Below are 57671 nucleotides of genomic sequence, written 5' to 3'. Positions count from 1 at the left end.
ATTGATTACAACACTCCTTAGTATTCGTATTTTTTAGTATTCAGTTTAATATTTATTTCTTGTTCTGAAGAAAATATAGATCTTTATGGCACTGTATCTTTAATATTACCAGAAAACAAGGGAATAGAAATTGAAATTTTATCATTGATTTAATGAGTATAGAGTTGATAAAGGATTAAGTAGCTTAAGCTAAATAGATGTAGTAAAGGCACAAGCTTACACACATATCAATTATATGATAACACCAGCAGCAGCATCACACGATAATTTTTTAAAAGAAGCCAATATTTAAAAGAAGATTCAGAAGCAAAAAGAGTGTCAGGAAATGTAGCTTATGGCTTTTTAAGTGGAAAAAAAGGTGGTAAATGCGTGGGTAAAAAGTAAAGGTAACAAAAAAATATGGAAGGAGATTATACACACTTCCAAATATCAGCCGAACAATGTGAAGATGGTAGGTGGTATTTTACGAACATTTTTATTCAAAAATAATTAGTACGATTTAGTAAAGTTTTTAATATGTAATATCCCGTTAATCGACACAAAAACAACCGTTCGACTACATAAAAGACCCAGCTAAAGATATTTAAACATGTTAAGAACAAATACCCTGTATATTTGTGGTATTATGAAAATACAACTACTTATTACAATCGTATTATTTATGCTAATTAGCATTGCAGCACACTCACAGAAAAGAAAAATAATGTATTTAAAGATTAAAAAGAACGACAGCATTAAAAAATAACCTTTGATAAGGTATTTAATTTATATCACTCCCAATCCCCCTTTGTATAAAAAAACCACTTGATTAAGTCAAGTGGTTTTTTCATTTTAGAACAGTCTAGCACTAAATAAAACCTGCGAGTAAAATTCACTCGCAGGTTTAGTTTTGTTATACTGTTTTACTACTTATATGAAACTCTTCATAAGTTTCTAGTAAGCTCATAAGAGCCGAAACTAAGTCTTGTGTTTCAATTAGTACACTAAAGTATAAAGTAGTGTTTTTCGGGCTTGTTTCGTCTGTTCTAATACGCGCTACTTGTTTTTCGATAGATGTTGAAACATCTTTTAACAACTCTTTCTTTTCGTTAATGATAGTTGTTAAGTTATCAAAGCTTCTATTTTCGAAAGTAGCACTAATATCATCTAATAACTTCGAAAGTGTATTATCAATATGTTTTAAATCTTTTAACTGACCTTTCTTTAAGGTTTTGTGATTGTTATTAACATGCTTAAAACTAGCTCTAGAAATATAACTAATAGATTGTGCTACATCTTGTAAGTATCCTAATACTAAGATATAGAACCTACTTGCTTGTACCGAAGTATCGTCTAACGATTTAATAAAGTAGAAAACACCATCTTTTAATCCGTCAATTTCATCATTTAACTTCCCTACGTGTTTATCGGTTTTACGTAGTTTGTTTAAATCGTGGTTAGCTAAATCATTTACAACACTTGTGTATAATTTGTTTACACGAGTTGCAACTTCAGCAATATGATCTGCACTTTCTTCAATTACTCCGTTAATAGTAATTAATTCAGCTCTTTCGAAATGCATTTGCTTTTTAACTTCTTTCGATTTTTTTCTGTGGATTAATGTATTTCTTCCTATTAAAAGTGCTACTACTAATAATAAAACAGGAATCATAACCATGTTAAAGCTAATTAAGTAAGCAACCACTGCTGCTGCTAAAAATGCAGTTAAAGCAGTTAAAAACCATCCTCCAATAACATTAATTACACCAGCAACTCTATAAACAGCGCTTTCACGTCCCCAAGCTCTATCGGCTAAAGAAGTACCCATTGCAACCATAAATGTTACGTAGGTTGTAGATAATGGTAATTTCATAGATGTTGCAATAGATATTAAAATACCCGCAACAATTAAGTTAACAGCTGCTCTTACTAAATCGAAAGCTGGCATTTCATAAGTTTTATCTTTAGGTAATTCAATTACAGGTCTCTGAAATTTAGCATCAACGAAAGCTAATGTTTTAGCTGGGAATATTTTAGAAATACCAATATTAATACCCATAGCAGCTCTTACTACTATTCTTGATAAAGGATTTGGTTTAAATTTTTCATGACCTTCTCCTTGTCTAGATAAATCAATACCTGTTTTAATTACATTTTGTGCTTTACTAGAAGTCCATAATGTAACTACCATAATGGCACCAGCAATTAATAATAACCACACATTAGATGGTACTTTTTTAGCTAAAATACCCATTGAAAAGGCATCCGCAGAAACCCCTGATACTTCCCATGCTTGGTACGAATTCCATGCCGCAATTGGTACTCCAACAAAATTTACTAAATCGTTACCAGAAAAGGCCATTGCTAAAGAAAATGTACCAATACCTATAATCAACTTTAAAATATTAATTTTAAACACACTAATTAAAGCTTGAGAAATCACACTCCAAGCGATAAAACTTCCTGTGATAATTAATAAGGTATTTCCTTCAATTAAATGCTTTATGTCTTTATAAAAAGGAGTTCCTTTCATTCCCTTTATAATAATGAAATAAGTAATTGCAGTAATAGCAAAACCACCAAACAAAGCACTAATATAGTTTGCTCTTTTTTCGAAATTGAAAGAGTATATTAACCTAGAGATAAATTGAACAATTGCCCCTACAGAAAAGGCTACTACTACAGAGAGTAGTATTCCGTTTATAATTTGAACTGCTTTTTTATGATTGATATAATTCCAGATATCTGAAATTGATTGTGTATCACTAGAAGAAATCTTAATTAAAGAGATACATACAGCTGCTCCTAACAATTCAAATACAATTGATACTGTTGTAGAGGTAGGCATACCTAATGAATTAAAGATGTCTAATAATAAAATATCAGTAATCATTACCGCCATGAAAATAAACATGATATCTTGAAACATAAACATGTTTGGGTTAAAAATACCCTTACGTGCAACTTCCATCATTCCACTAGAGGTAATGGCTCCAAAGAAAACCCCTACACTGGCAATTATCATTATGTTTCTAACTTTTATAGCTTTAGATCCAATTGCTGAATTTAAAAAATTAACAGCATCGTTACTAACTCCTACAACCAAGTCGACAACAGCTAAAATAGCTAAAGCAACAAGCATTAAAATATATGGATCTCCCATTTTAGATTTATTTTTTTTTGCAAATTTACAAACACTATTCTAGTGCTTATGTTAGGTTTACGTTATGTTATTGTTTGTTAAAAATGAATATCTACTTGTAAGCGATACATTAACTCATTAGTCCCACCAGTTAAGCTTAAGTAACTTACATCGGTTTGTACTTTTAATTTATGACCAACAATATATTTTGACAAACCTAAAGTATATTGATTTTCCGTTCCTTTACCCGTAATGTCTTCATCTAAGTTTATAATAGTATAACGTCCAGAAACTTCCCAGTTTTTACCTAATAAGTAACCCGTTTGTAAATTTAAACCATTACCAACTTGTACAACATCACCTGTTAAAGTTCCATCAGAATTTTTTGCGATTGGATCTTTAGCATCTCTATAGGCATATTCACCCATGAAAGAAAAACCTTTGTATTTAAACATTGCATCTACAAAAAAGGTAGAAATATTTGTTTGATAAAAGCCAGTATCATTTTTCATATACGATCCTTGGTTACTTCTGTTTTTAACAGCGTTGTTGTTAAAATCATAACTACTACCAATGGCTAATTTTGGTGCCTGTTCCTTTTTTAAGTCACTTCCCTTATAATCACCTTTACTTGTAAAGTTACCAAAAGGTAAAAATTCTATTCGGGCTGTGTATTCATGTCCACCAAGATTCCCAGTAGTTACATTTCTACCTTCTCCTTGTGCTATTGATAAAGCTTCACGAACAATAAATTTATCAGATATATTAAAATGATGTCTTAATTGTAACCCCATATCTCTGTCGATATTAAACCTGCTATTCAATAAAGATCTGTCTACCATTTGAAGATTTCCTGAAGAAATTACACGTTCTCTGTTTCCAGGTAGTTTAGTTTGTCCTACCCATAACTCGAAGTTTTCATGGAAATTCCATTTTAAAACAGCATCTAAAATATATCTAGGAGCATTGCTCGTAAATTCTGATGCACCACTAATATCTCTATTAGAAAGCCCTAGTTCTAATTTATATTTTAACTTCGGAGAATAAGCGAATCCACTAAATTTTAAACGCGCTCTTCTTACTAAAAATGATGTTTCGGGATTAGATAATCCGTCGCTATTAGAATCCCATTTATGGGTTCCAAGAAATTGCATTCTTGCACCAATATTCATGGTCCAAGTACTGTCTTTTCCTACCAAATTAAATAATCCTTTTCCGAATTTAGGAGCGTTTGTTTCTTGTGCATGTGTGTATGATAACACAAACATACTTACGATTGTAAGTGCTGTTTTAAAATTCATTAGTGTTGTTGTTAGTTTTTGTCGCTGCAAATAACTAACCCTAATGTAAACTTATTGTTAATTTGATATTAAATAAAAAAAACTGCCTCGGCCAAAGGCAGTTAGCCTAATAAAATAGTCGACAAAAACTAACATTTACTAAACGAATTTACTTCTCATGATAAGATGCATCAAATGTATTCATTCACTTTTATCTTAATATTAAGAGCGTTTTAATAAACTGTTATTTAAACTTAAATGTAATGAGATATTGGTGAGGGTCCTTCTAAAAGAGTTCTTATAATCTGCATTGTACCATTTTCTTTTGTAACCACATGCCACTTAATTAATGTAACCTCATTATTTTCTATTTCAAGACCAGTTATGCATCGTGGATGTACGCAGCTACCATCATTAAAATGTGGTACTTCGTTTTGAGAAGGAAAACGAGGTCGATGGGTATGACCGGTGATTATCATTTGATTGTTGTTGTTTTTAATCCATTTTTCAAGACGACTTTCTACTTTTATAAGTTCTTTAAAGTTTTGAGCGGGACTTGTTGGATCATCGATACCAATTAATTGTAACGGGCGCCATAAAATTTGTACTAAAAACCTACTTAACTTCCAAAAAGTGTAATTAAACCAATCTGCTTGATGACCATGTAAAAGAAAAATCGATTTTCCGTTTTCTTGTTCTAATCTAATTGCTTCAGAAAAAGAGATGTTTATCATCAATTCTTTTTCTTTGCCGTCAATAACATCATAATAATAGTTTAAATTTTTGCTTACTTTTTTCGGATTTCGATAATCCATATCATGATTTCCCCATATTAAATGTAATCGATTTTTGTCATGAAATTCTTTTAAAAGTAGATATACATCTTTGTTTGCATTAAAAATATTAACAAACTTATTTTCCCATAATTCATCGCCATCACCTAATTCGATATAGGTAAAATCTTTTTGTAAATATTGCGACAAAGCATGATGAAATATTTTTCGATTGTGGGAAAAATCATCAGCAAAACTATTATCACCTCTATGGCAATCTGAAAACAATATATATTTAGATTCTTTATTTAAAGGTAATTTTTTAGCTTGATTAAAAGCGCGCGTAATTCTTTTATTTGATGACATAAATAGTATTATGAGATAAATATGCGTAAAAATACTGAGTTTATAAAACGGAATATTTATTATCTATTTCCTATGGATGAAAAATCATCTATACTTTTCACGATCCATTCAGTATTAGAAGTATTTGTTCCTGCACTCACTGTCCAATCTATATTTCCTTTTGTAATTGCTAATTTTCTTACTAATGTATGGTCTTTAGTTGCTTCGGTAATTCCAGCAACATCCCACCCAGTTCCGGGATCACCATTCCAATCGCCTAACCAATCTAGTATTGTAAAATTAGTTTCTGTTCCGTATACTAAAGCAAAACCATCATCACCATTACTTAAAGTCCCGAAAGAATGATTTGCTCTTGCTAAAATTGTTGAATTTGCAGAGGTGTGCGAAACAACATATACTTCGCCTGCTGGTATTTTTGCATTTTCAGGAAATTTATTCCAACGTTCGTGTTCGCCAATAGTAGTAGGTTCATTTGATACACTAGCTAAAGCGTAGTTTGTTAAGTCTATTTCTTGCGTAGTAGGATTGTAAATTTCTAAGTATTTATTGTTACTAGAACCTTCAGCATATTCAGAGAAAAACAAATTATTACCGCTTCCACCAGTAGGAGTACAAGTATAAGTTTCAGTAAAGTTTACATCGGTTTCATCTCTAATATATAAATATACTCCGTTTGCCTCTGTCAGAACACCTGTAACGGTTCCTTTTTTATCACTTACTTGATTGTTTGCAAATGTAGCATTTGATGTAACGGAAAGCATTTTTAGTTCATTAAGGCAATCAGAGGTTAACGTATTTACACCAGCATATGTTTTCGTGATGTTTTTAAATTGAACGTCTTCAATTTGTACTAATTTACTTTCAAAGTTTCCCGATAATGCTTGTGAAATAGAAATTATTTCTGGTGTAGGTAAGGTGGCAGTTGTTGCACTTAATATATTTGAAGTAGCTAAGTTTAATTGTAGTAATCCGTTGTTTTCATTTAGTTTTAATCCGCCTACAGCAATTTCTATTTCATCACCTAAGTTTAAATTATGTGTGTCGCTAAAGTTTAATGATATGCCGGCCGAATTGTCTTGAACAAAAGCATTTTGATTAGAAATGTTTCCTTTAGAGAGATCGGAAGTAACAATTACTTTTATTTTTGAATTTTGAGTAATCGTAGTTTCAGTTCCTGTAAACAATCCTTTAATATCAGCTAAAAGTGTTTCTGTTGGGTTTTGATAACAGCCATATTCTTCTGATAAATCAATATCATTTGTACCTCTAATAAATAGTTGATAATCATTTTCGAATTTATTTAAAATAGCAGTAATACTTCCTTTTTTATCAGGAATAGGTAACGCTTTAAAATCAGCAAAGCCACTTGTTGTTAAGGTTATTGTTTCGAAAGAATCACAGCTAGTAAAAATTCTATCTACAGAATCGGTATTAGAAGAATTTGCATAGGTTAATCCTTGTGTTTCTGATTGTAGGTTGTTAATTTTTATTAAGGTATTAATATGTGCGTCTGTTAATTCAGTTGTTTCTAATTCGGTGGGAATTATAGTTGCAATTTCAGAAGCTCTATCAATAAAATAAACATAATCATTCGGACTAATTTGCGTAACACCGTTTCTAAAAGTGTTTTCAACGCCGATTTGATACGCTCCGTTCTTTCTATTTAAAAACAAACCTTTTAGTTTGATAAAAATTTTTCTACCGACAATATATCTTGCATTTAAGTTAAAATCATCTATTAAAACTTCAAATCCTATGGATGGATTTTCTGGCGAGTCCTGAATAATAATACTTTTATAAAAATTACCTTCTTTATCATTAGAAACCACATATCCGAAGGTTGTAATGTCTTCTTCAAAATCAACTAAGCTGCCTTGGTATAAATCAGCAATTTCTGTTAACGGTTTTATAGTTGCATATTCTTTATCGTCTCCTAAAGTAGGAATCGTAAAATCGCCATCCTCTACACAAGCAGAAAAAGAGAAGAAGATAAAAAGTATTGTTCCGAATTTAAATATATTTTTTGTTTTCATTTTCAATATTTTTTTAGAATCTATAATTCACATTTAAGAAATAGGTAGCGCCTCTGCCGTACCAATATTTACTACCAAAATTTGGAGTTCCGTTTGCGTTATCTTCACTTTCTAATCCGTAATTAGCAGTTCTTCCTTGTTCGTAGCCTCCTGTTTTATATTTTTTATTAAGTAAATTACTTGCACTTGCAAAGAAGCCTATGTATTTGTTTTTACCAATCCGCCAGGTTTTACCGCCAATAGCATTTAAGGTAAAATAACCATCAAATTTTTCTTGTGTTAATAATTGTCTTGCTATATCGGGATTGAAATTTGGAAAAAGTTGTCCATCATCAGAAATAAAAGAGGTAGTTCTTTTTATAGGGGAAGGATCAACATAAGCATTGTCTAAATAATTACCAGTTACACTTACAAACCAATAATCAGGATCTCGATATTCAAAACCAAAAGAATAGGCTGTTTGTGGTCCTGAAGCTATTTTATAATTTTTAAGATTTGCTGTGCCGTAATCTTTTATTCCTCTTTCATCAAAACCTGCATTTTTAGATTCGGTACTAATTTCTGAAGCCAAAGATATATTCGGATTATTATCATAAGTATATTGCCCGATATTAGCCGCAGCTTTTAATTTAAATGTTGATAATACTTGTGCTTCGATACCTAATTCTGCACCGAAGTGTTTTTTAGCGATTCCAGTTACAATTTCTTGAATAAAAAGATTATCAGCACCAGTAAAATAAAAAGCAATATCTGTAGCATCTTGTATTTTTGTGAAATACCCTGATAATTTCGCCATTACAAAAGGTGTTCTTAAAATATAGCTAGCATCAAAAGACATCAGTTTTTCATTCAACAAAGTACTCACGTCAGTAACTGTTAAGTTATTAGACCTTGAGTTGGCAAAAGAATTACGAATAAAAGGTGCTTTACTAATGTAGCCTGCGTTAAAATCGATTAAATGCCGACCGGTAACTTTATAAGTAAGTCCTCCCTTAACACCATAACCTAAAAATGATAATTTTTTAGATTTCCCAAAAGAATTAGGTATTTCAGAATTAGAGTCATCACCAGGGAAAATTCCGTTTTTATAGAGACCTTCTCTTTGGTGTGTGGTGTTATTTACAGAAGCACTAATATGGTAATCTATTTTATTATACTTAAATAATAATTGTGCAAATCCACCGTAAACACTCGATGTTAATTTGTAATTATATTTAAATCGATCTCCTTTTTTTGCAATCCTATTAGGATTTAATAAATCGTTTTGAAAATCATCCTCAAGCGGATTACCAAACTTATTAATATCTAAGTAACCAGTAGCACCCAATAAATCTATTACACTAGCAAAATTTTCTGAAGCCAATGTTTTATACTCTAAATTACCACTTAAAGTAATGTTTTCGGTTAACTGAGAATTTAAAATAGTGTTCATGCTTATTTGTTTATCGTCATTACGATCTTCGTATAAAACAAACAAACCATTGTCATCTCTATTTTCATTGGCTATATATAAATCAAGCCAATTTAATTGTCCGTCGTTTTGAAAATTTGTTAAGGCTTTATACGCATTTTCATAATCGGGACCATAAGAATCATTTAGAAAAAAGTTAGGCAATTTTCTATAATAAGTAGGACTAGGATCGCTACCGCCATTAAAATCTATTCTACTATTACCTATTTCACCAAACTGATAAGCAATACCCGTATTTAATGTGGTTTTATCATTTATATTCCAATAATGATTTAACATAATTATGGGTTCGTCAACTCTTTTTATACGAGAATTTCTGATTTTTCCATTTTGATATCCCCAATAAGGGTTGTATTTAATCCCTTTAATATCATAAACCTCTTGCGTATTAGCGGCAGATTTCCCTCTGTTGTTTTCGGTTTTAATAGCGGTAATATTTAAACTGTGTTTTTCGTTAAGTTGTTTTTCTATAGAGAGAAACATCGAGAATGCATCATAAGAAGATCCCTCGGTAAAACCTTCATCGGCATACCTTTTACTTACAGAACCTGTGAGCGCCCATCCGTTTTTTATGAGTCCTGTAGCATACATTGCCATTAAACGGTGAGAGTAACTTCTGTTAGATGAAGCATAGGATACTCTTGCTCCTTTTTGATATTCAGAAGCGCGTGTATTCATATTTGTAGCTCCTAAAACTCCTCCAAAAGTAAAATTAGAGGGAGCTAAGCCATTACTAAACTCTTGATTTCTTAAAGCATCATTTAAACCACCCCAATTACTCCATTGTGGGCGACCGTTGTAAAGCTTGTTCATTTCAATTCCGTTAATTAATATTTTTCCGTTATCAGAATCCAAACCTTTAATTCTGTAAAAGGAGGAACTCCACTCAAAAGCAGCCGCACGTAAATAAGTGTCTTTCGATGATTGTAGTAATCCAGAAATATTATCGGCACTGTTAGATTCATCATTTAATTCATCATCAGTAAGCGTAATAATACTTAAATCTTGATATTCAGAAATAGTTTCGTAGATTAAAATAGTACCTAAATCTATGATGGACTCAGATACCGTAACAGGAAAATTTTGAGTTTCAAACCCTTTTAAAGAGATTGTTATTACATGTTTCCCTTCGGGTAAGTTTTTTAGTAGAAAAGAACCATTAATATTCGTTGATTTTTGAATGTTAACCCCTTTTACACTTACTAAAACATTTTTTAATGGTTCTTCAGAATCACTATTAATTACGATTCCTTTTACAGCGTTCTGAGCATTTATAGCAAATAAACTACAAAGCATCAATAACATTGTTATTGTGAGCTTTTTCATAGGTGCTTGTTTAATTACGTTAATTAATCGCGCTAATTTTTTACCTAAAGATATATAATTTTAAGATAACTTTAACATTTTTTGTATTTTGATGTTTTTTTGTAGTTATCTTTTTTACAGTTGTTTACGGTTTTGTTGTTGATGAAAAGTGGATTTTAGAATCAAAAAAAACCTGAAAAAATTAATGTAATTTTAATTCAGGTTTCGTTTTTTTAAAACAACAATAAGTTTTGCAAATACATGATTTTTATATCAAGTGTTTACTGTTTTTGTTAGTATTATATTTTAATTATTTTATTTTTCTTATATAACCAATAAGCAAATAACCAGATGAAAAATGTAAAAGTAAAAGCAAAAAGTAAACTACCTAACTTGTTGCCAAAAATTGGTTGAAAAACAGCATTATATAAGTAAGCATAAAGGTTCGTATTTTTAAATAATATAACGCTCGCAAATATTTTTATAAAAAGGATTGATAAGGTATAACTTATTAGAGGATTTATGCCGAAAACATTAAAAGTGAATGTCCAACTAGTAATTTTTTTATAATCGATAATAAACATCAATATAATCCATAGAAAAAGTAAAATACTTGAAGTGAATAAAACATAAGAACCTGTCCAAAGTGATTTGTTGATAGGATAATAATTATCCCAGATAAGTGCTAAGATTAACATTACTGATGCAATTAATAACAAGTATTTCATCTTTTGTAAAGGATTTCTTTCTTTAGATAAAGCAAGTGATGTTATGAAATAGCCAAGAAGAATTTGTGAAATACTAGATAATGTTCCTAACAACCCTTCAGGATCAAAAGCTAATCCATACCCTTTGTAAAGATGCGCTTCACCAAAGATTGCAATATCTAAGTATCCACCAATGTTGCCTTTTAAAGTTAAATAGTTATCTGCTTCGCCAAAAAAGAATAATATTCCCCAATGAACTAACAGTAAAGAAATACTAGCAAGTAAAATGGTATTTATTCGTTTTAGTAAAATGATAAGTAATCCTGCAAAAAAGAAAGCCAATGCTATTCTTTGTAGTACACCAAAATATCTTAATTCAGTAAAAGGTGTATTGTAAAAAGGAAACCAATTAAGAAATAGTCCGATTAAAAAGATTAAGAAAGCTCTTTTAGTTATTTTCTTCACAACTATTGCAGTGGGTAATTTAAACATCTTTTTAAAAGATATAAATAAAGACATACCTATAACAAAAAGAAAGGAAGGGAAAACAAGATCAGCAGGGGTACAGCCGTTCCATTTAGCATGTAATAAAGGCGGATATACATAGCTCCATGATCCAGGAGTGTTCACTATAATCATAAAAAATATAGTCAATCCTCTTAGGATATCTATCGATAATAATCTCTTATTCACTTATCTAGTTTTTTTAAAAGTACAGAACATGTTTCATTCTTAAAAAGAAAAAGTAAGAAACTTTTTTCGTAGAAATAGTAGTGTTTTTTTGATTTTATGAAATTTATTTTTAATAGTTGTTTATATCCAATCACTTTTATATTATTTTTAAGCAAAATTTACAACATGATTAAAAGAATAATCTGTATCGTTATTGTCTTTATAGCCTCGTTTTCTTATGCGCAACAAACAAGTAAAGCATATAAAATAAGAACGATTGGTTTTTATAACCTAGAGAACCTTTTTGACACTGTTGATGATGTTGAAAAGAATGATGAAGCCAGCCCTATGATGGAAATTAAAGGTGATAGAGAAAAAGTATATCGTGATAAATTAGATAAATTATCAGATGTTATTTCACAAATGGGTTCCGAAAAAACCAAAACGAGTCCAGCTATTATAGGTGTTGCTGAGGTTGAGAATAAAAAAGTACTAGAAGATTTAATTGATACGGATAAATTAAAAAGCAAAGATTACGGAATTGTTCATTTCGATTCTCCTGATAAACGAGGTATTGATGTCGCTTTATTATATCAAAAAAAATATTTTAAACCAATTCATTTCGAAGTGTTTAATCCGAATATTTATAAGGAGAATAAAAAGGTTTATACGCGGGATATATTATGGGTTTCTGGTTATTTAGACGATGAATTAATTCATGTGCTTGTAAACCATTGGCCATCACGAAGAGGAGGAGAAAAAAAGAGTAGACCATTGCGAGAAAAAGCAGCTTATAAAGTAACTCAGATTATTAAAAGTATCAAAGAAAACGATCCGAACCCGAAAATATTAATTCTTGGTGATTTTAATGACGACCCAATAAACTCTAGTTTTAAAACGGTTTTAAAAACAAAGTCGAAAAAGAAAAATGTTACAAAAGACGCTCTTTACAATCCATATGAAAATATGTTTCGCCGCGGATTTAATACTTTAATGTATCGAGATAATATCAATTTATTTGATCAAATTGTAATAACTTCATCGCTGTTAGATAAAGGAAAAAAAGAGTATTCTTCTTTTAAAATGTTTAAAGCTGCAATTTTTAATAAACAGTTTTTAACCGAAAAAAAAGGACGTTATAAAGGATATCCTTTTAGAAGTTTTTCGTACGGAAAATATACTGGCGGTTACAGTGATCATTATCCTGTTTACATGTATTTGATAAAAGAAAATTAACAAGCTTTGTTAAAATTACAACTGAATTAATTTTTACATAAATCATCTAAATAGTTGTTCATGCGCATTTGAAATAAAGTTCCTTTAAGTAAGTCATCTATTTGAGCAAGTTCAACTTGTGAAACAGCCATGCTTACTTTTTCGGAGGGAGTTTGCAGTAAAATAGATTTACAATTTTCTCCTTTTACACAAGTAGCACAGTTTTTTTGATTTTTTGAGTCGAGTACTTTTTCTAAAAAAACTTCAATTTCATTTACGGTTAAATGAAAGCCTGTATCGCAAAATATTAATTGGATTAAATGTGCACTTTTGTCTTTCCAGTAAAACGAAATGCCAATTTTATTGTCGTAAATTTTAATAATTTCTTCCATAAGTAATTTATTACGGAAACAAATATATAATTTATTTAGAATAATTCTAAATAAATTATTTTAAATCTTTTAGCATTAATTGAATTGTAGTATTACCGTTCCAAGTATTCTCATCGAGCGCATACACAATATCGAATTCATTTTGAACAGAAGATAGTTTTTTACCTAAATTAAAACCAATAGCATTGTATGTTCTTTTATCTGAACCGTAAATAATATTTAGTTTTAAATGTGTTTTATCAGCTCCAACCTGTTTTCCGTAACCATTATCTCTAACCGATGAGGTTGAAAAAGTAGGTTTCATATTTAACGGACCAAAAGGTGCCATTTGCTGTAATATTCTATAAAATTTTGGAGAAATTTCAGACAAATCTAATTCAGCATCGATACTAATTTCTGGAATCAATAAATTTTTATCGATAGTTGTTGCAACTACTTCTTCAAATTTATTTTTAAAACCTTCATATTGTTCAGGCAGTAAAGTTAAGCCTGCGGCATATTTATGACCACCAAATTGCTCAATAAACTCAGTACATTGTTCTAGGGCATTATACACATCAAACCCTTTTACTGATCGTGCAGAAGCAGCTAACTTATCACCACTTTTAGTAAAAACTAATGTAGGTCTGTAATAGGTTTCTATTAAACGAGAAGCTACAATTCCGATTACACCTTTGTGCCAGTTTTTATCAAAAACAACAGAAGTAAATTTTTCAGTTTCTTCGTTTTTTTCAATTTGAAGCAAGGCCTCTTGCGTAATTTTTTTATCTAGTTCTTTTCTGTCTGAATTGTATTTTTCTATGGATGCAGCAAAATCAACAGCAGCCTCAAAATCCATTTCTGTTAAGAGTTCAACGGCATGATTACCGTGTTTCATTCTTCCTGCAGCATTTATCCGCGGAGCGATAATAAAAACAACATCGGTTATAGTTAAGACCTTTTTGTCTAATTGATGAATAATTGCTTTAATTCCGTTTCTTGGCTGCGAATTAATTACCTGTAAACCCCAATAAGCTAACGTTCTGTTTTCGCCTGTCATCGGAACGATATCTGCGGCAATTGCAGTGGCAACCAAATCTAAATAACCGACCAAATCATCAATAGTCTGATTTCTTTTAGATGCTAGTGCTTGAATTAATTTAAAACCAACACCACAACCACATAATTCATCATACGGATACGAACAATCTATTTGCTTCGGATTTAAAATAGCAACAGCTTTTGGTATTTCTGCTCCTGGTTTATGGTGATCACAAATAATAAAATCGATGTTTTTTTGTGATGCGTAAGCAACCTTATCGATGGCTTTTATTCCGCAATCTAAAGCAATAATTAAAGAAAAACCATTGTCTTCTGCAAAGTCAATTCCCATATAAGAAACTCCGTAACCTTCGGCGTATCTATCGGGAATATAAGTGGCAATATTTGGGTGAATTGTTTTTAAATAAGACGACATTAAAGAAACGGCAGTAGTTCCGTCAACATCATAATCGCCAAAAACTAAAATATTCTCGTTGTTGGCAATTGCTTTTTCAATTCGTTCAACCGCTATTTCCATATCTTTCATTAAAAACGGATCGTGTAAATCGTTTAATGAAGGTCGGAAAAATTGTTTTGCTTTATCAAAAGTATCAATATTACGTTGCACCAAAATTTTAGCCAAAGTTTTTTCTATTGATAATTCTTCAGCTAATTGCTTTACTTTTTTAGAATCGGGTTCCTGTTTTAAAGTCCAACGCATATTTTTAATTTAAAACGAAAGGGTTAGGTAGGTTAATCCTCAGCTGTTTATTGTAAGTATGTGCTTCTGAAATAAATTCAGAATGACGTACAGATTATGAATTAAGTCGAATATTTATTTATTATGAAAATGATTGGTTGTTTTTACTTCAGCAAATTTTCTAAACATTTCCATAACACCACAATATTTATCAACTGATAATTTTACTGCTTTGTTAATTTTATCTTCGTTTAAATCGGTTCCATAAAAATGATAATCAACAAATACTTTATCGTAATATTTAGGATGTTCTTCGGTTAATTTACCTGTAATTTCTATTTTAAAATCATCAATAGCAACGCGCATTTTTTCTAATAACGGAATAACATCAACACCCGAGCATCCTGCTAAGGCAGATAACATCATCGCTTTAGGTCGTAATCCATCTCCTTTACCACCATTTTCTTCACCTACATCTATAAATGTTTTGTGACCACTAGGGTTGTCGGTTTCAAATTGCATGTTTTCTTTCCAAACTGTTGTAACTGTGTGCGATGCCATAATCTAATTTTTTTTTTGTTTCTTGCGTAAGCAAATTTAATAAAGCGTCAACTAAGCTTGTTGAATCTTTACACAAACTTACAGTAAAAATTTATTAATAAAAATATAACATATGCCATTAGTAACACCATTATCTGCAGAGCATGATAAAGAAACCAAAGAATTAGCTGAATTTTTTAACGAAACACTTGGGTTTTGTCCGAATTCGGTTTTAACAATGCAACGAAGACCTGCCATTTCAAAAGCTTTTATCAATTTAAATAAAGCAGTGATGGCAAATGAGGGAAAAGTAACATCAGCCTTAAAAAGAATGATAGCTTGGGTTTCGAGTAATGCTACTGGTTGTAGATATTGCCAAGCACATGCGATTAGAGCTGCGGAGCGTTACGGAGCAGAACAAGAGCAATTAGATAATATTTGGGAGTACAAAACACATGCTGCTTTTTCGGATGCTGAGCGTGCTGCGTTAGATTTTTCATTAGCTGCTTCTATGGTTCCGAATATGGTTGATGATAAGATAAAAACCGAATTATATAAGTATTGGGATGAAGGGGAAATTGTAGAAATGTTAGGGGTAATTTCTTTATTCGGATATTTAAATAGATGGAACGATTCTATGGGAACTTCTATTGAAGATGGTGCTGTAGAAAGCGGAGATCAATATTTAGGAAAACATGGTTGGGAAAAAGGAAAACATATTTAAAATAGGATAAAATAAAAAAGGCGGTAAAATTAATTTTACCGCCTTTTTTATTTGAAATTAGTTGTTATTTATTTTTAAGTAAATCTCTAATTTCTCCTAACAAATCTTCCTGACTTGGTCCTTTTGGAGCTTCAGGAGCTGGTTCTTCTTTTTTCTTCATTGCGTTTATAGCTTTTACAACCATAAACATTACAAAAGCAACAATAATAAAATCGATAATATTGGTTAAAAATTCACCATAAAGAATAGCAACTTCACCTGTTATTTTTCCAGCTTCATCAGCTATCCCTTGTTTTGCTATGTATTTTAAATCTTTAAAATCGGCATTGAATAGTAAACCAATTAAAGGCGATACAATTCCCCCCGTAAAAGAAGTTACTACTTGTTTAAAAGCTGCACCCATAACAAAACCAACAGCAATGTCGACTAAGTTACCCTTCATTGCAAACTCTTTAAATTCTTTAAGCATTCCCATGATTTTTGTTTTTAATAGTTAATTGAGTTGAAAATATATAAAAAAATTAGCGCTTTACCAATCTTTTTACGCGTTGTGATATTGCTGTAAGTATTTCATACGGGATGGTTTCGCACTTGTGAGCAATGTATTCGATGTGTTGTTGATGGTTAAAAATAATAACTTGATCACCTTCTTTACATTCAATTTTTGTTACATCAACCATAATCATATCCATACAAACATTTCCTATAATAGGAGCTGGTTGATTATTGATAAATACAAAGCCTTCTTTATTTCCTAGTTTTCGTGAAATACCATCTGCATGTCCAATAGGAATGGTAGCACTTCGTGTTGGTTTACTAGCAACAAATGCTCTGTTATATCCAACAGTTTCACCTGGTTGAATTATATGTATTTGTGAGATGATTGATTTTAAAGTGTGCGTGTTTTTTAGTTGAGCAGTTTCTTGTTGGTTGTTTCCAAAGCCGTATAAACCAATACCTAAACGAACCATATCGAACTGAGCTTGCGGATAATTTATAACACCCGAAGTATTTAGAATATGAATCATAGGCTTGTAGCCTAAATGCTCATAAAATTGTTTTACGATATAAGCAAAGTTATTTATTTGACCAATTGTAAATTCTTGTTCATTAGGATCTTCACTGGCAGCTAAATGAGAAAAAATAGATTCAACTTTTATGTTGTTAGATTTTTTAACAGCCGTAATAATATTAGGAACATCGGTATGCCAAAAACCTAACCTATTTAAACCTGTATTAAATTTAATGTGCACAGGGTAATTCATTAAAATAGTTTCGTCAGCTAATTGTAAAAAAGCATCAAATATTTTAAAGTTATATAAATTGGGTTCTAATCGATGTTTTACAATATCCTTTAAGTTTTGAATTTGCGGATGCAAAACTAAAATAGGTGTTTTAATACCTGCTTCACGCAAAATAATTCCTTCGTTTGAATAAGCAACCGCAAAATAATCTACCTTATTTTGAAGTAGTTTTGCTATTTCTGAGGCTTCACTACCATAACCAAAAGCTTTTACAACTGCTAAAACTTTAGTGCTAGGGTTTAATTTCTGCTTAAAATAAGCAAAATTATGTGCTACAGATTTCGCATCAATTTCTAAAACAGTAACGTTGTTATTCATTGGGTAAGTTTTCTTTTTTTTTGTTTTGCGCTTGCATCGCTTTGTAATAAGCAGCCCTGCTTAAAGGTTCGTATTCTTGTGTTTCACCTAGTAAAACTAAATCGTCGTTTAGTGCTTTTCTATAACTATAATGTGCTAAGTTTCCAGTATGAGTACAAACTGCGTGTACTTTAGTTACATATTCTGCAGTTGCCATTAATGCGGGCATTGGTCCAAAGGGATTTCCTTTAAAATCCATATCTAAACCAGCAACAATTACACGAACTCCTCTGTTAGCGAGGTCGTTACAAACAGCTACAATTTCGTCATCGAAAAATTGCGCTTCATCAATTCCAACAACATCAACATTATTCGCTAATAACCGAATATTTGAAGAGGCAGGAACAGGTGTTGATCTAATTCTGGTTGCATTATGAGATACCACTTCTTCATCGTCGTAACGAGTATCTACCGATGGTTTAAAAATCTCTACGCGTTGCTTTGCAAACTGCGCACGTTTAAGTCTGCGAATTAATTCTTCGGTTTTACCCGAAAACATTGAGCCGCAAATTACTTCGATCCAACCAAATTGTTCTGTATGATTTACTGTGTTTTCAAGAAACATTTTGTAATTTTAAGCGCTAATTATTGATATTTGTGTTACTTTCGAATAAGGAACAAATTTATTAAAATTTAACAGCAAAAAATAAAATCAAACAACAACTTATGCACAAAAAACTAGCATCAGATTTAACCAGTATAGCACACAGTATTTTACAGATGAAAAATAAAGAAGATGTGTTTGAGTTAAAGCAGAAAGCATATGAGGTTTATGAAAAACTTTCGGTTTTAGCGTATGTAGAAGAGTATGTTAATAATACTCCGAATCCTGCAAAAACAAAAGAAGCGTTATTACAAGATATTTTATTGGCTGAAGAAAATAAAAATAAAACAGTTGTTGTAGTTGATGATAAAATTGTTCATCAATTAAAAGAAGAGCTTGATAATGTTGTTGAAGAGCAGATAGTTGAAGTTGTAAAGGAAGAAGAAAAAGAAGCTGATGTTACTGTAATTGTAGATGAGCAGATTGATGAGGTAAGAGTAGGTGTAGATGAATTGGAAGAGATTACCGAACAACCTTTTGATGAAATAGAGAGTTTGTTATTTGAAGAAGATATCGTTGTAGAAGAGGTAGAAGAAAGAAAAAGCCCGACACTTGAAGATGAGTTAGCGGGAACTATTTCGGTAGATGTTATGGCAGATTTATTTGAAAAGGCAGATTCAAAGAAATCATTAAACGAACATCTGCAAAACGCGATTCAAGTAGATTTAAATGATAGAATTGTCTTTGTAAAACACTTGTTCGATGGGAGTCAGGGTGATTTTAATAGAGTTGTATCTCAGTTAAATACATTTAAAACAGAAAAAGAAGCAAAGAAATTTATCAATAAAATGATCAAGCCCGATTATGATTGGTCAGACAAAGAAGTGTACGAAACCCGACTTTTTGAAATTATTGAAAGAAGATTTGCTTAAATATATTATTAAAAACTGAATGGGGGAAAATAGATAATCTAAGAAAGTTTACGAAGAATTATAGGAAATGAGAAACATAAAAATTATAATAGGTATACTTTTTTTAGCAGTTCTTGGTAGTTGTAAATCAATATATAATACACAGGTTTTTAGCTCGGAGAACAGTCCTTCAAAACCAAATTATGAGTTAGAAAGTTCTTGGGCGGTTTTACCATCAAAATACCCTAAGAGTTTTAAAGAATACGCACCTGCAAAAAAAGACACTTTACAAGCAGATGTTTTTTATATCTACCCGACTTTAAATACCAGTAAAAAAGATAGCCGTTGGAACGTTGGTTTAAATGATAAAGAACAAAATGAGAAAGTACTAGATAAAGTAGTCTTGTATCAAACTTCTGCTTTCGCAACAGCTGGTAAAATATACGTGCCTTATTACCGACAAGCACATTACCGATCATTTAATCAAAAATATAAAGTAGGTGGCGATAAGGCATTAAATTTAGCGTATCAAGATGTAAAAAATGCTTTTGAAGTGTACCTAAAAAAGTATAATAAAAATCGCCCAATAATTATTGCAGGGCATAGCCAAGGTGCTAAGCATGCAATTCAGTTATTAAAAGATTTTTTTGATGAAAAACCACTACAAAAAAGGCTGATAGCAGCTTTTATTCCGGGAATGCGAGTTGTGGAAAATGAGTTTAAAACGATCAAACCAATGAATTCACCCAATCAGGTAGGGGGTTTTCTCTCTTGGAATACGTTTAAAAAGGGGCATTTTCCTGAAAACAAAAACTGGTACAAAGGCGGTGTTACTACAAATCCAATAACTTGGAACACGTCAATGACAACAGAGTTAGATCAGCATAAAGGGTTTTTGTATAGTAACGGGAAAATGTATTCTAAAGCACTAAAAATTGAAATTACAGATGGATTAGTATGGGCTACAAATCCGAAGTTTCCACTGCGATTTTTTATGTCATTTCTTAAAAATTACCATGCCGGTGATATCAATTTATTTTGGCTTGATATAAAAGAAAATAGCGAGCTGAGGGTAAGAAGCTGGCTAGAAAAAAACAGATAGTTATTTTTTATCGAAGTGTTTTAAAAGTAAGCATTGGTTTTATTGAAGTCTTAGAAAGATTTTTGGTGATGCTTCCGTTAAAAATATGAGCTAAACCACTTCTTCCGTGGGTTGCTATTGCAATGATGTCGGCATTTATGTCATTCGAAAAATTTAAAATACCTTCTTCGATAGAGGAATCATTATAAACATTTATAGAGTAGTTTTTTAGGTTATATTTTGTAATAAAATTTTCAATTTTTTGTTTGGTTTCTTTAGTGTTTTCGAATTTTTGTGGGGTGTTAATTTTTAAAAGATGAATTTTACTGTCAAAATTACTAGCAAAATCTAAAAAACGATTGAAAACCTGATTTTTGTTGGGTTTAAAACTAGATGCGAAAATTAAATTTTTAGGAGAAAAGTTACTACCATCTTTTTTGGTTACTAAGACAGGTATTTCGGAATTTCTTACTACTTTTTCGGTATTAGATCCTATAATTATTTCCTCTAATTCGGTATGCCCTTTTGATCCCATGATGATTAAATCAGCATTTATTTTTTTAGAATAATCCTGTATGCCATTATAAGGAGTTTGAAAACGAATTGCATGTTTAATATTGTCGTTTTCAGGGAAAAACTGTTGTTTGTAGCTAAGTAGCTTGTCACGTACTTTTCTAATGTATAACATGCTTTCTGGAATGCTAAAAGAACGAGAACCAGTCATGTCAACAACACCGGTTGGTATTTCGATCATGTGGAGTAAATGCACTTCGCTATTTGGTTTTTTTGCAATGGCTGCCGCTAGTTTTGAAGCGTATTCTGATGGTTTTGAAAAATCCGTAGGAACTAATATTTTTTTCATAATAAAAAGATTTAGAAGTAGATAGTTCCTTAAATTACGAAAAATATTTTGAAGAAGAAGATATTTGCGTGTTAATGAATAACTTACTATCTTTGCAGCAAATTTATTAATTAGATGGATGGAAGGGGACGAGAGTCCCCTCTTTTTATACCTCAGGATGAATCAAGAAAAAGTAAAAGAATTATTACAGGAAGCTTTACAAGAGAACGAGTCGTTATATTTAATCGATTTGCAATTTTTAGCGAACAGTAAAATAAAAGTGATTGTTGATGGTGATTCAGGAGTGCCTTTAAATGAATGCATGCGTATTAGTAGAAAAATAGAGCATAATTTAGATAGAGAAGAAGAAGATTTTTCTTTAGAGGTAACAACACCAGATATTGCACATCCGCTTACAGTAAAGCGTCAGTATAAAAAGAATATCAGCAGAATTCTAAAAGTTAAAACAGCAACTGAAGAATTTGAAGGAACGTTAACTGAAACAACAGATGATAATATTACGTTGTATTGGAAAGCGAGAGAGCCTAAGCCAATTGGTAAGGGAAAGCATACGGTAGAAAAAACAATGGTTTTATCGTATGAAGATATCAAAGAAGCAAAAGTGAAGATAATATTTTAATAAGAGAATGAAATGGAAAATATTGCGTTAATTGAGTCATTTTCAGAGTTTAAAGATAATAAAAGTATAGACAGAGTAACATTAATGTCTATCTTAGAAGAAGTATTTCGTGCAGCATTAAAACGTAGGTTTGGATCTGATGAAAACTTTGATATAATTATTAACCCAGATAAAGGGGATTTAGAGATTTGGAGAAACCGTGTAGTAGTTGCAGATGGTTTTTCAGAGGATGATAATGAAGAGATAGAGCTTGAAGAAGCAAGAAGAATTGAGCCAGATTTCGAAATTGGTGAAGATGTATCAGAAGAAGTAAAATTAATCGATTTAGGAAGACGTGCTATTTTAGCATTACGCCAAAACTTAATTTCTAAAATACACGAGCACGATAGTACAAACATCTTTAAGCAATTTAAAGAGTTAGAAGGTGAAATTTATAGTGCAGAAGTGCACCATATTCGACATAATGCAGTAATTTTGTTAGACGATGAAGGAAACGAAATCGTTTTGCCAAAAAGTGAGCAAATTCGTTCAGATTTCTTTAGAAAAGGAGATGCAGTTCGTGGAGTTATAAAAACGGTAGAATTAAGAGGTAATAAACCAGCTATTATTTTATCAAGAACTTCACCAGCTTTTTTAGTAAAGTTATTTGAACAAGAAATACCGGAAGTTTTTGACGGATTAATTACCATTGAAGGTGTTGCAAGAATACCTGGTGATAAAGCAAAAGTAGCGGTAGATTCTTATGATGATAGAATTGATCCTGTAGGAGCTTGTGTTGGTGTAAAAGGATCTCGTATTCACGGTATTGTTCGTGAATTAGGAAACGAAAATATCGATGTAATCAATTATACTAAAAACGAACCGTTATTTATAGCAAGAGCATTAAGCCCTGCAAAAGTAACATCTGTAGATATTAAACCTTACGAAGAAGAGAAAAATGGTAAAAAAGGACGTGTAAGCGTTTTATTAAAGCCAGAAGAAGTATCTAAAGCAATTGGTCGATCAGGAGTTAACATTCGTTTAGCAAGTGAATTAACAGGTTACGAAATAGATGTACAACGTGAAGGTTTAGAAGAAGAAGATGTTGAGTTAACAGAATTTTCTGATGAAATTGAAGCTTGGGTAATTGCAGAATTCAAGAAAATAGGTTTAGATACTGCAAAGAGTGTTCTTGAAAAAGACGTTTCTATGTTAGTGCAAAGAACCGATTTAGAAGAAGAAACAATTTTAGATGTTCAACGAGTTTTAAGAGAAGAATTCGAAGAATAAAAAATACAAAGGAAGTCAGTCTCCTGCAAAATTGATGAGAATCAATACGAAATCTGACAATCAAAGAAAAAGAACATAACTATGCGAAAGCGTAAAGTGTGTTTTTTGAATATCAAAGTATAAAATAATTTATGGCTGAAGGCAACAAATTAAGACTCAATAAAGTATTAAGAGAATTAAACATTTCTTTAGATAGAGCTGTAGAACACTTAGCTAAAAGTGGTCATGAAATAGAAGCTCGTCCTACTACTAAAATTTCTGATAAGGAATATCAAATATTGTTTGATGGTTTTCAAACAGATAAATCTAAGAAAGTAGCCTCTAAAGAAGTAAGCGAAGAAAAGCGTAAAGAGAAGGAAGCTATTCGTCTACAAGTAGAAGAAGAGCAAGAGAAGAAGAGGGTAGAAGACGAAGCTAAAAAGCAAGAAGTTTTAAAAGCCAAAGCTAAAAAATTAGAGCTTAAAACAGTAGGTAAAATTGATGTGAAAACAGGTAAGGCTGTTGAAGAAAAGCCTGAAGTTGTTAAAGAAGCACCAAAGAAGGAAATAGAAGCATCAACTCCTAAAGAGGAAGTTTCTATTCAAGAACCTACAAAAGAAGCACCAAAGCCAACAGAGAAGGTTGCGGAAAAGGAAGCTGAAGCGCCTAAGGTTATAAAGGCGAAGCCAGCCAAAGCTAAATTTAAAATAGTTAAGGAAGCACCGAAGAAAGTTGAAGAAAAGCCAACTGAAAAGGTGGTAGAAGCTAAACAAGAAGAGGTGAAGGAAGAAAAACCTGTAGAAGTAACTGCTGAAAATGCAGAGAAACTTAAAACACAATATAAAAAACTTGATGGTCCAAGAATTACAGGTCAAAAAATTGACTTAAAACAATTCGAAAGACCAAAAAAGAAAAAACCAGATGCTAAATCTGACGCTGATAAAAAGAAGCGTAAAAGAATTAGTAAACCAGGAACAGCTAAACCAGGATCTACTGCAAGACCACCAGCAAGAGGTGGTGCAAGAGGCGGAGCAAATAGAGGTGGTGGTGTAGGCCGTCCAAGCGGTGGTAGAGGAAGACCAGGGCAAAGACCGGCAGCTGTTAAAAAAGAAGAACCAACAGAAGCAGAAGTACAAAAACAAGTACGTGAAACTTTAGAAAGACTTCAAGGTAAATCTAAAAGAGGAAAAGGAGCTAAATACCGTAGAAATAAAAGAGAAGCACACAGAGAACATACTGAAGCTGAATTAGAAGCTCAAGCATTAGATAGTAAAATATTAAAAGTAACAGAGTTTGTTACTGTTAGTGAAGTTGCTACGATGATGGATGTTCCTGTAACAAACATTATTTCTTCATGTATGATGTTAGGAATGATGGTAACAATGAATCAGCGTTTAGATGCTGAAACATTAGTTATTGTTGCTGAAGAATTTAACCATAAAGTAGAGTTTGTTGGTGCTGAGGTAGAGGAATCTATTGAAGAAGTTATAGACAAGCCGGAAGATTTAATAACTCGTGCACCAATTATTACGGTAATGGGTCACGTAGATCATGGTAAAACATCTTTATTAGATTACATCCGTAAAGCAAATGTAATTGAAGGTGAATCAGGAGGAATTACACAACATATTGGTGCATATTCTGTGAACGTTGGAGATCAACAAATAGCATTTTTAGATACACCAGGTCACGAGGCCTTTACAGCAATGCGTGCACGTGGAGCTCAAGTAACAGATTTAGTAATTATTGTAGCTGCAGCAGATGATGATGTAATGCCACAAACAAAAGAGGCTATTTCTCATGCTCAGGCAGCAGGTGTTCCAATTATTTTTGCAATCAACAAGATTGACAAACCAAATGCAAATCCAGATAATGTGAAAACGCAATTATCTCAGATGAATTTGTTAATTGAAGAATGGGGTGGAAACATTCAATCACAAGATATTTCAGCTAAAACAGGGGAAGGAATTCCTGAGTTATTAGAAAAAGTATTACTTGAAGCTGAAATTTTAGAATTAAAAGCAAATCCAGATAGAACTGCAACAGGAGCAGTTGTTGAAGCATTACTAGATAAAGGTAGAGGATATGTATCTACAATTTTAGTACAAACAGGTTCATTAAAAATTGGAGATTATATTTTAGCAGGTAAGCATAGTGGTAAAGTAAGAGCCATGTTTGATGATAAAGGAAACAAAGTATTAGTTGCCGGACCATCTACACCTGTATCAATATTAGGATTAGACGGAGCACCACAAGCAGGTGATAAGTTTAATGTGTTTGAAGACGAACGTGAAGCAAAACAAATTGCAGCAAAACGTTCTCAATTACAAAGAGAGCAATCTGTAAGAACACAAAAAACATTAACATTAGCAGAAATTGGTCGTCGTATTGCGTTAGGAGATTTCAAAGAATTAAACATTATCTTAAAAGGAGATGTAGATGGTTCGGTAGAAGCCTTAACAGATTCATTCCAGAAACTATCTACTGAAGAAATTCAAGTAAATATTTTACATAAAGGAGTTGGAGCAATTACTGAATCTGATGTGTTATTAGCAACAGCTTCAGATGCCATTATCGTTGGGTTTAATGTACGTCCGCAAGGAAATGCACGTGTTGTAGCTGATAGAGAAGAAGTAGATATTAGAACATACTCTATTATTTATGATGCTATTAACGATCTTAAAGATGCCATGGAAGGAATGTTATCTCCTGATATGAAAGAAGAGATTCTTGGTAATGTTGAGATTAGAGAAGTTTATAAAATTTCGAAAGTTGGTAACATTGCAGGATGTATGGTAATGAGTGGTAAGATTACTAGAGATTCTAAAATCCGTATTATTAGAGATGGAATTGTTGTTCACGATGGATTATTAACTTCATTAAAACGTTTCAAAGACGATGTTAAAGAAGTTACCAAAGGATACGATTGTGGTCTTCAGATTAAAGGATACAATGATATTATTGAAGGAGATGTAATTGAAGCTTATACTGAAGTAGCAGTTAAGAAGAAATTAAAGTAATCCTTACTTTAAAATAAATTTAAAAGACGCTTTATTTAAAGCGTCTTTTTTTATGCAATTTAGTTTCATGGATATAATCTTTATTTTTTTAAGTTAAAAGAGTTTTTGATACTGTATTTTTAGATTAAATAACACAAGAGTTTTATAGGCAAAATCAATTGATTATACAATTAGGTTTGACCCAGTTAATAGCAAAAAAAAACAACCTCCGAAGAGGTTGTTTTTACATATCAATATAATAATTAAAGTTTAATTTCTTCTTTGGTTTTGTTCAGTAAAACAGGTTTACCGAAACCTAAATCATTTAAACGGTCTAATTGCGTTTCTGCATCTCCTACAAACAACCAAATCATTTTATTAGGATTTACATATCTTTTTGATAACGCTTGTACTTTTTCAATGGTCATTTCATTTACAATTTTCTCTCTGTCTTTAACATAGTCAGCACTTAAGTTGTAAGTACTAATGTTCTCCAACATGTTTAATTTAGCACCCATGGTTTCAAAACGTCTAGCATTACTCTTAATTAAAAAACCTTTTGTAGTAGCTAAATCTTTAGCAGAAAAATTGGTTGGATATTCTGTAATTATTTTTTTAACTAATTGCGCCGATTCCAACGTAACGTTAGTTCTAACTCTACTCGAAATTGTAAATGCTCCAACAGCTTTAGATCCTGTAAAACGAGAGCCAATTCCATAAGTATATCCTTTACCTTCTCTTAACTCTTGTGTTAATTGAGAGGCAAATCCGCCGCCACCAAGGATGTAGTTCATTACTGTAGCCGGATAATAATCTTTATCTGTAACAGCCAATGCAGGTGCACCAAAACTAATTACCGATTGTTTTGCTTTTGGTACATCGTAAAAATATACCGTTGGTTTGTTAGGTGCTTCTGGAGTTTTATAGACTGGAATAGTAACTTCTTTTGAAGCCCATTTTGTAGATAAACTATTTAAAGATTCTACTGCTTTTTCTTGATTAATATCACCAACAATATGCATTTTAGTAACAGCAGGAGATAGGTAATTATTATAAAATGATTTTAAATCATCTAAAGTAATTTTATCTACAGAGGCAATGGTACCTAAGGTATTCTTAGAACGAATATTATCTTTTCCGTAAATCAATTCGTTATATACGTTTTGCGTTACGGTAGTCGGACTTGCTTCTTGCTGACGTAAATTACCAGCAACCGATTTTTTAATCAATTCAAATTCTGTTGCATCCCAACGTGGTTCTAGTAACATTTCTTCAACTAATACTATTGTATTGGTATAGTTTTTTGCTAAAGTAGTACCACTTATAGTAATGTTTTCTTTTGATGCAGATATTCTAATAGATGCTCCTAATTCCTGAATAGCTTCTTCTAATTGTGCAACTGTTTTATTTTTTGTTCCTCGGTTCATTAAACGAGCAGTAAGGTTTGCAACGCCTAACTTATCCATTTTTTCTAATAACTGACCACCATCAATTACTAAGTTGAAACGAACTAAAGGAACTTCGCTATTTTCAATTCCGAATACTTTAATTCCGTTTGCTAATTCATTATTCCAAACATTTGGTACACTTAAAACAGGCGATTTTCCATAAACAGGCTCTGTAGTTCTTGCTATTTTAGAAGGTGTTTTTTCATATTGAGCAGCAATCTTTGGGTCGAATTTTTCTTCGGCTCCAGTAATAATTTTTTCTTCCTTTATAATTGCTTCTTCAGAATTTGTTAACGCAAGGTTTTTCATTCCTTTAGGCACAAAACTAGTTGCTATAAAGTTTTTACCTTTAATATACGTATTGTAAACGCGCATTACGTCTTCTTTGGTAACGTTTAAGGTTAAGTCTATTTCTTTATTGATAAAACCAGGGTTACCTGCATAGGTATTATAAGAAGCTAAATTTGTTCCTTTTCCTAAAACGCTAGATAAGCTATTGTAAAAATCAGTTTCTAATCCGGCTTTAATTCTGTTTAAGTCTTTGTCAGAAATACCTTCTTTTTCAAACTTGTTAAAAGCGGTAGTAACTCCTTTATTAATTTCATTTAAATCAACATTATTAAATCCACGAATACCTAATTGAGTTTGACCAGCTAGTTCAGAAGACCAGTTCCACATACCAGCATTTGCGGTAAGTTTTAAATCATCTACTAAAACTTTATTTAAAGGTGCTTTTTTTCCTTGAGATAAATATTCTGTTAAAATATCTAAGGCGTACGAATCTTTATGGTATAACTCAACTGTTGGCCAAGCCATTGTTAACATTGGTAATCGTGCAAAATTATCTTCAAAATATAAAAATTTCGATTCATCAACTTTACCTGGTTTTTTAACTAACGGAGTAATTTCTTCACCTCTTGGAATTTCTTCAAAATATTTACGAACCCATTCTTTTGCTTTTGCAGGATCAAAATCACCAGATAAAACTAAAGTAGCGTTGTTAGGAACATACCATTTTTTAAAGAATGCTTTTACATCGCTTAAAGTTGCGTTCTGTAAATGTTCTAAAGATCCAATTACTTGCCAGTTATACGGATGATCTTTCGGATATAAGTTACGATCGATAATTTGTTGATTAAATCCGTACGGACGATTGTCAACAGCTTGTCTTTTTTCGTTTTTAACTACTTGTTTTTCTTTTGCTAAAACAGGTTCTGTCACTGTATTTATAAACCAACCTAATTTATCGGCTTCTGCCCAAATCATTTTTTCTAAGGCATCATTTGGTACGGTTTGTAAATAGTTTGTTCTATCTCTTGATGTAGATCCGTTAGCGCCAGAACCACCAATACGTGCACTCATTTTATCTAATCCACCTTTACCAAGGTTTTCAGATTCTAAAAATAATAAGTGTTCAAATAAATGAGCAAAACCAGTTCTTCCTTCAATTTCTCTTGCCGAACCTACGTGAACCATCAATTCTACTGCAACCACAGGATCCGATTTATCAGTATGTAAAACAACTTGAAGTCCGTTTTCTAATTCAAATTTTTCAAAAGGAACATTTAAGGATGTTTCTTTCTCTTTTTTTTCTTCTTTTTGATTTTTATTGCAGGCGATAAATAAAGTTACCACTGTAAATAATAAAATTTTTTTAAACATGATTACTGTTGTTTGTGTGAATTGTTTTTTGATGCTGATAAATATACATAATATTGATTTTTAATAGTGTTAAATAGATGCTAGAATTTATTGTAAAGAAAAACCCCATCAAAATTTGATGAGGTTTTAAAATATAATTTAAGATAATTTTTATCCTAAGAAAGGATATTTATAATCTTCAGGACTTACTAAAGTCTCTTTAATTAAACGTACAGATGTCCAACGTAATAAGTTTTGTGCCGAACCTGCTTTATCATTTGTACCAGAAGCTCTTGCGCCACCAAATGGTTGCTGACCAACAACTGCTCCTGAAGGTTTATCGTTAATATAAAAGTTTCCTGCAGCATTTTCTAATGCTTTAGATGCTTCTTCAACAATGTATCTATCTCTAGAAAAAATAGCTCCTGTTAATGCGTATTCAGACGTTTCATCAACTAATTTTAATGAAGCTTCCCATTCAGCATCTTCATAAACATAAACCGTCATAACAGGGCCAAATAACTCTGTATGCATAGTTGCGTATTTAGGAGATGTAGTAACAATTACCGTTGGCTCAATAAAGTAACCTACAGATTTATCGTGGTTTCCACCAATAATAATTTCTGCATCTTTATCTGCTTTAGCGGCATCTATATAACTTGCAATTTTATCAAAAGAACCTTCGTGAATAACTGCATTTACAAAGTTAGACGTGTCTTCTGGAGAGCCCATTTTTAACTCACCTACTTGCGCCGTTAAATGTTTTTTAACTTCTGGCCAAAGTGAAGCAGGAATGTAAGAACGTGAAGCAGCAGAACATTTTTGACCTTGGTATTCAAAAGCACCTCTTGTCATTGCTGTTGCAACTTGTAATGGATTAGAAGAGTTGTGAACCCAAATGAAATCTTTTCCACCAGTTTCTCCAACAATTCTTGGGTATGTTTTATAGGTATGAATATTGTTACCAATTTGTTTCCATAATTCTTTAAAAACATGTGTAGAACCTGTAAAGTGTAATCCAGAGAAATCTGGAGAAGCTAAAACAGTATCAGAAATCATAACAGGATCTCCGTACACTACGTTAATTACACCATCAGGTAAACCAGCTTCTTTAAATAAATCTACAATTACTTGTGCAGAATATGCTTGGTGATCTGATGGTTTCCAAACAACAACGTTACCCATTAAGGCAGCTGATGCAGGTAAATTTGCAGCAATAGATGTAAAGTTAAATGGAGAAATTGCATAGATAAAACCTTCTAAAGGTCTGTATTCAACTCTGTTCCAAACGCCTGGTGAAGATGTTGGCTGATCTTTAAAAATATCAGTCATATATTCTACGTTAAAACGGAAGAAATCTATCATTTCACAAGCAGCATCAATTTCTGCTTGAAATACGTTTTTAGATTGTGCAATCATTGTTGCAGCATTCATTCTAGCTCTATAAGGCCCTGCTAATAATTCAGCAGCTTTTAAGAAAATTGAAGCTCTTTCCATCCAACTAACGTTAGACCATGCTTCTCTTGCAGCTAATGCTGTAGAAATTGCAGCATCTACGTGAGATTTGTCTGCGGTGTGGTATTGACCAACTACATGTTTATGATCGTGTGGTGGTGTAATATTTCTGGTATTTCCAGTTCTTACTTCCTCACCATTAATATGCATTGGTACATCAACGTTGCTGTTAAACATTGATTTGTATGTTGCTAATAATTCTTCTTTTTCTGGAGATCCAGGAGCATACCCTTTTACAGGTTCGTTTACTGCTTTTGGAACATTAAAAAATCCTCTTGCCATTTTAGTATGTTGTTTGTGTGTTTAAAAATATTTTTAATTTAAAAAGTGAAAAACAAAATCTAATGCTATTTATTTACATTGATTAAGTAGCTACTTTTAATAAACAATTTGTAATTGTTTGATAGTACAAAGTTACCATTTATTTTAGTAATTACTAAGGTGTTTTTAAGAGGTGTTTATCAAAATAAAACAGATTATGTGTGCGGTAACTTATTTGCCTTTAGGAGATGAGGGTTTTGTAGTTGTTTAGAGTAGATATGAAAGCTTAAAACCAAAAAAAGCAGGATAAAAACGAAGTGAAATTGAAATTTTATCTTGTAGAAATGATAGGTGTTATTGTCGTTATAAATAAAACGAGTAAAGTATTGTAAATTTAATTATGGCTATATGTAGGGATAGCGAAACAAAGTTTTTTGTTATTTTTGCAAGAAAAAACTATGCATAAAAAACGACTGTTGTTTTCGTTACTAATTTCCCTTTTTCTATTTACAAGTTGTTTTGAATTTGTAGAAGAAATATCTTTTAATAAAGACGGTTCAGGATCGGCTACCTTCACGATAAACTTAAGTAAGAGTAAAACTAAAATAGCATCAATAATGCTGTTGGATAGTGTTAACGGGTATAAAGTGCCATCGAAGAATACTATTAGAAAGGAGTTGAATAAAATTGTTGAGAAAATTAAAACCACCAAAGGAATTCATACTGTAAAAAACACGTTGAATTTTGAGGAATTTATCGTTACGGTATCTTGTAATTTTGATACTGTGGATGCTCTTAACACTGTTTTATCAACCTTTAGTTCTAAAAGAGATGCATTGGCAATAAAAAAGCACAAACATTTTAAATACGACAATATCAATAAAACATTTGTTCGTAGTCATCATTTTAATATTGGTAAAGCATTTCAGAATGCAAAAATGAAAGATCGTAAAGTATTTGAAACAGCTAGTTATACAAGTGTTTACCGATTTGAATCAGCAGTAAAATCATGTACGAACCAGCAAGCAAAAATTGCCAAAAGTAAAAAAGCAGTGATGTTGCGAGTTAATGCGCAGGATATTATAACAAACAAACAAACAATCAAAAATAAAATACAACTTACTAATTAAAATTAACCATGAAAAAGATTATTGCTACCCTATTATTTGTAAACAGTTTTGTTGTTTTACAAGCCCAAAAATTAGAAAACAAAATACCTAATAATGCAGATGTTGTTATTATGGCAAATGCAACTAATTTATTTGATTTAATAAGTGTTTCTGATGTAAATGAAAGCATCATAGGAAAAGAGGTACTGAAAAATATCAATAGAAAAAGAGAAGAAAAAATTACTTCGGTAAGTAAAGCAGGGTTTGATACTGCATCTAATGCTTACTACTTTTTTCAGAAAAATGATAGTATTTCATATCATACTTTCTTAGTAGAATTAAACGACAAAGCACTGTTTGAATCTATGTTATCGGAAAGAGACCTTAAGAAGATTAAAAAAGAAAATGACTACAGTTATATTCAAGGTTATAGCGAATTAAGAATTTGGAATGATGATGTTCTTTTAATTATCAACGGAGATAAATCGCGTAGTTATTTAAAAAAACATAACGACCGTTTTGAAAAATTAAAAGAAGAAGGAGAATCTATATATTCGGTTAGAAAAAGGTTTGCACAATTGTGGATTAAAAAACATGCTTTTTCAATCTTAGAAAATTCAACATCTAACGGAATTACTACTAATTCAAGTTTTCAGAAAGGAAAGAAAAAAGGTTCAGTTGCTACGCTTTGGGTTCGTAATTACGGAATGTTAATGTCTGATTTAATTGGTTCTTTTAGTAGAAATTTAAGTTCTTCAATGAATTATTTTATACCACAAGAAGGTAAAAATATTTATGGCGTAGAAGAGGTTACTGCAAACTTGTTTTTTAATGAAAATAATGCAAGTATTTTGTTAGATATGGCTGTGAGTGATGATATGTCGAAATCTTTTAAAAAGATTTATAACAAAAAAATGAGCAGTACTTTAATAAATAGTTTCGATCATAATAAAGCATTGGCTTTTTGGAGTGTTTCGATGGATACGGAAGAATTATTAAAGCAGTACCCAGAAATGATAAATAAAATGTACGGTGGTATTGTACCAAAGTTTAAAGAAGAAGTAGATGTTGCTGGAGATTTATTATCATTACTTGTAGATGAAGCGGCGATTGCTAAATTAGTTACTGGCGATGCGTTATTTGTTTTAAATGGATTTTCAGAAAAAGATGTTACTTACACGACTTATAAATATGATGCTGATTACAAACGTAAAGAAGTAACTAAAACTAAAAAAACAGTAGTGCCTGATTTTACTTTGATGATTGGCTCTGAAGAAAAAGAGTTGTTAAACAAAATTTTCAGATTAGGTCAAAAGCACAAAACAATAATAGCTTCTAATAATGTTTATGAGTTTATTAAAAAAAGTAAAGAACTTCCTTTTAATATATATGCAGTAATTAAAAATGATGTTTTATATATAACTACATCAAAAGTAAGAGCTATAAATATTGAAGCAGGCAGAGCAAATTATAAAGCAACAAAACATAGTAAATTAATAAAAAGAAACTCAAGTGTAGTTTATACGGATATTAATGCTTTAATTAAAAATATGCCAACAGAATGGTTTGGTAGAATTGAACGTAAAATGGCAAGTATCTCTAATGAGAATGTTAAAGATATTAGTTTTAGAGTTTCAAAAGTAAAGGGAAATAAAATTTCGTCTGAATTACGATTAAATACGAAAGGTAAAGAAGAAAATACTTTAAAATTATTATTTAAGGTAATTAACGAAATAGCAAAATAGTTAGATGCTTAAAAAGATAGGGTTTACTATTTTAATTATACTAGGGATCGTGTTTACGGTTGGATATTTTAGATACAATCCAACGGTAAATATAACCAATACAATACCTGCTTATGCAGATGCGGTTATTCGTGTTAATTTACGAGAAATCGAATATAATATACTAAAGGATGTCGTAAGACATCCTTTTTTGTATTTTAAATCAAATGAAAAAACAACTAAAAATCAGGAGAAACCTAAAAATAAAATATCTTTATTTGATGCTATAGAAATTCCTGCTGATGTATTCTTTTACACAAACGAGCGTAATTTAAAAGATACTTGGGTTAGTAGCGCACTTAAGCTAAAAAGCAAGAATAATTTACAGGCTTTTTTTAAGCAAGAAAAGATAGTTAAGAAAAATACCCAACAAAAGGTTGTGTATTTTACATATAAACAACGTATTTTTTTTATCATAAATAATGAAGTAAGGCTGTTATTTAGTTTTAAAAAAATTAAAAATATAGCTGATAAATTGAGCTTTATATCGCAAGAGAAGGGTTGTTTATCAACAAGTGATAAAATTATTGATAACATAAAAAAAAGTACGAATATTATTGCAATAGCAACTTCAAAAGGTGTTTTTTTTGAATTAGGAATCAACGGGAAAACAGTAGTTGTAAATGGCGAGTTAGCTGAAAAAAACAGTCTTTTTTTGCCATATAAAGCAAAAAGTAGTGCGACTTCTTTGGTGCAGGCTTCGGGGAAAATTAACAAGCACTTTTTATTCGATTTTCTAGGGGAGAAACAAAAGGATAATTTAAAAAAATTAACAACTTTATCGTTAGATAGTATTCGTAATAAATGGAATGGTGAGTTTGATCTAGATTTAGCCTCTTTTATCAATAAAAAAGACACCATAGTAACTTATGAATACGATGATGATTTTAATAAAGTAGCGAAAACAACCATTCAAGAAAATGTAATTCCTAAGGGGAGTTTTAGAATAGGAGGGGCTACTTTTTCGGAGTATTTATATTCTAAAGAGGCTATCAAAAATATAGAAACTGATAGTTTATTGGTTTTAAATCCTTTTTTTAAAACGTATGTTAGTAAGCAGAAAAACAGTTTATTTTTATATTCAACAAAAGATAAAATCACTTCGAATTTTAAACAAGATGAAAAGCATAAGTTTTCGTTTTTTTTTAATGCAGAAAAATATTTTGAAACTGAAAAAGGAACTTATCATACTGCTAATAAATATTTACTTCCTATAAAAACGATTAACGCTTTTGTTACAAGTACAAATAAAATGGTAGTAAAGATTAATTTTAAAGAATCTTTTCAAAGTTATATGTATCAATTGTTAAGAGAATCTAATACAAAGCAAAAGCAATAAATGAAATTGCGAACGAACCTAAAAGTGCTAAGAAGAAAAACACAAAATTTGCCATTATAAACTTAAAGAATGTTTTAAAATACCCTTGTCCATAAAACTTTTTCATGGCCATAAATAAGTATAGTGTAAATAATATTAAGAAAATACCCAGTAAATATTCAGCATCTTTAAAATAGCCGATTAAATAAAAAATAGATAATAATAAAAAGAAAACTGTTTGGGTGTGAAAAACAAAAACAAGATGTTCTACATAGGTAAATTTTCTTCGGATGTATAGAATTCGTAAAAACAGCGTAAAAATAGGTAATAGAATAAAAAGCGCTATTGATGCATAAGATAATATTTGACGGTAGAATTTTTGAGTTTCACTTTCTTTAGAAATAAAAGTATTGAAAACTCCAGTTCTTGAGTATAAAAAACGGTTTCCAAAAGTTTTCTTCATTTGCAAGCTATCCAACGCATTGTCTATAGAAACTTTTGGGTGCTCTTTCTGAAACTTCATAAGTTTAATGAGGCTGTCAGATTCATCAAAACCAATATTCATCATTGACTGTTTTGAATTGTCACCTACTTTTAAAGAGTCAACTTTTTGATTAATCAACTTAGCGTTAACAGAATCTTTCTTGTCAAGTTCTTTAAAAACGGCATCTTGAATGGAATCTAAATCTACTTCAAGTGCTTTTACGCCATTCTCGTCAATTTTTATTTGTGATGTAACTTTGTTAGAAGATTTACCGTATTGTAATTCGTTAAATTTATCATAGCTTTTTGTCATTCCTATAATTAAAAAGAAAATAACAGATACAGTTAAGTAGAAACGAAACGGATTAGAATAGCGATTTCTTTTACCATCAATATAATCTTTAGATACTTTTCCTGGTTTTATTAATAAAGGAATAAGTGTTCTCCAAAAACGTGCATCCCAAGAAAAGAAACCAGCAAAAACTTCTCGAATAAAACTACCTAGCGTAATTTTTTTACCTTTATTTTTTTGACCACATTCGGGGCAAAATTTTTCATCTTGAGAAAATGGGTAACCACAATTTAAGCAATTAGGTTCTTTTATAATTGCAAGTTTAGTTTTTTTAGCCATTAGTTTAAAGTCGGAGTAGTGGTTAGTTGAAATGTTGGAATAATGGCCATGAATTCTTCTGAAGTTTCAAAATTAATCATTTTGTAACTTCCCTTCATAGCGCCGGTTGTTGATAGTAAAAAGCAATTAGATCTGTAATTATAGGTAGCTCCTGGGTTAAGAATAGGAGTTTCACCTACAACGCCTTCTCCTTCTACAAATTCAGTAGTATTAAGTGCGTCAAAAATTTTCCAAAAACGTTCTAAAAGTTTTACGGTGTCTTTTGAGTTGTTTTCGATGGAAACATAGTAACTAAAAGAGTAAAATTGTTGGTAGCCACGATAAATTACACCGTTAAAGGTGGTCTTAATTGCTATTTTTATGCCTTTGGTTACTTGTTGAAACATTTTATAAATATAAACTTTTTTAGGTTTTTTGTCAACTATATTACCTGTTTTGGTTAAAGTAGCCGTTTCCAACACCAATAACTCTGTCGTAAGTTCCACCAAATGGTTTGTAATATACAACTACAGTGTATTCATTTTCAGTTTGATAGAAGGATCCGTCTATTTCGTTTATATCAACAAGGCTATTGTTTTTGTTTAACGTTGCGTAATTGTAGTTGTAAAAACCTTGCTTAAATTTAATTGAACCTTCGTAAATTTCATCAATCGCATTGTATTTTAACTTGTTTTCATCTGATAATTGATAATTATTAAAAGCTCCGTATACAAACACTTCTTTGTTATCATACGGTTCGTAGGCATCCAAAGAAAAATGAACGATTGAATAATCTGCTTCGGTATTTGGATTATTGGCCTCTAAAGTTCTCACAACAAACTGCCCATTAATATCTGGGTTGTAGGTGTAAATTTTATTTATCCGTTGATCATCGGTGTATAAATAACTATGGTAGAGTTCTTTTCTTTCGGTTTTTGCAATATTTAAACTTGTGTTTCGTAGATGTTTGCTGTCGAAATTTAAAAATTCGTTCCCTCCCCAAAAATTTGTTTTAAAAGTATGATTATATACTAATTGTTGAGGTTTTATAAACTGTGGTTGAATATTGTTAATAACCGTTTTCCAGTTATGATTTTGAAATAAAACAGTATTAATTTCTTGACTAGGGTTGTTAATTACCAAATTTTGATGATTCACGGTAAATTGAACGGTTTGCTTTTTTTGATTTGATTGCGCATCTCTACTTCTAAAAACAGCAACTCCAACAGTAGTAATATCTTCATAAAAAACACAGCGCCTCGAAAAGACCACTTCATAATCGTCGTCTAAAACAGAAAGTAAATAGTTTCCGCTTTTGGTAATAATCGTATTTTTATTTGGGATTTCGACTGAGTAATGTGTGTAGAGTTGTAATGTATTAAAAGAATTACTGCTATTAATTATCTCGTTTTCATTAAAACCGTTGATGTATTGATTAGAAGTTAGGCTACTCGGCTTCCAATCATGGGTCATGTGTTCAATTTTATATTGATATTCTTTATTATCACCATCTAAATCATCAAAAGACAGTTTTAAAACATCACCTAACCTAACAATTGCCGAAAATTGATTGGTGTTGTGTTTTGGTCGTAATTGAATTGTTTTAATATTTTGAGCATTCCCTATTTGGTAGCATGCAAGGAATAAGAAGATTAGAAAGTGTTTTATCATAAATGCAAATGTATCAAAATGTAGACCAAAGACAAATATTTATTTAGAATAGATATAAATAAAGAGCTATTGAAAAGATATAAATATAAATACTTACCCGAAAAAATCAAAATCTGTAAATTTGCTTGTTTTTAGAAAATCAATTTAATCAGTTCCTATGTCAAAAGACATCCGTATTAAGAAAGGCTTGGACATCAAGCTCGTTGGCGACGCAGAGCAAGTAATTACCGAACTTCCGTTAGGTAATACATTTGCAATTCAGCCAAGCGATTTTCATGGCGTTATTCCAAAAATTTTAGCAAAAGAAGGTACCGAAGTAAAAGCAGGTCAAGCACTTTTTTATTCAAAAAGTGATGAGCGTATTTTATTTCCTAGTCCGGTAAGTGGTAAAGTTACAGAAATCGTTCGTGGAGACAGAAGAAAAGTTTTAGCAATAAAAATCACTGCTGATGCACAGCAGCAATATACCGACTTTGGTAAAAAAGATATTGATGCAATGTCTGGAGAAGAAGTGAAAACTCACTTATTTGCTTCAGGTTGTTGGCCATTTGTAAAACAACGTCCGTACGACGTAGTTGCAAATCCAAATCAAGCTCCGAAAGCCATTTTTGTGTCAGCGTATGCAAGTGCACCTTTAGCAGCAGATTATGATTATGCATTAAAAGGTAAAGAAGCTGAATTACAGGCTGCCTTAACTGCATTAACAAAACTAACAGCAGGTAAAGTACACGTTTCAATTACAAAAGACTCAACATTATCTCCATTTAAAGAGATGAAAGGAGTTGAGTTACACAACGTATCAGGACCACACCCTGTGGGTAATGTAAGTACTCAAATAGCACAAATAGATCCTATTAATAAAGGAGAAGTTGTGTGGGTAGTTACTCCGCAAGATTTAGTGGTAATTGGTGAGTTGTTGTTAACCGGAAAATTTAATGCGAAGCGTACAATTGCTTTAGCAGGATCTAAATTTAGCAAGCCACAATACGTTACTGCTATAGCAGGAGCAAGTATTGCTGAACTTGTAAAAGGAAATTTAGAAGCTGATAATGCACGTGTAATAAGCGGAAACGTATTAAGTGGTACTCAGGTTGGCGAAGAAGGATATTTAGGGTACTATGAGAATATAGTAACTGCAATTCCTGAAGGAGACGATTATGAATTGTTCGGTTGGAATAAACCTGTTTTTAATAAGGTTTCTACCTCAAGAGCATTTACGTTCTCTTGGTTAAATCCGAAGAAAAAATATGACTTAAATACTAATACAAACGGTGAGCACAGAGCATTTGTGGTTACAGGATCGTATGAAGAAGTATTTCCGTTAGATATCTATCCGATGCAATTATTAAAAGCTTGTATGTATAAAGATCTTGACGAAATGGAAGGATTAGGAGCTTACGAAATTGCACCAGAAGATTTTGCAGTAACAGAATTTATTTGTGTGTCTAAACAACCTCACCAGAAAATAATTCGTGAAGGATTAGATTTAATGAGAGAAGAATTAGGATAAGATATGGGCTTAAAACAAAACTTACATAATTTAAAAGAAAAGTATAAAGGAACCAAAATGGCACCGCTATTTAATGGTTTTCATACTTTCTTATATTTGCCAAATGAGACAACTCACGGAGGAACTCATATTAAGGCAGCAGATGATTTAAAACGTACAATGAATATTGTAATCATGGCTTTAGTACCATGTTTAATTTTCGGTATGTTTAATGCAGGATATCAACATTATGCAGCAATTAATGGTTTTACTGAAGGAATGTCTTTCTTTAGTGGCGATTTTTGGAACCTTGACAACTTATTAGTTGGAGCAGTAAAAATTTTACCATTAGTAATTGTATCATACGTAGTTGGTTTAGCAATAGAATTTATATTTTGTATCATAAAAGGACACGAAATTGAAGAAGGGTATTTAGTTACAGGAATGTTAGTTCCTTTAATTGTACCAATCGATTTACCATTATGGATGTTAGCTGTTGCAGTTATATTTGGTGTGGTAATCGGTAAAGAAGTTTTTGGTGGTACAGGAATGAATATTCTTAACCCAGCACTAACAATACGTGCATTTTTATTCTTCGCATATCCAACTTGGATGTCTGGAGATAAAGTGTGGGTGGCAGATGCTAGAGAATTAGCAGGAACTGCTGATGCTATTTCTGGTGAAACAGTTTTAGGAAGCTTAGCGCAATCACAACCATTAACACATTCGGTTTCTGATATGTTCTTCGGATTTATTCCGGGTTCAGTAGGAGAAACATCAACATTCTTAATTTTATTAGGAGGGCTTTTCTTAATCTTAACAAAGATTGGAAGCTGGAGAATTATGTTATCTGCAGTAATCGGAGCTTTAGTAATGGGATTCATTTTTAATCAAGTAGTTGATTTAGGATGGATCGGTGAAACAAGTAAGTTTTACGGATTAATGAGTTTAGATTTCTGGAAACATTTATTAATTGGAGGTTTTGCTTTTGGTGCCGTTTATATGGCAACTGATCCTGTATCAGCATCACAAACCAACAAAGGAAAATGGATTTATGGTTTCTTTATCGGATTTATTTCGATTATGATTCGTGTATTCAATCCAGCCTATCCAGAAGGAGTAATGTTAGCTATTTTATTAATGAACGTTTTTGCTCCAACAATTGACCATTATGTGGTTCAAGGAAATGTAAAGAGAAGATTAAAACGTGCTAAAGTTAAAACTGCCTAATTATGAGTAAGAGAACAGATAGTAATGGATATACGCTACTTTTTGCCATTGGTATGGTATTAGTAGTAGGTGCGTTGTTAGCTTTTACAGCTTCATCGCTTCGCCCAATGATTGATGCTAATAAACGTATCGAAAAGCAACAAAACATTTTGTATGCTATGGGGGTAAATGATAATGATGAAAGCAGTGCAGTTTTTGTATCTAAAGACAAAGTAGCTGACGCGTTTTCAAAAAACATCAAAAAACAATTAGTTATTGAAGGTGATAAAATTACTGAAGATGCTAATGCATATTTAATTGATGTAAAAAAGCAACAAACAGCTGCAAAAGCAGGACAAGTAAGAAAATTACCATTATTTGTGGGCGAAAAAGACGGTAAAACGTTTTACATAGCACCAATTAGAGGTAAAGGTCTTTGGGATGCTATTTGGGCATATGTTGCAATGGATAAGAATATGGTAGTACAAGGTGCATTTTTCGATCACAAAGGAGAAACACCAGGTTTAGGAGCTAACATTAAGCAACGTTACTTTATGGATGATTTTATTGGTGAAGATTTAATGAACAACGGTTCTTTTAAAGGAATCACAGTTTCTAAATCTAACAATGATCCGAAGAACGAAGATAAAAATGATAACGAGGTAGATGCAATTGCAGGAGCAACCATTACAGGTGATGGAGTTGCAGCAATGATTAAATCTGAATTAGGTTTATACGTGCCTTACTTTAAAACATTGAAATAAATATGGGACTTTTATCAAAAAAAGACGCAGTATTAATTACAGATCCGTTATTAGATAACAACCCAATTACGATTCAAGTATTAGGTATCTGTTCAGCATTAGCAATTACAGCAGAACTGAAAGCTTCTATAGTAATGGCAGTTTCTGTATTATTTGTATTAGGTATTGGAAACGTGGTTATCTCTTTAATGAGAAATATTATTCCATCAAAAATTAGAATTATTGTACAGTTAATCGTAGTTGCTGCTTTAGTAATTATTGTAGATCAAGTATTAAAAGCATTTGCTTACGAGTTAAGTAAAACACTTTCGGTATTTGTTGGGTTAATTATTACCAACTGTATTATTATGGGACGTTTTGAAGCCTTTGCTTTAGGAAATGGGCCATGGAGAGCATTCTTAGATGGAATAGGAAATGCATTAGGTTACGGTGCTATTTTAATAGCAGTAGGTTTCTTTAGAGAGTTGTTAGGTTCTGGTACTTTATTAGGATTTAAAGTATTAGGAGATCCTATTGAACTAACAGGATTGTATGCTTTCGGATATGAAAATAACGGATTTATGTTATTATCACCAATGGCATTAATAGTTGTTGGTATCATTATTTGGATACAACGTAGTAGAAACAAAGCACTAATTGAAGACTAACCCAGTTAGGAATCATTAAAAATATAGAAAAATGGAACATTTAGAATTATTTTTCAAGTCGATATTTATTGATAATATGGTATTTGCTACATTCTTAGGAATGTGTTCTTACCTAGCAGTATCTAAAAAAGTAGCAACAGCAGTAGGTTTAGGAGCTGCAGTTATTTTTGTATTAGCTGTAACAGTACCTATCAACTGGTTATTAGATCAATATTTATTGCAACCAGGAGCTTTATCTTGGTTAGGAGCAGAATATGCCGATTACGATTTAAGTTTCTTATCATTTATTATGTTTATTGCAACGATTGCAACCATGGTACAATTGGTAGAAATTATTGTAGAGAAATTTGCACCAGCATTGTATAACTCATTAGGTATTTTCTTACCATTAATCGCAGTAAACTGTGCAATTTTAGGAGGGTCATTATTCATGCAATCTCGTGAAATTCCTACTTTAGGTTTATCATTAACCTATGGTATTGGTTCAGGAATCGGATGGTTTTTGGCAATTGTTGCTATTGCAGCAATTCGTGAAAAAATTAGATACTCATCTGTACCACCAGCTTTAAGAGGATTAGGAATCACTTTTATCATTACAGGTTTAATGGCAATCGGATTTATGAGCTTTGGAGGTATGTTAACAGGTGGTGACGAAGAAGTAAAAACTGAAGAGGCACCAAAAACATCTGTAGTTACTCCAAGTACTATTGAGAAGAAAGCTGAGCAAAAAGAAGAGGTAAAAGAGAAAGCTGAAAAATTAGCTGATAACACTAAAAAAATTATAGAATAATGGTATTTTTAGAAGTAAGTACAGGAGGTACAGTAGCTGTAACAGTTATATCTTTTTTAATAATCTTATTAATTTTAGTAGGATTGTTATTATTTGTAAAACAAAAACTAGCACCATCAGGACCCGTAAAAATTACAATTAACGGAGATAAAACAATCGAAGTTGCCTCAGGAGGTACATTATTATCTACTTTAGGAGCAGAGAAAATTTTCTTACCATCAGCTTGTGGTGGAGGTGGATCTTGTGTGCAGTGTGAATGTCATGTAAACTCTGGTGGAGGTGAAGCTTTACCAACAGAAACACCACATTTTACGCGTAAAGAATTAGCAGCAGGAGTGCGTTTATCTTGTCAGGTAAAAGTAAAACAAGACATGGATATTTCTATTCCAGAAGAAATTTTCGGAATTAAGAAGTGGGAAGCAGTAGTTGTAAGAAACTATAACGTAGCTACTTTTATTAAGGAATTTGTAGTTGAAATTCCAGAAGATATGGGCTACAAAGCAGGAGGTTATATTCAAATTGAAATTCCTAATACTGTTGTAAAGTATGCTGATATGGACGTTACAGCGCATCCACAAGAACACCCAGGTGAACCTGATAAGTTTAAAGGAGACTGGGAAAAGTTTGGTTTATGGCCATTAGTAATGAAAAATGAAGAGATTGTAGAGCGTGCCTATTCTATGGCTTCTTATCCTGCTGAAGGAAGAGAAATTATGTTAAACGTACGTATTGCAACGCCACCATTCGATAGAGTGAAAGGCGGATGGATGGATGTAAATCCTGGTATCGCATCTTCATATATTTTTAACTTAAAGAAAGGAGATAAGTGTACTATTTCAGGGCCTTATGGAGAGTTCTTTATCAACGAATCTGAAGCAGAAATGCTATATGTAGGTGGTGGAGCAGGTATGGCGCCAATGCGTTCGCACTTATATCAATTATTCAGAACATTAAAAACAGGTAGAACCGTAACATATTGGTACGGTGGTCGTTCTAAAGCTGAATTATTTTATGTAGATCATTTTAGAGCTTTAGAAAAAGATTTCCCGAACTTTAAATTCTTTATTGCTTTATCAGACCCAACAGAAGCAGATAACTGGAAAGTTAAAACGGATGTTAGTGATGAAGCAGGAGACGGATTTACAGGATTTATTCACCAAGTAGTAATCAACGAATATTTATCAAAGCACGAAGCACCAGAAGATTTAGAATTATATTTCTGTGGTCCACCATTAATGAACAACGCAGTTCAGAAAATGGGAGAAGATTTTGGTCTTGCAGACGAGAATATCCGTTTTGATGATTTTGGAGGATAAACCAATAATCAAAAAAAACTATAAAAACCGATACAGTGATGTATCGGTTTTTTTGTTTTTGCATGTTTTTTAATGCTGGTATTTTACAAAGCAATATAGCTATGGTATTTGAGTATAGAAAGCGTACCTTTGCGGCAAATTACTGTAAATGATTACTTTTCAAGATTTAGATTTATCAAATCCGTTACGAAACTCAATTGAAGAATTAGGTTTTGTAAATCCAACACCAATTCAAGAAGAAGCTTTTCCTATTATAAGATCAGGTAAAGATGTTGTAGGTATTGCACAAACAGGTACGGGTAAAACGTTTGCCTATATGCTACCTATACTCCGTGATTTAAAATTTTCGAAGCAAGTACACCCTAGAGTTTTAGTTGTGGTACCAACTCGTGAATTAGTAGTGCAGGTGGTTAATGAAATTGAAAAGCTTTCAGAATTCATGAGCTTACATACCGTTGGTGTGTTTGGAGGTATTCCTTTAAGCAGACACAAAGAGGCCGTTGCGCAAGGTGCAGATATTATTGTAGCTACTCCAGGGCGTTTGTATGATTTAGCGGTTAGTAATATGTTAAAACTTAGGTCAATTCAGAAATTAGTAATTGATGAAGTTGATGTAATGCTAGATTTAGGATTTAGATTTCAACTATTAAATATTTTTGATTTACTACCTGAGCGTCGTCAAAACATCATGTTTTCTGCAACAATGACAGAAGATGTAGAGGCATTGATTGATGATTTTTTTACAGCTCCTAAAAAGATTTTTATTGCAGTAAGTGGAACTCCGCTAGATAATATTCAGCAAATTAGTTACGATGTACCAAACTTTTATACAAAGGTTAATTTACTAAAAGAATTACTATATAATAAAGAAGAATATAGTAAGGTATTAGTTTTTGCACCTAATAAAAGAAATGCAGATAGATTATTTGAATGTATAAAAGAAGAGTTTCCTTCAGAGACTTGTGTAATCCATTCAAATAAAACGCAAAACTATCGTATGCGTTCTATCGAGCAATTTAATAAAGGAGAAAAACGAATTTTAATAGCTACTGATGTTATTGCTCGTGGATTAGATTTAGAAGAGGTTACACACGTAATAAACTTCAATACACCACATTTCCCTGAGAATTATATGCACAGAATTGGTCGTACCGGTCGTGCAGAGCATGAAGGAAAAACGATACTCTTTGCAACAGAGAAGGAACAAGAAGCAAAAGTAAGAATAGAGGAATTAATGAACTATGTAATTCCGAAAGCAGAAATTCCTGAGCAGGTTGAAATAACCAAACAATTAACAGAAGAAGAGCGCCCTAAAGAAGAAGGAGAACGTAATAAGAACAGAACTTCTTTAGAGTATGTTCCTGGTCCTGCTTTTCATGAAAAAAGCGAAAAAAACAGTAAAACAAACCAAGGAGGATCTTATCGTAGAGAGATTGCAAAAAAATATAAGAAGCCTAAAACAAAAGGAGATAAAAACTTTAACCTACGAAGAAAGAGAAAATAATGCAGGCACTTACCAAGCAAGAATTGCATAATTTAGGAATGAATATTGTAGGTAAAAAACTACAAAATATGGGTTATGAGTTTGTTGCTATTAATAGCGAGCTTAAAAAACATCCGCAGTTTGTTTTGTTTAAAAAAGGGGAACCTACCATTTTTGTTTTAGTAAAAACTACAAATAACATTCAGTCACCAGAAGAATACGATGTTTTATGGATGGAAACTTTTAAAGAACATGCCAAAAAACAAAATGCAAAAATTTGGTTTGCTGGTATTGGAATTGCAAATTCTGAAAGTGTTGAGTTACCCGTTTTTAAAGATCAACCATATTATATAGCCTTTGATGATTTTATAAAAATTTTATAAAATAAAATTTCACCATATAAAAAGACACTTGTTTCATAGGAAATAAGTGTCTTTTTTTTAAGAATTATCACTTGTATTGTGATTTTAACGATGTAAGTGTAAGTTGTTGACTTTTAGATTGTAATGCTTTTTTTTAGTAGATGTATTATTGTTTTAGGTTAAAAAACAAAAAGAAATAACCAATTATACATGTTTAGTTACCAATTATACAGAACAGTTATTTCACTGTATTACAGTCTCTTATGTTTTGTATATTTGTGTAGGGGAAATAATAATATTTATAATTATGAAAACACAATTATTTAAGGGGATTCAAAACTTTTTCAGAAACATTTTAGAACAATTAGCTGAGTTTGGTAAAGCAGCTGGTTACGCTATAAATCATTAATTAAATACAAGTTTTGAGACAAAACACTCGCTTTAAGAAAAGCGAGTGTTTTTTTTGTGCTTTATTCTTAACTTTATAGGATGGATAATTTAATATTAGAGATAAGGAATTGTAAATTATGTGGAGATTTTATAAATCCACGGCCTGTTGTATTTGCTGATAAAACATCAAAAATTATAATTATTGGGCAGGCACCGGGAATAAAAGTACATAACACTGGTGTTCCTTGGGATGATGCTAGTGGCAAGCAACTAAGAAAGTGGTTGGGAGTTACAGATGATGAATTTTATGATGTTAAAAATTTTGCAATTATCCCTATGGGATTTTGTTATCCCGGAAAAGGAAAATCGGGAGATTTACCACCAAGAAAAGAATGTGCTCCTAAATGGCACGAATCAGTATTAGATGAAATGCCAAATGTAAAACTGATAATTTTAATAGGAATGTACGCACAAAATTTCTATTTAAAAAAAGCAGCTAAAAGAACATTAACAGCAACAGTAAGTCATTTCGAAGAATACTTGCCTAGATATTTTACATTACCACATCCATCTCCAAGAAACCGATTTTGGTTTACAAAAAATCCTTGGTTCAAAAAGGAGATACTTCCGGAGTTAAAAAGAAAAGTAAGAGAGATAATTTAGATTTCTTGTGTTGATAAAATTGTACTTTTGCAACCTATGGTAGAAACACGTGAAGCAATATCAGAAAAAGCGGTTTTAATTGGTATTATAACCCAACATCAAAATGAAAAACAATCTGAAGAATATTTAGATGAGTTAGAGTTTTTAACTTTAACTGCTGGAGGTGTTGCTGTAAAGCGCTTTGTGCAAAAGATGGAAAAACCGAATCCTAAAACTTTTTTAGGAACTGGGAAGTTAGAAGAAGTTAAAGCATATATTGAATCTCATGGTATCGGTACTGCAATTTTTGATGATGAACTATCGCCTGCACAGTTAAGAAATATAGAGAACGAATTAGAGTGTAAAGTGTTAGATAGAACAAATTTAATTCTTGATATTTTTGCAGGTAGAGCACAAACTAGTTCGGCAAAAGCACAAGTAGAACTAGCACAATGTCAATATTTACTACCGCGATTAACGAGATTATGGACACACCTTGATAAACAAAAGGGTGGAATTGGTATGCGTGGGCCTGGAGAAACAGAAATTGAAACGGACCGTCGTATTATTAGAGAAAAAATTACTTTATTAAAGAAAAAACTAGCCACTATTGATAAGCAGATGGCTGTGCAAAGAAAAAATAGAGGAAAAATGGTGCGTGTATCATTAGTAGGATACACGAATGTTGGTAAATCAACATTAATGAACGTAATTAGTAAAAGTGATGTGTTTGCTGAAAATAAATTATTCGCAACACTTGATACTACTGTAAGAAAAGTGGTCATAAAAAACATTCCTTTTTTAATGACGGATACAGTAGGTTTTATTAGAAAATTGCCAACCCAATTGGTAGAGTCTTTTAAATCAACTTTAGATGAAGTTCGTGAATCTGATTTATTATTACATGTTGTTGATATTTGTCATCCTAATTTTGAAGATCATATAGCATCAGTAAATAAAATTTTAGATGAAATAGGAAGCGCAAATAAACCTGTTGTAATGGTGTTTAATAAAATAGATGCTTATACACATGAAACAATTGCAGAAGATGATTTAATTACCGAGAAATCAAAAATTCACTATACATTAGAAGATTGGAAAAAAACTTGGATGAATGATTTGGGTAAAGAAAGTCTTTTTATATCGGCACTTAATAAAGATAATTTAGAGAATTTTAAAGAAAAAGTGTACGAAGAAGTGAAAAAAATACACATTCAACGATTTCCTTATAACAATTTTTTATATCAAAATTACGAGTAAATACTATAAAAATAGCATTGTAAAATTAAAAAAGCACTTAAATATTTTGTATTTAAGTGCTTTTTTAGTATTTTTAGTAACGCTTAGTTTAAGAGTTAAGTGATAGTAATACAGTAATTTAAACATTTTATCCCCCCAAGAAATGAAAAATAATAGCACTACTCGTTCCGGATTGTTAAAGTCAAGAAGCATCCATCTAAATAAAATCAATTACATATTCATGGTTTTTAAAGAGCATTAAATAGTTTTTAGCTATTTAATGACTTATTTAAAATTAAAAAGAAATTGTAATGAAAAATCTACTAATAATATTGGCTACTTTTTTTAGTGTACTGCAAATGTATTCTCAAGAAGTTTGTGCCTCAAAAACTGAAAAACTTGTTGATGTTAATGCTATTAATAAGTGTGCCGTAGAAAAAGGTGAAAAAGACAATAGCAAAACTATTACTGTATCGAGTAAAAGATATTTAAAAAAACGTGCTCATTTAAATAAAATAGTTATGTTGAGTAGTAGTTTGAAAACAAATACTATTTCAAAAGTAGAAACGAATAATGAATTAAACGTTAGTGTTTTATTAGAAGAATATAGAGGAGTGTCTTTTGATGCAGTAGAGACAATACCGTTGTTTGCTTCTTGCGAAGGTAATGCCTTAGATAAGACGGATTGTTTTAACTATGAAATGCAAAAACATATAGTAAAACATTTTGTTTACCCAGCGAAAGCTTTAGAAAGAGGAGTTGAAGGAGATTTAAAAGTGAGTTTTGTTATAGGTATAAGTGGTAAAGTTGGTAATGTGAAAATAAATGGTGCTAATAATAATCAGCTTTTAAAAAAGGAAGCAAAGAGAATTGTTATGTTGCTGCCTAGATTTATACCAGGTAAAGAAAAAGGTGTTAAAACAAAAGTTTCATATTCCTTTCCAATGAGCTTTACTTTAGAATAAAGCAGTCCAGAAATTTAATTTAAAAGGGTTTTTCCTGTTTTTGTTATATTTAACAATTTTATTAAAAAAAAATAAATATATTTGTAGGCTCTTAAAACTAATAATTCATTTTGTTTAAGTGTTTGTTTTATAGAATAATACCCCTATTTATGAAAAAAATATTATTATTGATATTGATGTGTTCTTTTTCTGTGAATATGATTTCGCAAGAAGTTTGCGAATCTCCAGATGAAGCTGAGTTAGATTTGAATAGTATCAGTGTAACTAAATGTACTATTAAAGAAAAAGACAAGAAAAATAAAAAGACGAGACAAATTACAGTAAAGGTTTCGGCAAGTAGAAGATACCTTAAAAAAAGAGAACCTATTAAAAAACAAAAAGCAGCAGGTCTTGGAACTTTAAGTGTTGCTAAAGTTGAGAAAACAATAGAACAAATAGCAGTTGTTAAGCCGGTAGAATCTTTAAAAAATAATATCGAAGGTATTAAAAACAAGATGTCTGCAGAAGAATTAAAAAAAGCAGCAAAGTTTAGTGCTGTGGATAAAATACCATTATTTAATTCGTGTAAAAAAGCCAAGAAAGGCGAGCGAGTTGATTGTTTTAATCAACAAATGGTAAATCATATTTCAAAATACTTTAGGTACCCAAGTGATGCAATTAAAGAATCTATCCAAGGAGAGGTTTGGATCCGTTTTATTATTGATAAAAATGGAGAAGTTAAAAACATTAAAACTTTAGGGCCTAAAAACGGTAAAATATTAAATCAAGAAGCAATCAGGGTAGTTTCTAAACTTCCTCAGTTTATTCCTGCAAAAAAAGATGGTGGACGTATTTCAGTAAAGTATGGTTTTCCTATTGCTTTTGCTTTAGAAGAATAATTTTATAAACAAAAATCAACTTAAATTATATAATATGCTTAAAAAACTACTGTTAGTTTTTTTTGTGACTTTTAGTACTGTTTTAGTATCACAAGTTACAATGTCAGGGAAAGTTTACGACGAGTACCTTGAACCTTTTCCGAATGCATTGATAAATTCGTTGCAAGGTAAAACGACTTCGGATATAGACGGTAACTTTACATTGAAATTAAAGTCAAAACTACCATTCTCTATTCAAGTATCTGCTTTTGGTTATAAGACAGAACTTCTTGAGATTACATCTGAAGATCAAGAAATAAATATTATTTTAAAAGAAAACACAAGCTTGGATGAAGTTGTAATTTCAGCATCTAGATCTCCAGAACGAGTTATTGAATCGCCAGTAACTATTGAAAGATTAGGTATTAATGATATTAAAAAAGGAACTTCAATTTCTTTTTATGATGGTGTAACTAACTTAAAAGGGATAACCTCTAGAGAAGCAAGTTATGGATTTAAATCTGTAAACTCACGTGGTTTTTCTAGTTTTGATAATACAAGATTTGTACAGTTAGTAGATGGTGTTGAAACATCAATACCAGCACTTAACTTCTCGGCAGGTAACATAGTTGGTTTATCTGAGTTAGATGTAAAAGATGTTGAGATATTACCAGGAGCTTCTTCTGCCTTATATGGTGCAAATGCATTTAATGGTATCTTATTAATGAGAAGTAAAAACCCTTTTAAATATGATGGAATTAGTACATATTTTAAAACAGGTTTTATTGAACAAGAGCAATCAGGATCTGATCAGTTTTATGATGTAGGTATTAGAATGGCTCATAAATTTAGTGATTATTTCGCAGCAAAAGTTAATTTAACAGTTTATAAAGCTGAAGAATGGCATGCAAATGATGATTCTAATACAACAGGTGTTGGAGGTGAGATTATTGCAGGAAATAGAAATAATACTCCCGATTATGACGGTGTAAATTTTTATGGAGATGAAGCTACTTTTACTTTTCCTGGTATTGGAAAAGTAAGTAGGACAGGATATGCTGAAACTGATTTATACGATTACGATGGTTACGGATTAAAATTTGACGGATCATTACATTTTAGACCAATGGGTAATGATAAGCTAGAAATAGTTTATAACTCTCGTTTTTCAAAAGGAAATAACTTGTATCAGGCTGTAAACAGATTTTCGCAAGAAGATTATTATGTAGAGCAACACAAATTAGAAGTATTGGGTAAAAACTTTTTTGTCCGTGGATATTTTAATGGTAATGATGGAGGAGACAGAACACATGATGTTCGATTTTTAGGTCTTGCTTTAAACTCTAAATATAATGATAATAGAACTTGGTTCGGTGAATATGGAACTGCTTTTGCAGGAGGTGTTCCAGGAGTAACTCCTGGTAATGATGCATCAGCAAGAGCTTTTGCAGATAGAAATAGGTTACAGCCAGGAACCGCAGCTTTTAATCAAGCATTAGATGAAGCTGTTACAACACCTATATCACAGGGTGGAGCAGGTGTTAAAGATGAAACAAGTTTTTACCATGCAGACGCAAATTATAATTTTAGAGATTTAATTAAATGGGGTGAAATACAAATTGGTGGTTCATATCGTAAATTTAATATTAACTCTCAAGGTACTTTATTTACTGATGAGAATAGCCCTATTGAATTTGATATGTATGGTGTTTATTCACAGATACAAAAGAAGTTTTTAGATGAACGTTTAAAGTTCACAGGTTCTGTTCGTTATGATAAATCATCTAATTTTGAAGGGGATTTTTCTCCAAGGGTAGCATTAAACTACTCAATTAAAGAAAATAAAATACTAAGAATTTCATACCAAACAGGATTTAGAACACCTAGTACAATAGAGCAGTATTTCGGATTGAGATCTGGTCCTAATAAATTTCTTTTAGGTACATCTTTAGACAATATCGAACGTTTTTCTGCGCAAGTATTAAACAATGATGGTACAACAAATACTATTACAGGAGCGCAAGTATTTGAAAAAGCATTTGTATTAGATAATGGGGCTTATGTAAATGTAACACCTACGGCTATTAAGCCAGAAAGAGTATCATCTTACGAATTAGGTTATAGAAGTATAGTAAATATAACAGATACTAATATTTTAGAGTTAGACGTAAATGGTTATTATAATCAATATGAAAATTTTGTGGCGACTAAGAATGTAATTGTTCCTAATTATGGAAACACTATTCTTACAGGTCCTCTTGGTAGTCCAGTCGATGCGACAGAATTTGCCTTAAACTCTAATACAACAGCAGATGTTCAATCATATGGTATTGGTATTGGATTAAATACAAAATTATTTAGAACATTTAACTTTGGAGCCAATTATACTTTAAGTAAGCTAGTTTTCGACCAAGAAGAAGATGTAGAATTCGAACCAGGGTTTAATACACCAGAGCATCAAGTAAAGGTGATGTTTGGAAATGAAAATTTATTTAATAATTTTGGATTTAATGTAAATGCTAGGTGGCAAAATGAATTCTTATGGCAGTCTGGTTTCTTAAGTGGAAATGTTGATAGTAGAACAGTATTAGATGCACAAATTAATTATAGAATTCCTTCTTTAAAATCAAGAATTAAAGTAGGTGGTACTAACTTAACAAGAAAAGAGTATGTTGTAGCGCCAGGATCTGGATTAATAGGTTCTATGTATTATGTATCTTGGACGATTAACGATTAGTTATAGTTCATCAATCATAAAAAAAGGAGTGAATTATATTCACTCCTTTTTTTATACCTTAATTTTAAAACTTATTTTTTATCTAAATCGTTTAGGTCACCTAGTTTTTTTTTCCAGTTTTTTCTTGCTAAACTCTGTAAATCGGCAACATTATCGCTTTCATCCATTATTTCGAAACCTAACAATGTTTCAATAACATCTTCTTGAGTAACTAAGCCACTTACCGATCCGTATTCATCAACCACTAACGCTAAATGTTCACGTTGTTTGATCAACTTGTCAAACAAATCAGGGATAGATAGATCTCTATTCGCTATAATTATATCTCTTTTAATTGATTTTAAAGGATTGTCGCCTTTTTTATCAATGATAGCTAGTAAGAGTTCGTCTTTTAAAAAATAACCTGTTATATTATCTGTTTTATCAGAAAATACAGGGATTCTAGAAAAGTGTAGTTTTTTATTAATATCAAAAAAAGATTGAATGGTTTGGTTTTCATCAGCAATTGTAATAACAGTACGCGGTGTCATGATATCCTTTGCTTGAACTTCTTTAAAGTTAAGCATGTTTCTAATAACATTGCTTTCATTTTCTTGAAAAACACCTTCTTTTTCAGCAATATCTGTCATAACAGAAAAATCTTCTCGGCTTAACACACTTTCGCCATGCCCACCTTTTCCTCCAATTAGTTTTGTTGTTAGTTGTAGTATCCATAAAACACCTGTCCATTTTAAAGGGAAAATCATTATGTTTAAAGCTTTTGTAGTAAAACCAGCAAGTTGTTTCCAGTAAGTAGCTCCCACAGTTTTAGGGATGATTTCTGAAGCAACAAGAATTAAAATAGTCATTGTTGCAGAAACGATAAAAACACCATAACCATCATCATTAAAAATTTTCTTAGCTTCGGTACCAACTAAAATAGCTCCTACTGTATGAGCAAGTGTGTTTAAGGTTAAGATAGCAATTAGTGGCTTATCTACATCCTTTTTTAATGTTTCTAGTTGTGTTGCAAAAACTTTCCCTTCTTTCTTTTTTACATTAACAAATGTAGGTGTTACACTTAGCAATACAGCTTCTAGTATTGAGCAGATGAATGAAAAAAAGATAGATACTGTTGCGTAAATTATTAATAAAGTCATTCTTTTTAAAATTTAGAGCTAAAATAGGTAAAAAAGAAAACCTCAAGGATATGATTCCTTGAGGTTTTCTTTTTATGTGAAAATAATTTATTAGAAACCGTAGTTTACTCCTAAACCAAATATTTCTTTTGTTTGAAATCCTTCATAAGCATTGTCGTCGTATATAGCTTGCATAGAAAGGTTTGCAGAGATATATTTATTAACTTTCATTACTACATTAACAGTGTAATCAATATCAACATTTTGAAAATCTTCTAAATAGTTACTGTATAAATTTAAGATGTTTTCAACAGAAATGTTTTTCATGATGTCTAATTTATAATACGCATTTACTGCTGCACCTAATTCGTAACGAGAGCTTTCTCCTTGTTTAACACCAAAAGCAGGTCCGAAATCAGTTAAATGAGAGTGAACTACAATTAATTTAGAAGTTGCTGGAGCGAAGTTTACTTTTAAATCATCAGATTTTTTCCATAACATACCTGGTCCAAATTGGAAATAAGCAGGTGAGAAAAAATGAGATGTTTGTACGCCAGCAACATCAGTTGAAGACATTTGTGTTTTAAAGTTTAAAAAAGCTGAGTAATACCAGTATCCAGAAGCTTTTTTACCAACCAAAGAATTAAATTCTAAACGGTCATCCGTTTTTTGAATATCTTCTTTTTTGATTTTTGTTAATCCGTAAGAAGCAAGTAGTTTGTTATCCCAAGTCCAATCTCCTTTGGTGTAGTTAAAATCGTAATTGATGCCTAAAGTACCAGATATGTTATTTGCACCACCAGCTAACCAGTTGTTAAATGCAGATTGATTGAATAAGAAAGAAATATTTCCGCCTCTTTTCCAGCCTTCCTTTAATTCTTCTTTTTTGTCTTCTTGTGCATTAATTGTTAAAGCACCGAATAAAATAGCTATGGCTAATAATTTTTTCATTGTAATGTATGTTTTTATTTTTAAAAAGAGTGAAGTCGCACTCCTTTAGGTTTAGACAATATTATTTATAAAAAGTCACTTCTGATGAAAAATATAATTTACTCCAAGCCCAAATACTTCTTTAAATTGTATTTTACTTGATGCATCGTCATCTATAATTGTATGTAACCCAAGATTTGTAGATATGTATTTGTTAATTTTAACAACTAGATTTAATTGATGGTTAATGTCAATGTTAAAAGGGTTTTTTAAATAATCGGAATATATAGCTACAATATTTTCCATGGTAATGTCTTTCATGATTTCTTGCTTAAAATAAGCAGATAAATTAAATCCTAATCCAAAATTAGTTTGTTTACCATCTTTTACACCGAATTTCCCAGAAAATTCAGAAGAAACAAAAGTGTAGCGAGCAGTGGCAGGAGCGATGTTTATTCGTGCGTTGTCAGATTTTTTCCAAAGCATACCAGGGCCGAAACTCCAATAAGCAGGAGAGAAAAAATCAGATTTAGGTGTTTTTATGTCATCTTTATATTCGTAACCCTTACTGTATTGTGTTTTGAAATTTGTGAAGAATGAAATAAACCAAAAATTAGAAGTTTTTAAACCTAATAAAGAGTTGTATTCGAAATTGTCATCTGTTTTTCTTAATCCTTTTTCATCAATATGACTTAATCCGTAACTTGTAGTTAATTTATTATCCCAGTTCCACTTATTTTTCTTGTAGTTAAAATCGTATTCAAGTCCCATATTTCCAGCAATGGTATTGTTACCTCCTGCTGCCCAATTTGCAAAAGAAGATTGGTTAAATAAAAAAGTATATTTACCTGTGACAGTTAGTCTTTTAGGAATACTATCTTTTTTTATCTCTTGAGAAAAAATATTGAAAGAACAACATACAAGTAGTATTAGTAGGAGCTTTTTCATTGTGAAAATAATTTAATAGGGGTTATTTCATTTTTTTATAAAGCGGAACGGTAGAGCAGGCTTCACCAAACATTATTGTTTTTGCTATTGGTTGAATTTTGCTAATTAATAAGGTGTAAGCAGATGCAGGTATCGGTTTATTCGTACAGCCTTTAATTATAATTGGTTTATCTTTAAACTGAGATACTTCTAACGTATTAATTACCTCTTGATAAATTACGGTTTCCAGTAATTCTAAACCTCCAACTACAGTCTTTTTTGCAAATGCAGATAATTGCGCTGTTAATAACAAATATGCCCAAGACGGAATAATAGCATCCGAAGAACAGGTGAGTGAAACATAATTGTTTTTGTATTGCGACCAATCATGGTTTTTCACTAGCTCTCTAAAATCTTTTTCACGAAGAATCAATTCTTCATATAGCCAATTTTTAATATCAAAAACTACCCTTTTCCCTTGAGGGTAGTAATCTTCAAGATCTATGGTTATTAATTTGCTGTTTGCAATTCTATTTATAATTTCTTTAGCCATTTTATAGCATTCCTAGTTCTAGTTTTGCTTCTTCACTCATCATTTCTTGCGTCCAAGTAGGATCGAAAGTAATTTCTACTTCACAAGCATTAATTTCTTTCAGTGATTTTACTTTTTCTTCAATATCAACAGGTAAACTTTCTGCAACTGGGCAGTTAGGTGATGTTAAAGTCATTAAAATTTTAGCATTATATTCTTCAGAAACAAATACATCATAAATTAAGCCTAACTCGTAAATATCAACAGGAATTTCTGGATCGTAAATTGTTTTTAAAACACCTACTATTTTATCTCCTAATTCGTCTAGTTCTTTATCGGTCATTTCGTTGTTCTTTTAATTCGTTAATTTCGATTGTTGTGCAATCGCATACATTTTTATTTGCTTTACCATAGAAACTAACCCATTTGCTCTTGTTGGACTTAAATGTTCTTTTAATCCTATTTGATCAATAAAATCGGTTTTAGCTTCAATAATTTCTTGCGGAGTTTGGTTAGAATATACTCTTAATAACAATGCTACAATTCCTTTAGTTAAAATAGCATCACTATCTGCGGTAAATTCAATAGTATCATTTTTTAATTCAGAATATAACCACACTTTTGATTGACATCCTTTTATTAAATTCTCATCTAATTTATAAGTATCATTTATTAAAGGTAACGATTTACCTAAGTCAATTATATATTCGTAACGTTCCATCCAGTCATCAAACATAGAAAACTCGTCAATAATTTCTTCTTGTATTTCTTTGATAGTCATTTTTTAAAACTATTTTTGCATCTTCAAAAGACACTTTATTTAAAAGTGCAAAATTACAGTAAAAAAATAAGAAATGAGTAAATTATTAGCAGTTGGTACCGTAGCTTTTGATGCTATTGAAACACCTTTTGGTAAAACAGATAAAATATTAGGAGGTTCTGGAACTTTTGTTGGTTTGGCAGCTTCTCAATTTGGTGTAAAAACAGGCGTAGTTTCTGTTGTTGGAGGAGATTTTTCGAAGTCATATTTAGATATGATGAACAACAAAGGAATTAATACCGATGGTATTGAAGTTGTTGAAGAAGGTAAAACTTTCTTTTGGAGTGGTAAATATCATAATGATATGAACTCTCGTGATACTTTAATTACTGAGTTAAATGTGTTAGAACACTTTACACCAGTAGTACCC

49 protein-coding genes (2 of these 49 only partly in view) are annotated in these 57671 nt (G+C 31.4%); 25 read left to right on the top strand and 24 right to left on the bottom strand.

What is annotated here, in order from left to right; translation table 11 throughout:
* A protein-coding gene (locus N2251_RS12765; RefSeq protein WP_260587116.1) for a hypothetical protein crosses the window boundary here: on the top strand, positions 1-21 show its final stretch. It extends 726 nt beyond the left edge of the window; only the last 21 of its 747 coding nucleotides appear in the window; its start codon lies beyond the left edge, outside the window; its stop codon occupies positions 19-21.
* A gap of 871 nt (positions 22-892) precedes the next feature.
* Here N2251_RS12765 and N2251_RS12760 read toward each other — a convergent pair.
* The 6 genes from N2251_RS12760 to N2251_RS12735 form a co-directional block, all read right to left on the bottom strand.
* On the bottom strand, positions 893-3142 hold the full coding sequence (locus tag N2251_RS12760) for an inorganic phosphate transporter (protein WP_260587115.1): 2250 nt from the start codon (positions 3140-3142) through the stop codon (positions 893-895).
* Between the two features lie 77 nt (positions 3143-3219).
* Positions 3220-4422, bottom strand: coding sequence for a porin (locus tag N2251_RS12755; protein WP_260587114.1), 1203 nt, complete (start codon positions 4420-4422; stop codon positions 3220-3222).
* Positions 4423-4655: 233 nt separating this feature from the next.
* On the bottom strand, positions 4656-5540 hold the full coding sequence (locus N2251_RS12750) for a metallophosphoesterase (RefSeq protein ID WP_260587113.1): 885 nt from the start codon (positions 5538-5540) through the stop codon (positions 4656-4658).
* A 59-nt stretch (positions 5541-5599) separates the two neighbouring features.
* Positions 5600-7573, bottom strand: coding sequence for a DUF5689 domain-containing protein (locus N2251_RS12745; protein ID WP_260587112.1), 1974 nt, complete (start codon positions 7571-7573; stop codon positions 5600-5602).
* A gap of 13 nt (positions 7574-7586) precedes the next feature.
* On the bottom strand, positions 7587-10370 hold the full coding sequence (locus N2251_RS12740; RefSeq protein WP_260587111.1) for a TonB-dependent receptor: 2784 nt from the start codon (positions 10368-10370) through the stop codon (positions 7587-7589).
* 278 nt (positions 10371-10648) lie between these two features.
* The gene (locus N2251_RS12735) at positions 10649-11749 is read right to left on the bottom strand and encodes an acyltransferase family protein (protein ID WP_260587110.1); all 1101 of its coding nucleotides are present in this window, start codon (positions 11747-11749) and stop codon (positions 10649-10651) included.
* Between the two features lie 165 nt (positions 11750-11914).
* Between N2251_RS12735 and N2251_RS12730 the strand changes: the two genes are divergently transcribed.
* Complete coding sequence (locus N2251_RS12730) at positions 11915-12964, top strand: endonuclease/exonuclease/phosphatase family protein (RefSeq protein ID WP_260587109.1); 1050 nt, start codon at positions 11915-11917, stop codon at positions 12962-12964.
* A 26-nt stretch (positions 12965-12990) separates the two neighbouring features.
* Here N2251_RS12730 and N2251_RS12725 read toward each other — a convergent pair whose 3' ends face one another.
* The 3 genes from N2251_RS12725 to N2251_RS12715 form a co-directional block, all read right to left on the bottom strand.
* Positions 12991-13335: a hypothetical protein gene (locus N2251_RS12725; RefSeq protein WP_260587108.1), complete on the bottom strand. Its 345-nt coding sequence runs from the start codon at positions 13333-13335 to the stop codon at positions 12991-12993.
* 55 nt (positions 13336-13390) lie between these two features.
* A complete protein-coding gene (gene recJ, locus N2251_RS12720) occupies positions 13391-15076 on the bottom strand; it encodes a single-stranded-DNA-specific exonuclease RecJ (RefSeq protein WP_260587107.1) in 1686 nt (561 codons plus the stop codon).
* A gap of 114 nt (positions 15077-15190) precedes the next feature.
* On the bottom strand, positions 15191-15616 hold the full coding sequence (locus N2251_RS12715; RefSeq protein ID WP_260587106.1) for an OsmC family protein: 426 nt from the start codon (positions 15614-15616) through the stop codon (positions 15191-15193).
* Positions 15617-15728: 112 nt separating this feature from the next.
* On the opposite strand from N2251_RS12715, the gene N2251_RS12710 reads away from it, so the two are divergent.
* Positions 15729-16319 carry a carboxymuconolactone decarboxylase family protein gene (locus N2251_RS12710; RefSeq protein ID WP_260587105.1) on the top strand — a complete coding sequence of 197 codons (591 nt, stop codon included), beginning with the start codon at positions 15729-15731 and terminating at the stop codon, positions 16317-16319.
* A 64-nt stretch (positions 16320-16383) separates the two neighbouring features.
* Here N2251_RS12710 and mscL read toward each other — a convergent pair whose 3' ends face one another.
* The 3 genes from mscL to N2251_RS12695 are packed head-to-tail and all read right to left on the bottom strand — an operon-like array spanning position 16384 to position 18545.
* Positions 16384-16788 (bottom strand): large-conductance mechanosensitive channel protein MscL, encoded by a 405-nt coding sequence (gene mscL, locus N2251_RS12705; protein WP_260587361.1) that lies wholly within the window; start codon positions 16786-16788, stop codon positions 16384-16386.
* Between the two features lie 52 nt (positions 16789-16840).
* Positions 16841-17941, bottom strand: a complete 1101-nt coding sequence (gene alr / locus N2251_RS12700; RefSeq protein ID WP_260587104.1) for an alanine racemase — start codon at positions 17939-17941, stop codon at positions 16841-16843.
* Complete coding sequence (locus N2251_RS12695) at positions 17934-18545, bottom strand: thymidine kinase (protein WP_260587103.1); 612 nt, start codon at positions 18543-18545, stop codon at positions 17934-17936. Before N2251_RS12695 ends, alr begins: the two co-directional genes overlap by 8 nt.
* A 101-nt stretch (positions 18546-18646) precedes the next feature.
* Between N2251_RS12695 and N2251_RS12690 the strand changes: the two genes are divergently transcribed.
* Both N2251_RS12690 and N2251_RS12685 read left to right on the top strand, forming a co-directional pair.
* Positions 18647-19456: a DUF8457 domain-containing protein gene (locus N2251_RS12690; RefSeq protein ID WP_260587102.1), complete on the top strand. Its 810-nt coding sequence runs from the start codon at positions 18647-18649 to the stop codon at positions 19454-19456.
* A 67-nt stretch (positions 19457-19523) separates the two neighbouring features.
* Positions 19524-20537: a DUF3089 domain-containing protein gene (locus N2251_RS12685; RefSeq protein WP_260587101.1), complete on the top strand. Its 1014-nt coding sequence runs from the start codon at positions 19524-19526 to the stop codon at positions 20535-20537.
* 7 nt (positions 20538-20544) lie between these two features.
* Here the strand turns inward: N2251_RS12685 and N2251_RS12680 are convergent, their stop codons facing one another.
* A complete protein-coding gene (locus N2251_RS12680) occupies positions 20545-21378 on the bottom strand; it encodes a universal stress protein (protein WP_260587100.1) in 834 nt (277 codons plus the stop codon).
* Between the two features lie 157 nt (positions 21379-21535).
* On the opposite strand from N2251_RS12680, the gene rimP reads away from it, so the two are divergent.
* The 3 genes from rimP (at position 21536) to infB (ending at position 26265) form a co-directional block, all read left to right on the top strand.
* Entirely contained in the window at positions 21536-21997 is a 462-nt protein-coding gene (gene rimP, locus N2251_RS12675) for a ribosome assembly cofactor RimP (protein WP_260587099.1), read from the top strand.
* 12 nt (positions 21998-22009) lie between these two features.
* The gene (nusA, locus tag N2251_RS12670; protein ID WP_260587098.1) at positions 22010-23266 is read left to right on the top strand and encodes a transcription termination factor NusA; all 1257 of its coding nucleotides are present in this window, start codon (positions 22010-22012) and stop codon (positions 23264-23266) included.
* A gap of 131 nt (positions 23267-23397) precedes the next feature.
* Complete coding sequence (gene infB / locus N2251_RS12665) at positions 23398-26265, top strand: translation initiation factor IF-2 (RefSeq protein WP_260587097.1); 2868 nt, start codon at positions 23398-23400, stop codon at positions 26263-26265.
* A gap of 242 nt (positions 26266-26507) precedes the next feature.
* On the opposite strand, the gene N2251_RS12660 is transcribed toward infB, so the two are convergent.
* Positions 26508-29354 (bottom strand): M16 family metallopeptidase, encoded by a 2847-nt coding sequence (locus tag N2251_RS12660; RefSeq protein ID WP_260587096.1) that lies wholly within the window; start codon positions 29352-29354, stop codon positions 26508-26510.
* A 150-nt stretch (positions 29355-29504) separates the two neighbouring features.
* Complete coding sequence (pruA, locus tag N2251_RS12655; RefSeq protein WP_260587095.1) at positions 29505-31130, bottom strand: L-glutamate gamma-semialdehyde dehydrogenase; 1626 nt, start codon at positions 31128-31130, stop codon at positions 29505-29507.
* A 437-nt stretch (positions 31131-31567) separates the two neighbouring features.
* On the opposite strand from pruA, the gene N2251_RS12650 reads away from it, so the two are divergent.
* Genes N2251_RS12650 through N2251_RS12640 form a run of 3 tightly spaced genes read left to right on the top strand, consistent with a single transcriptional unit; the run spans position 31568 to position 35341 of the window.
* Positions 31568-32239 carry a hypothetical protein gene (locus N2251_RS12650; RefSeq protein WP_260587094.1) on the top strand — a complete coding sequence of 224 codons (672 nt, stop codon included), beginning with the start codon at positions 31568-31570 and terminating at the stop codon, positions 32237-32239.
* 8 nt (positions 32240-32247) lie between these two features.
* On the top strand, positions 32248-33963 hold the full coding sequence (locus tag N2251_RS12645; protein ID WP_260587093.1) for a hypothetical protein: 1716 nt from the start codon (positions 32248-32250) through the stop codon (positions 33961-33963).
* Positions 33964-33967: 4 nt separating this feature from the next.
* Complete coding sequence (locus tag N2251_RS12640; protein ID WP_260587092.1) at positions 33968-35341, top strand: hypothetical protein; 1374 nt, start codon at positions 33968-33970, stop codon at positions 35339-35341.
* Here the strand turns inward: N2251_RS12640 and N2251_RS12635 are convergent.
* Genes N2251_RS12635 through N2251_RS12625 form a run of 3 tightly spaced genes read right to left on the bottom strand, consistent with a single transcriptional unit; the run spans position 35319 to position 38084 of the window.
* Positions 35319-36434, bottom strand: a complete 1116-nt coding sequence (locus N2251_RS12635) for a DUF3667 domain-containing protein (protein ID WP_260587091.1) — start codon at positions 36432-36434, stop codon at positions 35319-35321. The genes N2251_RS12640 and N2251_RS12635 overlap by 23 nt on opposite strands.
* A complete protein-coding gene (gene apaG, locus N2251_RS12630; protein WP_260587090.1) occupies positions 36434-36820 on the bottom strand; it encodes a Co2+/Mg2+ efflux facilitator ApaG/CorD in 387 nt (128 codons plus the stop codon). The genes N2251_RS12635 and apaG overlap by 1 nt, the downstream gene beginning before the upstream one ends.
* A gap of 40 nt (positions 36821-36860) precedes the next feature.
* Complete coding sequence (locus N2251_RS12625; protein ID WP_260587089.1) at positions 36861-38084, bottom strand: type IX secretion system plug protein; 1224 nt, start codon at positions 38082-38084, stop codon at positions 36861-36863.
* 157 nt (positions 38085-38241) lie between these two features.
* Between N2251_RS12625 and N2251_RS12620 the strand changes: the two genes are divergently transcribed.
* From N2251_RS12620 to N2251_RS12560, 13 genes are all read left to right on the top strand, one after another.
* Positions 38242-39594, top strand: coding sequence for a Na(+)-translocating NADH-quinone reductase subunit A (locus N2251_RS12620; RefSeq protein WP_260587088.1), 1353 nt, complete (start codon positions 38242-38244; stop codon positions 39592-39594).
* 3 nt (positions 39595-39597) lie between these two features.
* A complete protein-coding gene (locus tag N2251_RS12615) occupies positions 39598-40803 on the top strand; it encodes an NADH:ubiquinone reductase (Na(+)-transporting) subunit B (protein ID WP_260587087.1) in 1206 nt (401 codons plus the stop codon).
* Between the two features lie 2 nt (positions 40804-40805).
* On the top strand, positions 40806-41546 hold the full coding sequence (locus N2251_RS12610) for a Na(+)-translocating NADH-quinone reductase subunit C (protein WP_260587086.1): 741 nt from the start codon (positions 40806-40808) through the stop codon (positions 41544-41546).
* Positions 41547-41548: 2 nt separating this feature from the next.
* Positions 41549-42193, top strand: a complete 645-nt coding sequence (locus N2251_RS12605) for an NADH:ubiquinone reductase (Na(+)-transporting) subunit D (protein ID WP_260587085.1) — start codon at positions 41549-41551, stop codon at positions 42191-42193.
* A 31-nt stretch (positions 42194-42224) separates the two neighbouring features.
* Positions 42225-42983 carry an NADH:ubiquinone reductase (Na(+)-transporting) subunit E gene (gene nqrE / locus N2251_RS12600; RefSeq protein WP_260587084.1) on the top strand — a complete coding sequence of 253 codons (759 nt, stop codon included), beginning with the start codon at positions 42225-42227 and terminating at the stop codon, positions 42981-42983.
* Positions 42983-44299, top strand: coding sequence for an NADH:ubiquinone reductase (Na(+)-transporting) subunit F (gene nqrF, locus N2251_RS12595; RefSeq protein WP_260587083.1), 1317 nt, complete (start codon positions 42983-42985; stop codon positions 44297-44299). Before nqrE ends, nqrF begins: the two co-directional genes overlap by 1 nt.
* A 151-nt stretch (positions 44300-44450) precedes the next feature.
* Positions 44451-45803, top strand: a complete 1353-nt coding sequence (locus N2251_RS12590) for a DEAD/DEAH box helicase (protein ID WP_260587360.1) — start codon at positions 44451-44453, stop codon at positions 45801-45803.
* Complete coding sequence (locus N2251_RS12585) at positions 45803-46165, top strand: DUF8840 domain-containing protein (protein ID WP_260587082.1); 363 nt, start codon at positions 45803-45805, stop codon at positions 46163-46165. The genes N2251_RS12590 and N2251_RS12585 overlap by 1 nt, the downstream gene beginning before the upstream one ends.
* 468 nt (positions 46166-46633) lie before the next feature.
* Positions 46634-47197, top strand: a complete 564-nt coding sequence (locus tag N2251_RS12580; RefSeq protein ID WP_260587081.1) for a uracil-DNA glycosylase family protein — start codon at positions 46634-46636, stop codon at positions 47195-47197.
* Between the two features lie 36 nt (positions 47198-47233).
* Positions 47234-48436, top strand: a complete 1203-nt coding sequence (gene hflX, locus N2251_RS12575; RefSeq protein ID WP_260587080.1) for a GTPase HflX — start codon at positions 47234-47236, stop codon at positions 48434-48436.
* Positions 48437-48726: 290 nt separating this feature from the next.
* Positions 48727-49380, top strand: a complete 654-nt coding sequence (locus N2251_RS12570) for an energy transducer TonB (RefSeq protein ID WP_260587079.1) — start codon at positions 48727-48729, stop codon at positions 49378-49380.
* A gap of 149 nt (positions 49381-49529) precedes the next feature.
* Complete coding sequence (locus tag N2251_RS12565) at positions 49530-50258, top strand: energy transducer TonB (RefSeq protein WP_260587078.1); 729 nt, start codon at positions 49530-49532, stop codon at positions 50256-50258.
* A 34-nt stretch (positions 50259-50292) separates the two neighbouring features.
* Positions 50293-52974: a TonB-dependent receptor gene (locus tag N2251_RS12560; RefSeq protein ID WP_260587077.1), complete on the top strand. Its 2682-nt coding sequence runs from the start codon at positions 50293-50295 to the stop codon at positions 52972-52974.
* A gap of 71 nt (positions 52975-53045) precedes the next feature.
* On the opposite strand, the gene N2251_RS12555 is transcribed toward N2251_RS12560, so the two are convergent.
* The 6 genes from N2251_RS12555 to N2251_RS12530 form a co-directional block, all read right to left on the bottom strand.
* Positions 53046-54113, bottom strand: a complete 1068-nt coding sequence (locus N2251_RS12555; RefSeq protein WP_260587076.1) for a CNNM domain-containing protein — start codon at positions 54111-54113, stop codon at positions 53046-53048.
* 90 nt (positions 54114-54203) lie between these two features.
* Complete coding sequence (locus N2251_RS12550) at positions 54204-55043, bottom strand: DUF3078 domain-containing protein (RefSeq protein WP_260587075.1); 840 nt, start codon at positions 55041-55043, stop codon at positions 54204-54206.
* 75 nt (positions 55044-55118) lie between these two features.
* The gene (locus tag N2251_RS12545; RefSeq protein ID WP_260587074.1) at positions 55119-55970 is read right to left on the bottom strand and encodes a DUF3078 domain-containing protein; all 852 of its coding nucleotides are present in this window, start codon (positions 55968-55970) and stop codon (positions 55119-55121) included.
* Between the two features lie 22 nt (positions 55971-55992).
* Positions 55993-56502, bottom strand: coding sequence for a DUF2480 family protein (locus N2251_RS12540; RefSeq protein ID WP_260587073.1), 510 nt, complete (start codon positions 56500-56502; stop codon positions 55993-55995).
* Position 56503: 1 nt separating this feature from the next.
* Positions 56504-56824: an iron-sulfur cluster assembly protein gene (locus N2251_RS12535; RefSeq protein ID WP_260587072.1), complete on the bottom strand. Its 321-nt coding sequence runs from the start codon at positions 56822-56824 to the stop codon at positions 56504-56506.
* 12 nt (positions 56825-56836) lie between these two features.
* Positions 56837-57262, bottom strand: a complete 426-nt coding sequence (locus N2251_RS12530) for a SufE family protein (protein ID WP_260587071.1) — start codon at positions 57260-57262, stop codon at positions 56837-56839.
* Between the two features lie 73 nt (positions 57263-57335).
* Here N2251_RS12530 and N2251_RS12525 point away from each other — a divergent pair, with 73 nt between their 5' ends.
* On the top strand, positions 57336-57671 hold the 5' portion of the coding sequence (locus N2251_RS12525; protein WP_260587070.1) for a PfkB family carbohydrate kinase. The gene runs 591 nt beyond the window's last position; only the first 336 of its 927 coding nucleotides appear in the window; it begins with the start codon at positions 57336-57338; its stop codon lies beyond the right edge, outside the window.

The sequence above is a fragment of the Tenacibaculum haliotis genome (assembly GCF_025215075.1).
GTDB classification, from domain to species: domain Bacteria; phylum Bacteroidota; class Bacteroidia; order Flavobacteriales; family Flavobacteriaceae; genus Polaribacter; species Polaribacter haliotis_B.
This window is presented reverse-complemented; position numbering and strand designations above follow the sequence as displayed.

What these genes read in the sequence shown, in the direction of transcription:
- N2251_RS12690 (WP_260587102.1), top strand. Translation starts at nt 18,647, where the DNA reads ATGCACAAAAAACTAGCATCAGATTTAACCAGTATAGCACACAGTATT.
- N2251_RS12570 (WP_260587079.1), top strand. Translation starts at nt 48,727, where the DNA reads ATGAAAAATCTACTAATAATATTGGCTACTTTTTTTAGTGTACTGCAA.
- N2251_RS12730 (WP_260587109.1), top strand. Translation starts at nt 11,915, where the DNA reads ATGATTAAAAGAATAATCTGTATCGTTATTGTCTTTATAGCCTCGTTT.
- N2251_RS12710 (WP_260587105.1), top strand. Translation starts at nt 15,729, where the DNA reads ATGCCATTAGTAACACCATTATCTGCAGAGCATGATAAAGAAACCAAA.
- N2251_RS12685 (WP_260587101.1), top strand. Translation starts at nt 19,524, where the DNA reads ATGAGAAACATAAAAATTATAATAGGTATACTTTTTTTAGCAGTTCTT.
- N2251_RS12640 (WP_260587092.1), top strand. Translation starts at nt 33,968, where the DNA reads ATGCTTAAAAAGATAGGGTTTACTATTTTAATTATACTAGGGATCGTG.
- N2251_RS12645 (WP_260587093.1), top strand. Translation starts at nt 32,248, where the DNA reads ATGAAAAAGATTATTGCTACCCTATTATTTGTAAACAGTTTTGTTGTT.
- rimP (WP_260587099.1), top strand. Translation starts at nt 21,536, where the DNA reads ATGAATCAAGAAAAAGTAAAAGAATTATTACAGGAAGCTTTACAAGAG.
- mscL (WP_260587361.1), bottom strand. Translation starts at nt 16,788, where the DNA reads ATGCTTAAAGAATTTAAAGAGTTTGCAATGAAGGGTAACTTAGTCGAC.
- N2251_RS12725 (WP_260587108.1), bottom strand. Translation starts at nt 13,335, where the DNA reads ATGGAAGAAATTATTAAAATTTACGACAATAAAATTGGCATTTCGTTT.
- nusA (WP_260587098.1), top strand. Translation starts at nt 22,010, where the DNA reads ATGGAAAATATTGCGTTAATTGAGTCATTTTCAGAGTTTAAAGATAAT.
- N2251_RS12585 (WP_260587082.1), top strand. Translation starts at nt 45,803, where the DNA reads ATGCAGGCACTTACCAAGCAAGAATTGCATAATTTAGGAATGAATATT.
- nqrE (WP_260587084.1), top strand. Translation starts at nt 42,225, where the DNA reads ATGGAACATTTAGAATTATTTTTCAAGTCGATATTTATTGATAATATG.
- N2251_RS12565 (WP_260587078.1), top strand. Translation starts at nt 49,530, where the DNA reads ATGAAAAAAATATTATTATTGATATTGATGTGTTCTTTTTCTGTGAAT.
- N2251_RS12620 (WP_260587088.1), top strand. Translation starts at nt 38,242, where the DNA reads ATGTCAAAAGACATCCGTATTAAGAAAGGCTTGGACATCAAGCTCGTT.
- N2251_RS12755 (WP_260587114.1), bottom strand. Translation starts at nt 4,422, where the DNA reads ATGAATTTTAAAACAGCACTTACAATCGTAAGTATGTTTGTGTTATCA.
- nqrF (WP_260587083.1), top strand. Translation starts at nt 42,983, where the DNA reads ATGGTATTTTTAGAAGTAAGTACAGGAGGTACAGTAGCTGTAACAGTT.
- hflX (WP_260587080.1), top strand. Translation starts at nt 47,234, where the DNA reads ATGGTAGAAACACGTGAAGCAATATCAGAAAAAGCGGTTTTAATTGGT.
- N2251_RS12635 (WP_260587091.1), bottom strand. Translation starts at nt 36,434, where the DNA reads ATGGCTAAAAAAACTAAACTTGCAATTATAAAAGAACCTAATTGCTTA.
- N2251_RS12625 (WP_260587089.1), bottom strand. Translation starts at nt 38,084, where the DNA reads ATGATAAAACACTTTCTAATCTTCTTATTCCTTGCATGCTACCAAATA.
- N2251_RS12745 (WP_260587112.1), bottom strand. Translation starts at nt 7,573, where the DNA reads ATGAAAACAAAAAATATATTTAAATTCGGAACAATACTTTTTATCTTC.
- pruA (WP_260587095.1), bottom strand. Translation starts at nt 31,130, where the DNA reads ATGGCAAGAGGATTTTTTAATGTTCCAAAAGCAGTAAACGAACCTGTA.
- N2251_RS12605 (WP_260587085.1), top strand. Translation starts at nt 41,549, where the DNA reads ATGGGACTTTTATCAAAAAAAGACGCAGTATTAATTACAGATCCGTTA.
- alr (WP_260587104.1), bottom strand. Translation starts at nt 17,941, where the DNA reads ATGAATAACAACGTTACTGTTTTAGAAATTGATGCGAAATCTGTAGCA.
- N2251_RS12610 (WP_260587086.1), top strand. Translation starts at nt 40,806, where the DNA reads ATGAGTAAGAGAACAGATAGTAATGGATATACGCTACTTTTTGCCATT.
- N2251_RS12545 (WP_260587074.1), bottom strand. Translation starts at nt 55,970, where the DNA reads ATGAAAAAGCTCCTACTAATACTACTTGTATGTTGTTCTTTCAATATT.
- N2251_RS12530 (WP_260587071.1), bottom strand. Translation starts at nt 57,262, where the DNA reads ATGACTATCAAAGAAATACAAGAAGAAATTATTGACGAGTTTTCTATG.
- N2251_RS12535 (WP_260587072.1), bottom strand. Translation starts at nt 56,824, where the DNA reads ATGACCGATAAAGAACTAGACGAATTAGGAGATAAAATAGTAGGTGTT.
- N2251_RS12750 (WP_260587113.1), bottom strand. Translation starts at nt 5,540, where the DNA reads ATGTCATCAAATAAAAGAATTACGCGCGCTTTTAATCAAGCTAAAAAA.
- N2251_RS12740 (WP_260587111.1), bottom strand. Translation starts at nt 10,370, where the DNA reads ATGAAAAAGCTCACAATAACAATGTTATTGATGCTTTGTAGTTTATTT.
- N2251_RS12555 (WP_260587076.1), bottom strand. Translation starts at nt 54,113, where the DNA reads ATGACTTTATTAATAATTTACGCAACAGTATCTATCTTTTTTTCATTC.
- N2251_RS12760 (WP_260587115.1), bottom strand. Translation starts at nt 3,142, where the DNA reads ATGGGAGATCCATATATTTTAATGCTTGTTGCTTTAGCTATTTTAGCT.
- N2251_RS12715 (WP_260587106.1), bottom strand. Translation starts at nt 15,616, where the DNA reads ATGGCATCGCACACAGTTACAACAGTTTGGAAAGAAAACATGCAATTT.
- N2251_RS12540 (WP_260587073.1), bottom strand. Translation starts at nt 56,502, where the DNA reads ATGGCTAAAGAAATTATAAATAGAATTGCAAACAGCAAATTAATAACC.
- N2251_RS12695 (WP_260587103.1), bottom strand. Translation starts at nt 18,545, where the DNA reads ATGTTTCTTGAAAACACAGTAAATCATACAGAACAATTTGGTTGGATC.
- recJ (WP_260587107.1), bottom strand. Translation starts at nt 15,076, where the DNA reads ATGCGTTGGACTTTAAAACAGGAACCCGATTCTAAAAAAGTAAAGCAA.
- N2251_RS12560 (WP_260587077.1), top strand. Translation starts at nt 50,293, where the DNA reads ATGCTTAAAAAACTACTGTTAGTTTTTTTTGTGACTTTTAGTACTGTT.
- N2251_RS12550 (WP_260587075.1), bottom strand. Translation starts at nt 55,043, where the DNA reads ATGAAAAAATTATTAGCCATAGCTATTTTATTCGGTGCTTTAACAATT.
- N2251_RS12615 (WP_260587087.1), top strand. Translation starts at nt 39,598, where the DNA reads ATGGGCTTAAAACAAAACTTACATAATTTAAAAGAAAAGTATAAAGGA.
- N2251_RS12660 (WP_260587096.1), bottom strand. Translation starts at nt 29,354, where the DNA reads ATGTTTAAAAAAATTTTATTATTTACAGTGGTAACTTTATTTATCGCC.
- N2251_RS12580 (WP_260587081.1), top strand. Translation starts at nt 46,634, where the DNA reads ATGGATAATTTAATATTAGAGATAAGGAATTGTAAATTATGTGGAGAT.
- N2251_RS12680 (WP_260587100.1), bottom strand. Translation starts at nt 21,378, where the DNA reads ATGAAAAAAATATTAGTTCCTACGGATTTTTCAAAACCATCAGAATAC.
- infB (WP_260587097.1), top strand. Translation starts at nt 23,398, where the DNA reads ATGGCTGAAGGCAACAAATTAAGACTCAATAAAGTATTAAGAGAATTA.
- N2251_RS12650 (WP_260587094.1), top strand. Translation starts at nt 31,568, where the DNA reads ATGCATAAAAAACGACTGTTGTTTTCGTTACTAATTTCCCTTTTTCTA.
- apaG (WP_260587090.1), bottom strand. Translation starts at nt 36,820, where the DNA reads ATGTTTCAACAAGTAACCAAAGGCATAAAAATAGCAATTAAGACCACC.